At 53.1% G+C, this 55,636-nt stretch carries 66 protein-coding genes and 2 pseudogenes (2 of these 68 cut by a window edge); 57 read left to right on the forward strand and 11 right to left on the reverse strand.

Annotated features, from left to right (window positions below):
* From alaS to PXT33_RS05825, 6 genes are all read left to right on the forward strand, one after another.
* Positions 1-2,148, forward strand: the 3' portion of a protein-coding gene (gene alaS / locus PXT33_RS05800; protein ID WP_332376088.1) for an alanine--tRNA ligase. It extends 516 nt beyond the left edge of the window; only the last 2,148 of its 2,664 coding nucleotides appear in the window; its start codon lies off the left edge, out of view; the stop codon is at positions 2,146-2,148.
* Between the two features lie 145 nt (positions 2,149-2,293).
* A complete protein-coding gene (locus tag PXT33_RS05805) occupies positions 2,294-2,626 on the forward strand; it encodes a histidine triad nucleotide-binding protein (protein ID WP_332376089.1) in 333 nt (110 codons plus the stop codon).
* Positions 2,627-2,652: 26 nt separating this feature from the next.
* Positions 2,653-3,192, forward strand: a complete 540-nt coding sequence (locus tag PXT33_RS05810) for a phosphoribosyltransferase family protein (protein WP_005946272.1) — start codon at positions 2,653-2,655, stop codon at positions 3,190-3,192.
* Positions 3,193-3,261: 69 nt separating this feature from the next.
* Positions 3,262-5,310, forward strand: coding sequence for a ComEC/Rec2 family competence protein (locus PXT33_RS05815; RefSeq protein ID WP_332376090.1), 2,049 nt, complete (start codon positions 3,262-3,264; stop codon positions 5,308-5,310).
* A 65-nt stretch (positions 5,311-5,375) separates the two neighbouring features.
* Positions 5,376-6,404 (forward strand): DNA polymerase III subunit delta, encoded by a 1,029-nt coding sequence (gene holA, locus PXT33_RS05820; RefSeq protein ID WP_332376091.1) that lies wholly within the window; start codon positions 5,376-5,378, stop codon positions 6,402-6,404.
* Positions 6,401-7,015 carry a toprim domain-containing protein gene (locus PXT33_RS05825; protein WP_097774702.1) on the forward strand — a complete coding sequence of 205 codons (615 nt, stop codon included), beginning with the start codon at positions 6,401-6,403 and terminating at the stop codon, positions 7,013-7,015. Before holA ends, PXT33_RS05825 begins: the two co-directional genes overlap by 4 nt.
* Before the next feature lie 28 nt (positions 7,016-7,043).
* Here PXT33_RS05825 and PXT33_RS05830 read toward each other — a convergent pair whose 3' ends face one another.
* Positions 7,044-7,745, reverse strand: a complete 702-nt coding sequence (locus tag PXT33_RS05830) for a sigma-70 family RNA polymerase sigma factor (protein ID WP_332376092.1) — start codon at positions 7,743-7,745, stop codon at positions 7,044-7,046.
* A 132-nt stretch (positions 7,746-7,877) separates the two neighbouring features.
* The gene (locus tag PXT33_RS05835; RefSeq protein WP_405002399.1) at positions 7,878-8,357 is read right to left on the reverse strand and encodes a recombinase family protein; all 480 of its coding nucleotides are present in this window, start codon (positions 8,355-8,357) and stop codon (positions 7,878-7,880) included.
* 69 nt (positions 8,358-8,426) lie between these two features.
* On the opposite strand from PXT33_RS05835, the pseudogene PXT33_RS05840 reads away from it, so the two are divergent.
* Positions 8,427-9,035 (forward strand): annotated as a pseudogene (locus PXT33_RS05840) (replication initiator protein A); the annotation flags it as partial.
* A gap of 221 nt (positions 9,036-9,256) precedes the next feature.
* On the forward strand, positions 9,257-9,433 hold the full coding sequence (locus PXT33_RS05845) for an IS3 family transposase (RefSeq protein ID WP_405002400.1): 177 nt from the start codon (positions 9,257-9,259) through the stop codon (positions 9,431-9,433).
* Between the two features lie 193 nt (positions 9,434-9,626).
* Here the strand turns inward: PXT33_RS05845 and PXT33_RS05850 are convergent, their stop codons facing one another.
* Together PXT33_RS05850 and PXT33_RS05855 are read right to left on the reverse strand one after the other, a co-directional pair.
* Positions 9,627-11,012: a glycosyl hydrolase family 28 protein gene (locus PXT33_RS05850; RefSeq protein ID WP_249253956.1), complete on the reverse strand. Its 1,386-nt coding sequence runs from the start codon at positions 11,010-11,012 to the stop codon at positions 9,627-9,629.
* A 53-nt stretch (positions 11,013-11,065) separates the two neighbouring features.
* On the reverse strand, positions 11,066-11,383 hold the full coding sequence (locus tag PXT33_RS05855; RefSeq protein ID WP_298638451.1) for a hypothetical protein: 318 nt from the start codon (positions 11,381-11,383) through the stop codon (positions 11,066-11,068).
* Positions 11,384-11,589: 206 nt separating this feature from the next.
* Here PXT33_RS05855 and PXT33_RS05860 point away from each other — a divergent pair, with 206 nt between their 5' ends.
* The 13 genes from PXT33_RS05860 (at position 11,590) to PXT33_RS05920 (ending at position 19,390) form a co-directional block, all read left to right on the forward strand.
* Positions 11,590-11,754 carry a hypothetical protein gene (locus tag PXT33_RS05860; protein WP_332376094.1) on the forward strand — a complete coding sequence of 55 codons (165 nt, stop codon included), beginning with the start codon at positions 11,590-11,592 and terminating at the stop codon, positions 11,752-11,754.
* 102 nt (positions 11,755-11,856) lie between these two features.
* Positions 11,857-12,495, forward strand: coding sequence for a YitT family protein (locus tag PXT33_RS05865; RefSeq protein ID WP_097771470.1), 639 nt, complete (start codon positions 11,857-11,859; stop codon positions 12,493-12,495).
* A 234-nt stretch (positions 12,496-12,729) separates the two neighbouring features.
* Positions 12,730-13,257, forward strand: a complete 528-nt coding sequence (locus PXT33_RS05870; protein WP_055191168.1) for an isochorismatase family protein — start codon at positions 12,730-12,732, stop codon at positions 13,255-13,257.
* Between the two features lie 10 nt (positions 13,258-13,267).
* The gene (locus PXT33_RS05875) at positions 13,268-13,795 is read left to right on the forward strand and encodes an O-acetyl-ADP-ribose deacetylase (protein WP_291017539.1); all 528 of its coding nucleotides are present in this window, start codon (positions 13,268-13,270) and stop codon (positions 13,793-13,795) included.
* Between the two features lie 84 nt (positions 13,796-13,879).
* On the forward strand, positions 13,880-14,545 hold the full coding sequence (sfsA, locus tag PXT33_RS05880; RefSeq protein ID WP_291017542.1) for a DNA/RNA nuclease SfsA: 666 nt from the start codon (positions 13,880-13,882) through the stop codon (positions 14,543-14,545).
* A gap of 78 nt (positions 14,546-14,623) precedes the next feature.
* A complete protein-coding gene (locus PXT33_RS05885; protein WP_332376095.1) occupies positions 14,624-15,349 on the forward strand; it encodes a MerR family transcriptional regulator in 726 nt (241 codons plus the stop codon).
* Between the two features lie 105 nt (positions 15,350-15,454).
* Positions 15,455-15,832, forward strand: a complete 378-nt coding sequence (locus tag PXT33_RS05890) for a desulfoferrodoxin family protein (protein ID WP_291017549.1) — start codon at positions 15,455-15,457, stop codon at positions 15,830-15,832.
* A gap of 461 nt (positions 15,833-16,293) precedes the next feature.
* Positions 16,294-16,509, forward strand: coding sequence for a helix-turn-helix domain-containing protein (locus PXT33_RS05895; protein ID WP_217210226.1), 216 nt, complete (start codon positions 16,294-16,296; stop codon positions 16,507-16,509).
* An 86-nt stretch (positions 16,510-16,595) separates the two neighbouring features.
* Positions 16,596-17,057 carry a DUF523 domain-containing protein gene (locus PXT33_RS05900; RefSeq protein ID WP_332376096.1) on the forward strand — a complete coding sequence of 154 codons (462 nt, stop codon included), beginning with the start codon at positions 16,596-16,598 and terminating at the stop codon, positions 17,055-17,057.
* A complete protein-coding gene (locus PXT33_RS05905) occupies positions 17,042-17,818 on the forward strand; it encodes an HAD family hydrolase (protein ID WP_332376097.1) in 777 nt (258 codons plus the stop codon). Before PXT33_RS05900 ends, PXT33_RS05905 begins: the two co-directional genes overlap by 16 nt.
* A 57-nt stretch (positions 17,819-17,875) precedes the next feature.
* Positions 17,876-18,325, forward strand: coding sequence for a low molecular weight protein-tyrosine-phosphatase (locus tag PXT33_RS05910; protein ID WP_332376098.1), 450 nt, complete (start codon positions 17,876-17,878; stop codon positions 18,323-18,325).
* Positions 18,326-18,337: 12 nt separating this feature from the next.
* Positions 18,338-18,925, forward strand: a complete 588-nt coding sequence (locus PXT33_RS05915) for a pentapeptide repeat-containing protein (protein ID WP_055185765.1) — start codon at positions 18,338-18,340, stop codon at positions 18,923-18,925.
* 12 nt (positions 18,926-18,937) lie between these two features.
* Entirely contained in the window at positions 18,938-19,390 is a 453-nt protein-coding gene (locus PXT33_RS05920) for an aminoacyl-tRNA hydrolase (RefSeq protein ID WP_298638437.1), read from the forward strand.
* Positions 19,391-19,470: 80 nt separating this feature from the next.
* Here PXT33_RS05920 and PXT33_RS05925 read toward each other — a convergent pair whose 3' ends face one another.
* The 4 genes from PXT33_RS05925 to PXT33_RS05940 form a co-directional block, all read right to left on the reverse strand.
* Positions 19,471-19,761: an alpha/beta hydrolase gene (locus PXT33_RS05925; protein WP_332376676.1), complete on the reverse strand. Its 291-nt coding sequence runs from the start codon at positions 19,759-19,761 to the stop codon at positions 19,471-19,473.
* Between the two features lie 89 nt (positions 19,762-19,850).
* Entirely contained in the window at positions 19,851-20,336 is a 486-nt protein-coding gene (locus tag PXT33_RS05930; RefSeq protein ID WP_298638435.1) for a DUF5131 family protein, read from the reverse strand.
* Between the two features lie 156 nt (positions 20,337-20,492).
* Positions 20,493-21,602, reverse strand: coding sequence for a phosphotransferase enzyme family protein (locus PXT33_RS05935; RefSeq protein WP_173012859.1), 1,110 nt, complete (start codon positions 21,600-21,602; stop codon positions 20,493-20,495).
* A 19-nt stretch (positions 21,603-21,621) separates the two neighbouring features.
* A complete protein-coding gene (locus tag PXT33_RS05940) occupies positions 21,622-22,488 on the reverse strand; it encodes an AraC family transcriptional regulator (protein ID WP_005946244.1) in 867 nt (288 codons plus the stop codon).
* 415 nt (positions 22,489-22,903) lie between these two features.
* Here PXT33_RS05940 and PXT33_RS05945 point away from each other — a divergent pair, with 415 nt between their 5' ends.
* The 25 genes and pseudogenes from PXT33_RS05945 to PXT33_RS06065 all read left to right on the forward strand — a co-directional run bounded on the left by PXT33_RS05945 (position 22,904) and on the right by PXT33_RS06065 (position 43,920).
* On the forward strand, positions 22,904-24,277 hold the full coding sequence (locus PXT33_RS05945) for a carbohydrate ABC transporter substrate-binding protein (protein ID WP_332376099.1): 1,374 nt from the start codon (positions 22,904-22,906) through the stop codon (positions 24,275-24,277).
* Positions 24,278-24,364: 87 nt separating this feature from the next.
* Positions 24,365-25,249: a carbohydrate ABC transporter permease gene (locus tag PXT33_RS05950; RefSeq protein WP_005926926.1), complete on the forward strand. Its 885-nt coding sequence runs from the start codon at positions 24,365-24,367 to the stop codon at positions 25,247-25,249.
* A 12-nt stretch (positions 25,250-25,261) separates the two neighbouring features.
* A complete protein-coding gene (locus PXT33_RS05955; protein ID WP_291016282.1) occupies positions 25,262-26,158 on the forward strand; it encodes a carbohydrate ABC transporter permease in 897 nt (298 codons plus the stop codon).
* 11 nt (positions 26,159-26,169) lie between these two features.
* The gene (locus PXT33_RS05960; RefSeq protein WP_005946255.1) at positions 26,170-26,358 is read left to right on the forward strand and encodes a DUF6903 family protein; all 189 of its coding nucleotides are present in this window, start codon (positions 26,170-26,172) and stop codon (positions 26,356-26,358) included.
* 39 nt (positions 26,359-26,397) lie between these two features.
* Entirely contained in the window at positions 26,398-28,557 is a 2,160-nt protein-coding gene (gene gnpA / locus PXT33_RS05965) for a 1,3-beta-galactosyl-N-acetylhexosamine phosphorylase (protein WP_097782073.1), read from the forward strand.
* Between the two features lie 149 nt (positions 28,558-28,706).
* A pseudogene (locus tag PXT33_RS05970) lies at positions 28,707-28,853 on the forward strand (type I restriction enzyme endonuclease domain-containing protein); the annotation flags it as partial.
* Between the two features lie 14 nt (positions 28,854-28,867).
* Positions 28,868-29,563: a hypothetical protein gene (locus tag PXT33_RS05975; RefSeq protein ID WP_332376100.1), complete on the forward strand. Its 696-nt coding sequence runs from the start codon at positions 28,868-28,870 to the stop codon at positions 29,561-29,563.
* Between the two features lie 71 nt (positions 29,564-29,634).
* Positions 29,635-30,294, forward strand: a complete 660-nt coding sequence (locus PXT33_RS05980) for a vWA domain-containing protein (protein WP_291016783.1) — start codon at positions 29,635-29,637, stop codon at positions 30,292-30,294.
* Between the two features lie 14 nt (positions 30,295-30,308).
* The gene (locus tag PXT33_RS05985; RefSeq protein ID WP_332376101.1) at positions 30,309-31,112 is read left to right on the forward strand and encodes an ADP-ribosylglycohydrolase family protein; all 804 of its coding nucleotides are present in this window, start codon (positions 30,309-30,311) and stop codon (positions 31,110-31,112) included.
* Between the two features lie 233 nt (positions 31,113-31,345).
* On the forward strand, positions 31,346-31,810 hold the full coding sequence (locus PXT33_RS05990) for an Hsp20/alpha crystallin family protein (RefSeq protein WP_055191187.1): 465 nt from the start codon (positions 31,346-31,348) through the stop codon (positions 31,808-31,810).
* Positions 31,811-32,059: 249 nt separating this feature from the next.
* Entirely contained in the window at positions 32,060-32,917 is an 858-nt protein-coding gene (locus PXT33_RS05995) for a YitT family protein (protein WP_005946315.1), read from the forward strand.
* A 107-nt stretch (positions 32,918-33,024) separates the two neighbouring features.
* Complete coding sequence (locus PXT33_RS06000) at positions 33,025-34,059, forward strand: alcohol dehydrogenase (protein ID WP_332376102.1); 1,035 nt, start codon at positions 33,025-33,027, stop codon at positions 34,057-34,059.
* 172 nt (positions 34,060-34,231) lie between these two features.
* Positions 34,232-35,971, forward strand: a complete 1,740-nt coding sequence (ade, locus tag PXT33_RS06005) for an adenine deaminase (protein ID WP_332376103.1) — start codon at positions 34,232-34,234, stop codon at positions 35,969-35,971.
* Between the two features lie 241 nt (positions 35,972-36,212).
* Positions 36,213-36,818, forward strand: a complete 606-nt coding sequence (locus PXT33_RS06010; RefSeq protein WP_021885137.1) for a YitT family protein — start codon at positions 36,213-36,215, stop codon at positions 36,816-36,818.
* 43 nt (positions 36,819-36,861) lie between these two features.
* Positions 36,862-37,032 (forward strand): hypothetical protein, encoded by a 171-nt coding sequence (locus PXT33_RS06015; RefSeq protein WP_172678648.1) that lies wholly within the window; start codon positions 36,862-36,864, stop codon positions 37,030-37,032.
* Between the two features lie 343 nt (positions 37,033-37,375).
* Positions 37,376-37,858: a peptide-methionine (S)-S-oxide reductase gene (locus PXT33_RS06020; RefSeq protein WP_097774964.1), complete on the forward strand. Its 483-nt coding sequence runs from the start codon at positions 37,376-37,378 to the stop codon at positions 37,856-37,858.
* A 17-nt stretch (positions 37,859-37,875) separates the two neighbouring features.
* Positions 37,876-38,595, forward strand: a complete 720-nt coding sequence (locus PXT33_RS06025; RefSeq protein ID WP_097774715.1) for a DUF554 domain-containing protein — start codon at positions 37,876-37,878, stop codon at positions 38,593-38,595.
* A gap of 28 nt (positions 38,596-38,623) precedes the next feature.
* The gene (locus PXT33_RS06030) at positions 38,624-38,884 is read left to right on the forward strand and encodes a hypothetical protein (protein WP_097782054.1); all 261 of its coding nucleotides are present in this window, start codon (positions 38,624-38,626) and stop codon (positions 38,882-38,884) included.
* Between the two features lie 53 nt (positions 38,885-38,937).
* Positions 38,938-39,429 carry an HD domain-containing protein gene (locus tag PXT33_RS06035; RefSeq protein ID WP_005922554.1) on the forward strand — a complete coding sequence of 164 codons (492 nt, stop codon included), beginning with the start codon at positions 38,938-38,940 and terminating at the stop codon, positions 39,427-39,429.
* A gap of 2 nt (positions 39,430-39,431) precedes the next feature.
* A complete protein-coding gene (locus PXT33_RS06040) occupies positions 39,432-39,944 on the forward strand; it encodes an NAD(+) diphosphatase (protein ID WP_005922551.1) in 513 nt (170 codons plus the stop codon).
* A 138-nt stretch (positions 39,945-40,082) separates the two neighbouring features.
* Positions 40,083-41,276, forward strand: a complete 1,194-nt coding sequence (locus PXT33_RS06045; RefSeq protein ID WP_207698317.1) for a Fic family protein — start codon at positions 40,083-40,085, stop codon at positions 41,274-41,276.
* 21 nt (positions 41,277-41,297) lie between these two features.
* Positions 41,298-41,708, forward strand: a complete 411-nt coding sequence (locus PXT33_RS06050; RefSeq protein WP_207698316.1) for a (deoxy)nucleoside triphosphate pyrophosphohydrolase — start codon at positions 41,298-41,300, stop codon at positions 41,706-41,708.
* Positions 41,709-41,831: 123 nt separating this feature from the next.
* Positions 41,832-42,215 carry a type II toxin-antitoxin system PemK/MazF family toxin gene (locus tag PXT33_RS06055; protein WP_097785024.1) on the forward strand — a complete coding sequence of 128 codons (384 nt, stop codon included), beginning with the start codon at positions 41,832-41,834 and terminating at the stop codon, positions 42,213-42,215.
* 60 nt (positions 42,216-42,275) lie between these two features.
* Positions 42,276-42,512 (forward strand): hypothetical protein, encoded by a 237-nt coding sequence (locus PXT33_RS06060; RefSeq protein WP_005922522.1) that lies wholly within the window; start codon positions 42,276-42,278, stop codon positions 42,510-42,512.
* Between the two features lie 331 nt (positions 42,513-42,843).
* Positions 42,844-43,920 (forward strand): hypothetical protein, encoded by a 1,077-nt coding sequence (locus PXT33_RS06065; protein ID WP_345786146.1) that lies wholly within the window; start codon positions 42,844-42,846, stop codon positions 43,918-43,920.
* Positions 43,921-44,042: 122 nt separating this feature from the next.
* Here the strand turns inward: PXT33_RS06065 and PXT33_RS06070 are convergent, their stop codons facing one another.
* The 3 genes from PXT33_RS06070 to PXT33_RS06080 all read right to left on the reverse strand — a co-directional run bounded on the left by PXT33_RS06070 (position 44,043) and on the right by PXT33_RS06080 (position 45,970).
* Positions 44,043-44,384, reverse strand: a complete 342-nt coding sequence (locus PXT33_RS06070) for a helix-turn-helix transcriptional regulator (RefSeq protein ID WP_347070526.1) — start codon at positions 44,382-44,384, stop codon at positions 44,043-44,045.
* A 163-nt stretch (positions 44,385-44,547) separates the two neighbouring features.
* Positions 44,548-45,027, reverse strand: coding sequence for a sigma-70 family RNA polymerase sigma factor (locus PXT33_RS06075; protein WP_332376104.1), 480 nt, complete (start codon positions 45,025-45,027; stop codon positions 44,548-44,550).
* A gap of 142 nt (positions 45,028-45,169) precedes the next feature.
* A complete protein-coding gene (locus PXT33_RS06080; RefSeq protein ID WP_097774724.1) occupies positions 45,170-45,970 on the reverse strand; it encodes an SDR family oxidoreductase in 801 nt (266 codons plus the stop codon).
* A 519-nt stretch (positions 45,971-46,489) separates the two neighbouring features.
* Between PXT33_RS06080 and PXT33_RS06085 the strand changes: the two genes are divergently transcribed.
* The 11 genes from PXT33_RS06085 to PXT33_RS06135 form a co-directional block, all read left to right on the forward strand.
* Entirely contained in the window at positions 46,490-48,544 is a 2,055-nt protein-coding gene (locus PXT33_RS06085) for a TIM-barrel domain-containing protein (RefSeq protein WP_332376107.1), read from the forward strand.
* 171 nt (positions 48,545-48,715) lie between these two features.
* Positions 48,716-50,233: a DNA methylase gene (locus PXT33_RS06090; protein WP_120080731.1), complete on the forward strand. Its 1,518-nt coding sequence runs from the start codon at positions 48,716-48,718 to the stop codon at positions 50,231-50,233.
* Positions 50,214-50,711 carry a hypothetical protein gene (locus tag PXT33_RS06095; protein ID WP_120080729.1) on the forward strand — a complete coding sequence of 166 codons (498 nt, stop codon included), beginning with the start codon at positions 50,214-50,216 and terminating at the stop codon, positions 50,709-50,711. Before PXT33_RS06090 ends, PXT33_RS06095 begins: the two co-directional genes overlap by 20 nt.
* 97 nt (positions 50,712-50,808) lie before the next feature.
* Entirely contained in the window at positions 50,809-51,021 is a 213-nt protein-coding gene (locus tag PXT33_RS06100; protein WP_120080727.1) for an HFLK protein, read from the forward strand.
* Between the two features lie 116 nt (positions 51,022-51,137).
* Positions 51,138-51,515, forward strand: coding sequence for a desulfoferrodoxin family protein (locus PXT33_RS06105; RefSeq protein ID WP_120080725.1), 378 nt, complete (start codon positions 51,138-51,140; stop codon positions 51,513-51,515).
* Between the two features lie 203 nt (positions 51,516-51,718).
* A complete protein-coding gene (locus PXT33_RS06110) occupies positions 51,719-52,702 on the forward strand; it encodes a Gfo/Idh/MocA family oxidoreductase (RefSeq protein WP_332376108.1) in 984 nt (327 codons plus the stop codon).
* A 95-nt stretch (positions 52,703-52,797) separates the two neighbouring features.
* Positions 52,798-53,007, forward strand: coding sequence for a hypothetical protein (locus PXT33_RS06115; RefSeq protein ID WP_097770695.1), 210 nt, complete (start codon positions 52,798-52,800; stop codon positions 53,005-53,007).
* Positions 53,008-53,383: 376 nt separating this feature from the next.
* Positions 53,384-54,151, forward strand: a complete 768-nt coding sequence (locus PXT33_RS06120) for an EFR1 family ferrodoxin (RefSeq protein ID WP_347070527.1) — start codon at positions 53,384-53,386, stop codon at positions 54,149-54,151.
* A gap of 17 nt (positions 54,152-54,168) precedes the next feature.
* The gene (locus PXT33_RS06125) at positions 54,169-54,795 is read left to right on the forward strand and encodes an alpha/beta hydrolase (RefSeq protein ID WP_332376111.1); all 627 of its coding nucleotides are present in this window, start codon (positions 54,169-54,171) and stop codon (positions 54,793-54,795) included.
* Between the two features lie 32 nt (positions 54,796-54,827).
* Positions 54,828-55,217, forward strand: a complete 390-nt coding sequence (locus tag PXT33_RS06130; RefSeq protein ID WP_005939676.1) for a C-GCAxxG-C-C family protein — start codon at positions 54,828-54,830, stop codon at positions 55,215-55,217.
* 383 nt (positions 55,218-55,600) lie between these two features.
* On the forward strand, positions 55,601-55,636 hold the 5' end (the start) of the coding sequence (locus tag PXT33_RS06135; RefSeq protein WP_332376112.1) for a cyclase family protein. It continues 723 nt past the right edge of the window; the window shows 36 of its 759 coding nt (coding positions 1-36); its start codon is at positions 55,601-55,603; its stop codon lies off the right edge, out of view.

Genomic DNA, 55,636 nt, shown 5'->3' on the forward strand with positions numbered 1-55,636 from the left:
GAGATCTACTTTGACCGCGGCCCCGAGTACGGCTGCGGCAAGCCGACCTGCGGCGTGGGCTGCGACTGCGACCGCTATATGGAGATCTGGAATCTGGTGTTCAGTCAGTTCGATGCCGACGGCAAGGGCCACTACGAGCGTCTGGCACGCCCCAACATTGATACCGGCATGGGTCTGGAGCGTCTGGCCTGCGTGATGCAGGGCGTGGGCAACCTGTTTGAGGTTGACACCGTGCAGAGCGTGCTGCACCATGTAGAGCACATTGCCAACAAGACCTACGGCGAGGACGACAAGACCGATATCTCCATCCGTGTCATCACCGACCACATCCGCAGCTGCACCTTCATGGTGTCCGATGGTATCCTGCCTTCCAACGAGGGCCGCGGCTATGTGCTGCGCCGCCTGCTGCGCCGTGCTGCCCGCCATGGCCGTATGCTGGGCATCACCCGCCCGTTCCTGGTGGAGCTGGTGGAGACTGTCATCCAGTCCAGCGAGAGCGCATACCCCGAGCTGCGCGAGCACGATGCTTATATCAAGAAGGTCATCGGCACCGAGGAGGCAAACTTTGCCCGTACCATTGATGCCGGCATGAACATCCTGAACAACATGATCGACGGTCTGGAAAAGGCACATGAGCACCTGCTGAAGGGTCTGGATGTGTTCAAGCTGAACGATACCTTCGGTTTCCCGCTGGATCTGACCAAGGAGATCGCTGCAGAGCAGGGCATTGAGATCGACGAGGAAGGCTTCCACGCCGAAATGACCAAGCAGAAGGAGCGTGCCCGTGCAGAGCGCCTGAAGAAGAACATCTCCGGCTGGAGCGAGGATCTGTTCGGTGCGCTGGATGCAGAGCCCACCGTCTTTACCGGCTACGAGACCCTGTGCGACACCGGTGTTGTGGTGGCCCTGAGCGACGAAGAAACTCTGACCGATGCCATTGCTACCGACGAGGAAGCGAAGGACGGCGTGCTGGTGGTTCTGGATAAGACTCCCTTCTACGCTGAGATGGGCGGTCAGGCTGCGGACCACGGCATGCTGAACAGCGCCGACTGTAGCCTGCGCGTGCTGGATGTGAAGAAGACCCCCAAGGGCTACTACGTCCACACCTGCGTGCTGGAGAGCGGCATCGTGAAGGTGGGCGACCACCTGACCGCTCAGGTGGATAAGGAATACCGCATGGCAATTGCCCGCAACCACACCGCCACCCATCTGCTGCAGGCAGCTCTGCGTGAAGTGCTGGGCGACCACGTCCATCAGGCAGGCTCCTATCAGGATGCAGAGATCACTCACTTCGACTTTACCCACTTCAGCGCTGTCACTCCCGAGGAGCTGGCCCGCGTGCAGAAGATCGTGAACGATAAAATCTACGAGTCCATGAACGTCACCGTCCGGGAAATGCCCATTGAGGAAGCCAAGAAGCTGGGTGCAATGGCTCTGTTCGGCGAAAAGTACGGCAAGGTCGTGCGTGTTGTGGACATCGAGGGTTGGTCTACCGAGTTCTGCGGCGGCACCCACGTGAAGAACACCGCCCAGATCGGCGGCTTCAAGATCGTGAGCGAGGCCTCCGTTGCTGCGGGCATCCGCCGCATCGAGGCTGTCACCGGCCGCAACCTGCTGATCCGTGCAAACCTGCAGGAGGCTATGCTGCATACCGTGGCAAGCACCCTGAAGGCCAACAACGTGACCGCTCTGCCCGTCCGTGCCGAGGCCGTGATGGCTGAGAACAAGGCTCTGGCCAAGGAGCTGGAAGAGATCAAGGCACAGGTCGCCGCTTCCAAGGTGACCAGCCTGTTTGACAATGCCGAGGAGATCGGCGGCGTGAAGATCGCTTCTGCATACTTCACCGGCACCACCGGCGACACCCTGCGCGGCATGTGCGATACCATCCGCGACAAGGCTGTGAAGCCCGCTGTGGCGGTTCTGGTGGGCAAGGCTGAGGATAAGATCACCATGGCTGTCACTGTGACCAAACAGGCACAGGAAAAGGGCCTGAAGGCCGGTGCTCTGGTCAAGGAGATCGCTGCCATTGCCGGCGGCAAGGGCGGCGGCAAGCCGGACTTTGCAATGGCCGGCCTGAAGGATGAGACCAAGATCGACGAAGCTCTGGCTGCTGTCGGCGCCATCGTCAAGAAGGCTCTGGGCGAATAAGAAAACGGGTTCGCCCTCTCCGTCAGCGCTGACGCGCTGCCAAAGTTTATGGTTTTGCCAAGGGCTCTCTCTTTGGGAGAGCTGGACGCAAAGCGGCCTGAGAGGGCGGGGACGTTTATAAAATATCAGGAAGGAGTTGTTTCCCATGGAAGATTGTCTGTTCTGTATGATCGCGGAGGGGAAAATCCCCTCCAAGAAGCTGTACGAGGACGAGCAGGTGGTGGCGTTTTACGACATCAACCCGCAGGCCAAGGTGCACTTTCTGGTGGTGCCCCAAAAGCACATTGTCTCTGCCGCTGCGCTGACCGAAGAGGACGGCGCACTGCTGGGCCATATCTTTGCAGTGATCGCAAAGCTGGCTGCGGAGCAGGGCCTGAACAACGGCTACCGCGTCATCTCCAATGTTGGCGAGGACGCAGGCCAGACCGTGAAACATCTGCATTTCCATGTTCTGGGCGGCGAAAAGCTGCCTGTCTGATTCCAATAAAAAGGGAGCGTTGAATTATGGCTGAGACCTATACTCTGCACGTTGCAGGCCTGACCCGTGAGCTGACCATCTGCAAGGTGAATGACCACATGGACATTGCTGCTTTTATCATGCTGGGTGATGCCGAGCTGACCGTGGCTGCTGCCGCTGAACTGCTGAAGAAGTGCCCGGATTTTGATATCCTGCTGACCGCCGAGGCCAAGGGCATCCCTCTGGCACACGAGATGAGCCGCCAGAGCGGCAAGCCCTACGTCTGCGCACGCAAGGGCGAAAAGCTGTATATGACCGACCCCGTGGTGGTGGAGGATCAGTCCATTACCACCGCAGGTAAGCAGAAGCTGGTCATCGACCGCAAGGAACTGGACAAGATGAGCGGCAAGCGCGTTCTGGTGGTGGACGATGTCATTTCCACTGGCGGTTCGCTCAAGGCTCTGGATGCGCTGGCTGAGCAGACCCAGTGCACCATTGTGGGCCAGGCCGCTGTTCTGGCCGAGGGCGATGCAGCTGAGCGCAAGGATATCATCTTCCTGGAGCCGCTGCCTCTGTTCTTCCACTAAGCTGCAATGCGACGCCCGCTCTGCGTTTTCTGCGCTGGAATGCTGGGTGTGGAGTTAGTGTACGCTTTTTTGCCGCAAACGAAACTTTTTGTGCCGTTTGCGGCATTTTTTGTTGCCGTTTGTCTGGTGCTGTGCATCTTTGATGCTGCCCGCAAAGCAGCGCTCTGCATCCTGCTGGGTGCTGCTGTGGGTATGGCATCGGTGCTGCACACGGCAAACCGGCTGGAGCGCATCCGTGTGCAATATGCAGGCCGTCCGCTGGTGCTGACCGCAGAGGTGGAAAGCACGGCGGATTCCTACGATCCCGGTATCGTGGATGCGGTTTTGCATGTAGAGAAAGTGAACGGCAGCGCGGAATCCTTCCGGGTGGAGTGCAGTGCTTTGCCGGAGTGCAAAGCCGGGGAAAGGGTGCAGGGAAGATTTATACTGTCGGCCCCGGCATCCGGAAGCCGGGTCGGCCTGTATGCGGACGGCATCGCTCTGCAGGCGGAAATGGACGAGGACGGGTCGGAGCTTACGGTTCTGGGCGAAAGCGGCAGCTTCCGCGCCCGCACCCACCGCCTGCAGCAAAGGCTCAGTGCGTCGCTGCGCCGCCGTATGGACGGCAAGACCGGCGGTGTGCTGGCTGCCATGACGACCGGCGACCGGAGTTATCTGTCTTCGGCCATGCGCAGCGCCTACCGGGGCGCGGGTCTTGCCCATGTGCTGGTAGTAAGCGGAATGCATGTGTCCATTTTGTGCGGTGATATCCTCAGCACACTCCTGCCCTACGAGTGGGAGCAGAGCTACCGCAGGCGCAGATGCCGGGCGGTATTCCGAAGTCTGCTGGCCTTTTTGCTGATGGGCGTGACCGGCTTCACACCCTCGGTATGCCGCGCCGCAGTGGCGGTCTGGGTCGGTGCACTGGGTGTGTGGCTGTACGGCCCGCCGGATACCCTTACCTCTCTGGCGGTGGCAGGTATCGTTATGACCGCAGGCAACAGCTATGCAGTGTGCGATATCGGCTTTGAACTTTCGTTTGCGGCGGTGGTGGGCACGGTGGCAGGCGGTGTGTGCATCCGCCGCGCCCGGGATGCGTGGTACCGCCAGTTCTGGAAAAACGCGAAAAATCCGGTGAAGCGCCCATGGTATTTCAAACTGCCGGAACGTCTTTGGGGCCTTGCGGAAAGCATTTGTATCTCGTTTTGTGCTTCGGTGGCCACATTCCCGGTGCTGGTGCTGCGCGGGCTGAGTGTGAGCATTTATGCGGTGGCATCCAGTGTGGCGGTGCTGTGGCTCATCCAGCCCATGATGCTGCTGGGCCTTGGCACGGCCTTTGCCGGCCTGGTACCCGCTCTTGCTCCGCTGTATGGGGTGCTGTCCGCAGCGTCTGCGGCGTTGACCGGCCTGCTCGACCGCTGGGCCGTCTGGATCTCTGCAAAACCGGGCGCGGGAATCTACTTCGATACGGCCTATGCAGCCATCGTGTGTCTGGTGCTGATCCTGTTGTGCTGGCTGGCGTTCCACTGGCGGGTACGGCTGCGGGTGGCAGGGCCATGCATCCTGCTGGCGGCAGCTGTTTCCATCGGGCTGGGCAATGCTCTCAGCCGGGATGTGGTGCACATCGACCTTGTAGGCAGCGCCAACGCGCCGGCAGTGGTCGTCACCCAGAACGATACCGCCGTGGTGCTGTTCCGGGGCGGAGCTTCTGCCCAGAACGCAGTGGAAAACCAGCTTGCCCGGCGGGGCGTGCAGACTGTGGAGCTTGTGGCAGACCTGCGCACAAACCCTAAAACGGCCTGTACACTGGAAGCAGAGCGGACACTTCTGGCAGCAGAAATGGCGGTGAACACAGCACAAAAGCTGCGGTGCACACCGGCTCTGGTGGAAATGCTGCGCACCCGGAATGGCTGTCTTGTGCGGCTGACTGTGGGCAACCGGCAGTTTGCCGTGGTCAATGGAACTGTAGAACTGGCAAAACAGGTCACAGTGCAGTGGCTGATGGCCTCCCCTGCAAAGCCGGATGCTGTGCAGTATAAAAATGTTCTGGCCCTGCGCAGCTATGACTGGATGGACAACAGAAAAGAACTGGCGGCATCCATCAGCCTGCGGCGGCACGGCGGGCTGAAAACGGAGTGATGCTTTGCAATCCGGGCAGAGTGTGGTACAATAGAACAACACCATAAGAGAAGGGAGGTGCCTGCATGGCGACCGAGACAAAACTCCGGCAGTTGGCGGACAAGGGCTGCCCGGTCTACTATTTTTATTCCAGTGAGCGGTATCTGGTGCGGCAGGCGGTCACGGCCATCACCCGCATCCTGACCGCAGACAGCGACGAGGATGCCACGGCTCTGGATGGAGCTGCGCCGGAGATCGAACAGCTCATCATGGCGGCGGGCACCATCTCATTTTTTGGTACCCGGCGTGTGGTGGTGCTGCCGGAGATCGACCCTGCAGCTTACAGTGACAAGGATCTGGAAGAGTTGAACAGCACCCTTTCCAGTCTGGAAAATGCTGTGGTGGTGCTGGGCAGCGTGTTTGAACTGGAGCGCAGCAAGCTCAAAACAGGCAAGCGCGCACAGAAGCTGATCGCGCAGTGCAAGGCGCTTGGCTACACCGAAGAATTGGCTAAGCCCAAGCCCTTTGAACTGAAAATGATGATGATCGATCGCGCAAAGGAGCAGAAAACCACCCTGCCGGACGGCGCAGCGGCGGCGCTGCTGGAGCGCTGCGGCGAGGATCCGTTCCTTTTGGAAAATGAGGTGGACAAGCTCTGTGCATTGTCCGGGTATCAGACGGTCACGGCAGCGATGGTGGCGGAAATGGGCACGGTCAGTCTGGAAGCAGACGTGTTCGAGATGATCCGCATGATCACGGCCAAAAACGCCACAGGTGCCTGCAAAAAGCTGCAGACTTTGCTGCGCCTGCAGCAGGAGCCCATTGCCATTACAGCGGCCATGATCGGCAGCTATGTGGATCTGTACCGGGTCAAGCTGGGGGCAGCAAAACGGAAAAATTACAGCACGGTATTCAAGGATTTTGGCTATAAGGGCAGTGATTACCGGCTCAAGCGGTCGGCCGAAACAGCCTCGCATTACACGCTGGGCCAGATCGAAAACTGTATGCAGGTGCTGCTGGAACTGGACCAGAGCCTGAAAAGCCAGCCTACCGATGACCAGATCCTGCTGGAAACAGCGCTGTGCCGGTTGGCAATGGCGGGGAGCGGACGATGAAGGAAAACGAAATGATCCATACAGGCCGGGTGCTCATTGTGGAGGGCAAGTACGATGCGGCCCGGCTCTCCCATCTGACCGATGCCATGATCCTGCTGACGGATGGCTTTGGCATTTACAGCGACAAAAAGCGCCAGCAGCTGTTCAAAGCGCTGGCGCAGAAAAACGGCCTGATCCTGCTCACGGATTCGGACGCAGCAGGCTTCCGCATCCGCACCTACATCACCAATCTGGTGGGAGAAAAGAATGTGGTGCAGGCTTACGTGCCCGCGATCCACGGCAAGGAAAAGCGCAAGGAACAGCCCGGCAAGGAGGGCCTGCTGGGGGTCGAGGGCGTGGACGATGCCATTGTTCTACAGGCGCTGCGGGATGCCCTTGGCGCTGAGGCGGGTGCCGCAGCGGCCCGCCCGGAAGGACGGCAGATCACCTATACCGACCTCTACGAGTGGGGGCTTTCCGGCAGGCCGGGCAGCGCCGAGCGCAAGGCAAAGCTTCTGAACGCGCTGGGCCTGCCGCCGCGTCTTTCCAAAAAGGAGCTGGTGGAAGCGCTGAATCGACTGTATACTTTTGAACAATTGGACGAACTGCAGTTGAAAATTCTGGATAGCTGACTGCATGGCGCAGGGGTGAGCACACCGTTCACCTCTGCGCTTTTTTTGTGCCCGGAACATCCCACCGCTGGCGCAGAAGTTCCAGCGCATGAGTTTCCAGACGGGAAACATAGCTGCGGCTGATGTCCAGCAGTTTTGCAGTTTCCAGCTGGGTCAGCGGCGGCTGGCCGGAAAGACCATACCGCAGCAGAATGATCTGTCGCTCCCTGGCGGGCAGGCCGTCCAGCAGCTGCCGCATCCGGCGGATATCGTCCTGCGTTTCGCAGGTGTCCTCCATGCAGAAGCTGTCCTGCAGCACATCGGCCAGCGTCAGCGCAGAGTCACCATCTGATTCCAGCGCTTCCTGCAGCGAGACGGTCCCGCCGGTTTTGCGGTTCCGGCGGAACTGCATCCGGATCTCATTTTCAATGCATCGGCTGGCGTAGGTGGAAAAGCGTGCCCGACGGTCAGAGTCGAAAGTATCCACTGCTTTCATCAGGCCGATGGTGCCGATGGAAATAAGGTCGTCCTGATCGCCGGGCAGGGCGTAGTATTTTTTTACGATGTGTGCCACCAGACGCAGATTGTGCCGGATCAGTTTTTCCCGTGCGGCAGGGTCACCGGCACGCAGTGCGGAAAAGGCTTCGGTTTCCTCCCGGGCAGAGAGGGGCCGCGGAAAGCTGCCGCTTTCCAGATGAAGCGCCAGAACCAGAAACTTTGTGGCAAAAAATTTCAGAAGAGATAAAAACATGCCGACCCCTCCCCATAGTATCATAAACGGTTACTGTAATTTATGAAGGAGGGCTTGCCTTTTTTCCGGACTCCGGGGCGAACAGTTCTGCCTCATTGTCCACAAAATACTGATAGGCGTCCTTGTCTGCAATCAGGTAGACAGGATTCTGCAAAATCGACCTGATGGAAAACCAGGTGAACGAACGCCCGGTTTTGTTTTGATGCCCAGCCGTCCCAGTTCTTCAATCAGGCTGGAAAAGTCGCTGATGTTGCGGCTGATGCGGTCCAAACGGTAGACCACGATGGCCTTGAATTTCCGGTCCTTGGCCGCAGTCATCATCTTTTTGAAATCTGGGCGGTTCAGGTTGCCGCCGGAAAAGCCCTCGTCCTCAAAGACAACGGCATGTTCCGCGGCAGCATCGCCGTAGTGAGTGCGGATATATTCGCGGCAGAGGTCGATCTGATTTCCGATACTTTCGCCCTTGCCGGTATAGCGGGACTTGCGGGAATAGATGGCAATGGTGTCGGCAGTTTTGGCCATGAGATACTCCTTTCCTGTTGTCCGGTGGCCGTAGATGCGGCTATTGTAGCATGGCAGGCCATCTTTGTAAAGAAAAATAACGATAGTCATACATATTTCATCATACTACGAACGGAGGTGTCAAGGATGTGACAAGGCAGAACAAGCGAGGAAGTCAGGATGTTTGACTATTTCTATGGGCAGTCGGGCGAGATGTTCTCGTATTTCCGGGTGCCCAAAATTTTATTCCGGGACATAAAATTCAAGGACCTGTCCACTGATGCCAAAACGCTGTACGGCATCCTGTTGGACCGCATGGGGCTGTCGGTGAAAAACGGATGGCTGGATGAGCAGGGAAGGGTGTATATCATTTTTCCTGTGCAGGAAGTGATGGATGCACTGGGCTGCGCAGACAACAAGGCAACCAAACTGTTCCGGGAATTGGAAAAGTTTGGTCTGATTGAGCGCAAACGGCGCGGGCTGGGAAAACCCAATCTGATTTACGTCAAAAACTTTGCAGACCCGCGTTTCCGGAATCGTGAAAAGAACGGTTCCGGTGCCGCGGATTCAGCGCAGCAGGAAACGGCAAAATCACGAGGAAATAAGACTGAGTGGAATAAAACCGAGGGGAGTGAACCTGATCCTTTCTCTTCCGACGCGGAGGACGAATCGGATGAGCGCACACGGCTGGAAGCGTATTTTATGCAGTCGTTGGAGGTGGACTTGCTGCTCCGGGCCTGCCCGGATGAGGAGGACACCATCCATCAAATCGTGAATCTTCTGGTGGATAGGTAACCTGAGCTGTTTTCAACTGCCAATGCAAATCTTATTCGGTATGCCCGAAGATCGTCGCAAATGTATTCCTTCAATGGTAACAATCATGGAGATTAGTGTTTATCTGGAGATTACCAAAGGATAAATACCAGCACGCATTCTACCGCAGTGAACTTCAGAAACACGGAATCATTCAATCCATGTCCAGAAAAGGTAACTGCTATGACAACTGTATTATGGAGACCTTCTTTGGTAGATTGAAAAATGAAATGTTCTATGGTTTTGAGAAAGATTATCCTTCCTTTGAAGCATTCTCCAAAGCTATTGTTGATTATATCGACTATTACAATAACAGCAGGATTCAAGCGAAAACAAAATGGATGCCTCCTCTAAATTCAGGGAAGCATCCATGATGGAAGCTTAATTATTCAATTTTGAACCGGTGTCCAGAAAACCGGGTACATATCATTTCATAGAAAGCTCTTTTGCATTTTCACAGTCCAGCTGTAAATATTTTTTTCCGTCTTTTTGGAAAAGCATGCTGCTTTGTTCCATAAATACCCTCCTTGCTGCAAGTAATAAAACCATCTCTATATGGTGATATTCTCAGAATTTCATCTGTCTGCATATTCTGGCACCATTGACATAAATGTCATTTGCCAGTTCTGTAACAAGCCGCATATCCTGCCAGGTTTCACACTTATTCCCCATAAAAGTAATGTTATCAAAATGGACATCATGGACACGTACTTCTTCTGTCGGTGTCTGATACCCCCGGATCATGGAGACCGGGATATCTCCGTTCAGCACCTGGATATTATCAAAATAGATATCATTAATCTCTCCTTTGGCAAGCTGTTCCGTATATCTGCAGAGCAGAACCTTAATATCGAACAGTTTCTGTTCTGCCTGCTCTACTCTGATATTTTTATAATGTATATCATGAACATGGCCGCCATCTGCCTGATGGATGGAAAGCGCCGCACCACCCATGTTTCCTTCATACTGGCAGTGTATAATATCACAATCCTCAAATACTAGGTCGTGGATTTCGCTCTGGAGGGCATAACCAAGCTCTATGGCATTACCGGGTTCTGCATTCCAGATCACGTTATTGTGAACACGCACTTTTGTTACGTCACGTACCGTTGACGGATCTTCAAACAATCTTTGGGATTTGATGCAGATACTGTCGTCTGTGGAACGGATAAAGCAATTTTTTACCTCTACGTCCTGGCTGCTCGTAATATCAATACCGTCTCCCGTTACAATCCTCGACATAATATTCATATCATCAATCACAACATGGTCACACGCCGCAGGAACTACATGCCAGGAAGGACCGTCTACAGCAGTAAAGCCTTTTAAGAGTACATTATTACACCACTTGGCATAGATAAAGAAACGGTCTGCATTACTGTCCGGCAGATGCCAGCAGGCTCCGTTGATAATTCCGTTTCCTACAATGGAAATATTGTCACAATGGTCTGCGTATACACAACCTGATACAACAGCACCTTCCTCTATGTAAACCGTATCATTGGACTTTAAGGTAAGAACTCCTACATTATATACCTTGCCCTTTTCAAAGCAGATGGTGGTATCTGCCGGCTTCTCAATCCTGTGCGAGCAAAGCACAAACAATGCATCATGAAGACCACCATCTGTCTCTACAGTAAACTTTCTCGGTTCATCAAGATGGATATGGACTGTTTCTCCTTTTACAAAAGGAACTATGCCAAAGCTGGACGGACGGATTTCAAGTTTTTCATATGGTGTATGGATTGAAATCTCCAGATCATACGCTTCGTTATCTACTACTACAACATAGTCAAACGAATCTGTATGGTATACCACACGCTCTGTTCCATTGCAGGTAACACTGTATTTTGTTGATTTTTCCAATTCATCTACAGATTTTAAAATAAATCTCGGTTCCTTGACCGGGTCCGGATTAGGATAATAAATCAAATCATTTTCAAAATCCTTCATATCTCTTTTCTCCTCGCTCCATCATAAATACTTATGATTCATACTGCCTATAATCAATTACCAGAGCTATTATTTAATTCTTCGTTAATCTCTTTGAGAATCTGGTCACCACCCTGATTCTTCCAGTTTTCAACAAAAGTATCAAATTCGCTGATATCTGCTTTTCCTATAATAATCTTTGCAAATGTTTCTTCTTCCATTTTTTTCAGGTTAGCCCATTTTGCCTGCATGGTTTCTGTCTGACCGCTATATGCATTGTAAACCGGTATATATTTATCATTTAATATAAGTATATTCTTTCTGTCTCGAAATGGCAATACTTTCTTAGACAACAAGAGCGGAGCCCTTTGCAAGGCCCCGCTCTTATTCATAGAGAAAACCACAAGCTATGCTTGTGGAAGAAAAGAGCCGTAGCGTCGAAACGGTAGAAAAAGAACCTCCTTTTGCTATAATTAGAAGCGGGTAACGCCAACCGCATAGGGCCTTTGGTTCGGCCTACTTTTTGGAGCTGGGCCTCTCGTGCCAGCAGCTCGAACAGAATATCCCGGCCCTCTTCACCGACCCCGCGTGCGGCCATGTGCTGCGGGCGAAAGGTTTCGTACAGGACGAGAACGGCTGGGTGGAGCTGAACGCCACCGCCGACGGCCTGACGGCAAACGCTATCCCCAAGGGGCAGAAAGTGCTCATCGTGATCGGGGAGAGGCTGGAGAAAGAACGGATTGAGGTGAGATTAAAGGGGTAAGGCGGATCCCCCGTATATCGTTGTATCTTTCCATAAATAGTTTGTCTCCCGCCCAAAGTAGGCGTATAATAGGGGAAAAGAAACGCTAAAGGAGAATCCCCTATGAACGGCACCGCATTGCGCAAACCGACTGCCCGGCGGGTGGTGGGCATGGTGGCGGGCATCGTCATCATCGCCCTTGGCATTGCGCTTTTCAAGCAGTCCCACCTCGGCAACGACTCCATCAGCGCCCTGAACATGCGGCTGGCGGAGCTGCTCGGCATCTCGCTGGGCACCCAGAACCTGTGCACGAACATCCTGTTTTTCCTGCTGGAATTCTGGTTCGGGCGCAAGTACATCGGCCTTGGCACCTTCGTCAACGGCATCTGCATCGGGTACATCGTCACGGCGTTCTATGACCCCATTCACGCCCACTTCGGCGACGCGCCGTCGCTGGCGGTGCAGTTGGCGTGGGTCATCGCGGCGGTGCTGGTCACGGCGCTGGGCGCTTCGCTCTACCAGACCGCCGACCTCGGCATCGCACCCTACGATTACCTTTCCCTCGGTCTGCGGGACTACACACCCTGCCCGTACTTCGGGTGCCGCATCTTCACCGATGCGCTCAGCGCCCTGCTGTGCTGGCTGCTGGGTGGCCTTGTGGGCCTTGGCACCTTGATCTGTGCGTTCTGCCTTGGACCCTTCATCCAGTTCTTCGATCGGACGTTCTCCCAGAAGGTGCTGCAATACAAACCGAACAATTGAGAAACCCCGCGGCGTCAAATCATACGCTGCGGGGGTCTTTTTTATTGCTGCCGTTAAGCAGAAAGAAAATGAAGGAGATTTATCTTTCAAAACCGCCTGTGGATTGCTGCGGCGATGGGGAGCCATAACAAACCCATCAGACAGGCTTTGGAAGAAGTAAATTTTTCGAATCTGCTTGTAGAAAACGGCGGTCTATGGTAGCATGAAATCAAAGAAAAACAGGAGGGCTTACACATGGTTTTACTGGTTGTGGATACACAGAAAGGTATCGTGGATGAACGCCTGTATGCGTTTGAAAAGTTTGTCAGCAACATCAGGAAACTAATCCGGACTGCCCGCGAACAGGGAATTGAGGTCGTCTATGTCCAGCATGACGATGGGCCCGGCACCGGTTTCTCCATCGGGGACGATGAATTCGAGGTCTATTCCGGGTTTGCGCCACTGCTGACTGAAAAACGGTTCGTCAAAACCGTATGCAGTGCGTTCAAAAAAGAAAGCGGTCTGCTGGAATATCTGACGGAAAAGGGCGAAAAAGATGTGATGGTCTGCGGCATTATGACCGACTTCTGCATCAATGCAACGGTGGAGGCGGGCTTTGAGCATGGCCTGCACATGATCGTTCCTGCCTATGCAAATTCCACGCAGGACAACGAGTACATGACAGGGGAGCAGAGCTACCACTATTACAATGAGTTCCTCTGGCCGGACCGCTATGCCGATTGTGTGCCCATGGACAAGGCGCTGGAGCTGCTCAAAAAGTGAGGTGTTTACAATGATTTCTGAAAAAGTAAAAAATCAGATTCAAGTGGTGCAGGGTGATATTACCAAACTGGACTGTGACGGCATCGTGAATGCAGCCAACCGCAGCCTGTTGGGTGGCGGCGGTGTGGACGGTGCCATCCACCGGGCAGCAGGGCCGGAACTGTTGGCGGAGTGCCGCACGCTGCACGGCTGCCGCACCGGAGAAGCAAAAATCACTAAGGGCTACCGGTTGAAAGCAAAGTATATCATTCATACAGTAGGGCCGATTTATCCCGGCACAGCAGAGGATGCCGCGCAGCTGGCGGACTGCTACCGCAATTCGCTGGACCTTGCCAAAGAGCATGACGTCCACAGCATTGCGTTCCCGGCAATTTCGACCGGTGTGTATGGCTACCCGCTGGAGGATGCCACAGCGATTGCAGTTAAAACGGTGGCGCAGTGGCTGGAAGATCATGCGGATTACGCCATGCAGGTGATTTTCTGCTGCTTTGATGCCCGGACGGAGCGGGTGTATCAGGCAAGAACTCTGCAACAGTGAAAGCGGCAGGATGGTCGTGGAACTGTATCTTGGTAAACAGGATGGGCATGGCTCCCGAATCCTGTACTGAAAATGGAGTAAAGATTGAAATACAGAGAAATCGCAGATGGCATTTTTGTTGACCGTCCCAACCGCTTTATTGCCCATGTGGGAGTGAATGGAGCAGTGGAAACCGTCCATGTCAAGAACACCGGGCGGTGCAAGGAACTGCTACTGCCCGGTACGGCAGTTCGGCTGGAAGTGTCGGATAACCCGAAACGCAAAACAAAATACGACCTTGTGGCGGTACACAAGCAGGGCCTCGGCTGGGTCAATATGGACAGTCAGGCACCCAATAAGGTGGTAGGGGAGTGGCTTGCAAAACAGGGCTACGACTATATCAAGCCGGAATTCACCTATGGGAAGTCCCGCATCGACTTTTATATGGAAAAGGGCGAGCAAAAGTATCTGATGGAAGTCAAAGGCTGCACACTGGAAGTGGACGGTATCGGCTATTTCCCGGATGCACCTACCGAGCGCGGTGTGAAGCACCTGCACGAGCTGGCACAGGCACAACGGAAGGGATATCAATGCGCAGTGGCTTTCGTGATTCAGATGGAAGGCATCATTGAGGTGCGGCCAAATGTCAGCACACAGCCGGAGTTTGGCACGGCACTGGCCGAAGCAAAGGCCGCAGGTGTGCGGGTGCTGTTTCTGCTCTGCCGTGTGGGGCGTGACAGCTTGGAAATCGTGGAGCAGAGGGAAGGCTGAAAAATTTTTCAGAAAACCTCTTGACCCTGACGCAGCGTCATAGCGTATACTGTGGCTGTCGCAAGGGAGGACAGCAAGATGATGACAGTGAACGAAGTGAGCAAGCGGACCGGAGTGAGCATCCGGACCCTGCAATATTACGATAAAATCGGTCTGCTGCGTGCGGCGGGCCGTACCGAAGCAGGCTATCGGCTGTATGACGATGCCGCGCTGGAACGTTTGCAGCAGATCTTATTGTTCCGGGAACTGGAATTTCCGCTGAAGGACATCCGGAAAATCGTGGAGAATCCTGCTTTTGACCGGCAGAAAGCACTGGAACAGCAGATCACACTTCTGACATTGAAAAAGCAGCATCTTGAAAATCTGATCGGCCTTGCGCAGAAAATTCGATCCACAGGAGGAATGGTTATGGACTTAACCGCATTTGATACGCAGAAGATCAAGAAGTATACCGAGCAGGCCAAAAAGGAATGGGGCGAAACGCCGGAATACAAAGAGTTTGAGGAAAAAACTGCCCATAAGACCGAGAAAGAGGTCAAGGACATGAGCAGTCAACTGATGGACATCGTGGCGGCATTCGGCGGGATGCAGAGCAAAGACCCGGCGGACTCTGAAGTGCAGGCACAGGTGAAGAAGCTGCAGGAGTTTATCACAGAGCACTACTATAACTGTTCCAAGGTGATCCTGAATCAGCTGGGGCAGATGTATGGGGCAGGCGGAGCGTTTACGGAAAACATCAATGCTGCCGGCGGTGCCGGTGCCGCAGAATTTGCGCAGAAAGCCATTGAGATTTATTGCAAGTGAGCCCAAAAACGCTTTGCGTGATTCAGTTACAGAAATCATAACTAGGAAATGTTATCATATAGACACAAGAAACACACCGATAACATTCCGATGGAGGATTTCGATATGAAGGAAAAGTTTTACATCTGCAATCACTGTGGCAACCTCGTCACTACCATCCATAACGCAGGCGTTCCGCTGGTCTGTTGCGGGGAGAAAATGAAAGAGCTGGTTCCCAATACGGTGGAAGCCAGCGGCGAGAAGCATCTGCCGGTGGCAGAGCTTTCTGGCAGTCGTCTCACGGTCACAGTGGGCGCGGTGGAGCACCCCATGGCGGATGTTCACTATATTCAGTGGATTTTTGTGGAGACTGAGAACAGCGGGCAGATCCGCTATCTGAATCCGGGGCAGGCTCCCAACGCGGTGTTTGAACTGGGAAGTGAAAAGCCGGTGGCTGTTTACGCATACTGCAATCTGCATGGGCTCTGGATGACGAAACTCTGATACAATCAATGCAAACGGGGAGTGATTTGATGTCACTCCCTGTTTTTTGATGAGAACTTTATGCGGTTCTTTTGGTTCGGAACTGTGTATAAATGGGATGGATAAAATGAGTAGGCACACTATATGCGTTTGTTAAACGCTAACAGCGTTCAATTTTTTGCGTTGAATCGTGAAAATGAGACCTGTGAAAAACGTAGAAAATTTGATATGTTTGCGCTGCAAACTAAGGCATATTGATGTTTTTGAAACGAGTTTATAGTGAAATATGTGTAATTCGAGTGCAGATATTCATTCTTGTGAGTTTGTTGTGTGAATTTGTCACGTTCCGCCGCAAAAAAGGACTTGACGGAAAAAATACTCTGTGGTAATTTATGAGCAAATTCGCTTTTGTGAAATAAAGTCGAATTTGAATCCGCGATTTGCGGAAAAAGAAGGGGATTACACAGGAACAGCTGAGTATAATGCTGAATATTAGTGCGAACCATCTTGCAAAAGTTGAAACGGGAAGCCGCTGCTGCTCGATTGAGTTGCTGCAGGATCTTTCGTCCTGCCTGAATGTCAGAACGGACTATCTGCTGAACGGAGATGCACCGCATAACAACCATCTGAGGGAAAGACTGACGTTTCTTGCACAGGAATTAGAAAAGATTACGGCGGACCTCCCGGTATGGGGATAGGAAAAAGCAAAATCCTCTTTTTCAATGCCCAAAAGCGTGGTAGAATAGGTAAAAGATTCAGTATCTGAAAAACGGAGCGCGCAACAATGAAGATTCTGGTCAGCGCCTGCCTGCTGGGCGAAAACTGCAAATACAGCGGCGGAAACAATTACAATCAGGCGGTTTGCGATTTTGCGCGGGGGCATCAGGTGGTTCCGGTCTGCCCGGAGGTGCTGGGCGGCCTGCCCACACCGCGGTGCCCGGCGGAAATCGCGCAGGGCGTTGTCACGAACAAGGAGGGCATCAATGTGGACCGGGAGTTCCGGGCGGGCGCAGCCAAGGCCCTTGCCATCGCAAAAGAAAATGGGGTGGAGCTTGCCATCCTGCAATCCCGCAGCCCCAGCTGCGGCGTGAAGGAAATCTACGACGGAACGTTTTCCGGGACAAAGATTCCCGGACAGGGTGTTTTTGCCAAGATGCTGATGGACGAAGGCATCCGTGTTCTGGATGCCGGGGAATTGCCTAAAATTATCTTGAAAAATGAGGACGGAAAATGTCAATCAAACTGATTTGCAGCGATATTGACGGTACGCTGCTGCAATACGGCAAAAAGGAACTGGAAGACGAGATCTTTGAGCAGATACGGGAGCTGCATCGGCGCGGCATTCTGTTTTGCCCGGCATCCGGTCGGCAGTATACCAGCCTGCGCAAGCTCTTTGCACCGGTGGCAGACTGCTGTGTGTTTCTTTGTGAGAACGGCGGCGTGATCTATAAGGACGAACAGTGCATCGCCAAGAACCCGATGCCCCGTGCGCTGGCCGAAGAAATTGCCAACGACCTGTGGACCCGCAGCGACGGGCAGGGCGAAGTGATGCTCTCCGGTCAGAATACCGCCTACCTGATGGAGCGGGGCATGGGAATGCTCCAGCGCATCCAGTTCATCGGGAACAATTATCAAATCATCCATGACCCTTCCGAGGTGCCGGAGGAGATCACAAAAGTATCGGTGTATCTGCACGAAGGCGTAGAATCTTACACGGAACGGTTTGTCCCACGATGGAAAGAGGCGAACTGCGCTGTGGCAGGGCCGTACTGGATCGACACCACCTTTGCCAACAAGGGCATCGGTGTGCGCAGCATCTGCAAGACTCTGGACATCGCCCTTGCCGATGTGATGGCTTTTGGCGACAATTATAACGATGCGTCGATGCTGGACATTGTGGGTGTGCCCTACATTATGGATGGTGCCGCCGCACCGCTGCGGGAAAAGTACCCGAACCATACACTCCGCCCGGAGGATGTGCTGCGGGAGTTCTTGAAGCAGAACTGAATTTTGCACGCATGTGTGCAAAATTCAAAATGATACGATATAAGGAAATATTTTGACATGACGAAAGTGCTTTTCATCTGCCATGGCAACATTTGCCGCAGCCCAATGGCCGAGTTTGTGATGAAAGATCTGGTGGACAAAGCCGGACTTTCCGACCAGTTTGAAATCGCATCCGCCGCCACCAGCACCGAGGAGATCGGCAACCCGGTCTATCCGCCCGCCCGGCGGAAGCTGGCCGAGCACGGCATCTCCTGCGAGGGTAAAACCGCCCGGCAGATGACCCGGCGTGATTACGAAACCTACGATTATCTGATCGCCATGGATTACAACAACCTGCGCAATATGGCGCGCTTTGTGGGCGGCGACCCGGAGCATAAAGTGTCTCTGCTGATGGATCATACCCGTCGCCCCGGCGATGTGGCCGACCCGTGGTATACCGGGGATTTTGAGGCTACCTGGCAGGATGTGCTGGAAGGCTGCACGGCTCTGCTGGAAGAACTGCGCTGACAGGAGAATTTTATGACAGAGCGTTATTGTGAAGGTGAACGGTTTGCTGACCTGTCGTTCACCGAGGAGACTTTTGAGGACTGCGACTTTACCGACTGCGTGTTTGTGGATTGCTCCTTTACCAAATGCGAACTGGATCATACCACGCTGAACGAGTGCAAATTCGTGCGGTGTGAGATCACAGGTCTGCGCAGCACCCATTCTTCGGTGCAGTCGCTGGATTTTGAGGACTGCCGTTTGCAGGAAATCGAGTGGGCACCGCTGATGTCCAACGGTGCCTTCCCGGACCCTATCCACACGCTGAAAGAGTGCAGTCTGAAATATAACACCTTCACCGAAATGAACTTTAACCGCTTCGACTTTTCGGACGGCAACGAAATTGTCGGCTCCATGTTTGCCAAATGCGAGATGCAGCTGGCGAATTTCAAGGGTGTAGAACTTCACGAAACGGAGTTCTACCAGTGTGATCTGCGCAAGGCGGATTTCCGGGATGCTACAGGCTATAAAGTGGACATTCTGGGCAGCCGCCTGAAGGATGCGAAATTTTCGCTGCCGGAAGCGGTGAATCTGTTGGCAGATTTGAAGATCAAGCTGTCGTAAGAAGGAGAGAAAATGCGTCAACTCATCATTGCCCGAAAAGACCTGCAGATGTCTCCCGGTAAGCTGGCGGCGCAGTGCTGCCACGCTTCGCTGGCATTCCTCACCGACCCCATCGGCATGGGACAGGGCGTGGAACCCATCGAGAAAGACGGAGAAATTACCGGCTATCGGGCAGAAATCATGTTGGAGAAAGCAACCTATGAAGAATGGTTCGATGGCTCTTTTACCAAAACTATCTGCGGGGCAAAGAGCCGCAATCAGCTGCTGAAAGCAAAAACCATTGCCGAAGAACTGGGGCTTGTGGAAAACAAAGACTTCTTCCTTATCCGGGATGCCTGCCACACCGAGCTGGAACCGGAAGAATTTGATGAAAACGGAGAAGGCATGACCCTGACCTGCATCGGCTTCCGCCCGCTGCCGGATGAAATTGCACACCAGATCAGTTATAAATTTCATTTGTATTGATTCCTGATTTACGGAATACGAAAGAAAGTCCCGGCCATTCTCCTGTGATTTGCAGGAAAATGGCCGGGATAGTTTGCTTTTTATTGAAGATTCATCCATGCCGCCGGCTCGTCCGCCGTCTGCTGTTGTTGTTCCTCGGCAGAGATGGTGGGTGTGCCATCGCCCTTCTGCGCACCGTAACTGCCGAACCCGGCGTGACAGCCGCCGTCAATGACCGTTTCGGTAGTGTCCTGCGGAAGATTTATGCGGTCGGCTTCGTACTTTTCGCGGTTCAGTACGCCGTCCTCGCTGCCGTAGGCGGCATAGACCCGCAGGCCGCTGTCGGTCAGGTCTGCGTGGTAGTAGTCGCTGACGTAAATGCCGAATGCGATTCAGACGGCCAGCAAAACAGCCAGCAGGCAGAGGAACACTCTGAGGGGAAACGATTTTTTCTTCTGGTTCTTCATAGAACTCCTTTATTTTATAAGCATTTTCCGCAATCGCTGCAGCCGTTGCAGATCAACTTGCTGCCGCAGGTCTCGCAGTTTGCGCGGAAATGAGGCACATAGAGATCTTCCTGCGGGATGGGGTAACCCCAGTCGTCCACGAGGTCAAAATGAATGGGCCTGCCCTGAAAATTCATGCCGGATTTACAGGCCATTCGGCTTTGCAGCTGCTTGTTTGGCAGGTGGTAGCGCCTGCCGTCCTTGATGAACACGGTGCCGGTCTCGATAAAGCAGAAGGTCACGTTGGCATCCACGCATTCCTGCCGGAGAGACTTGACCCAATCAAAATTGCAGGGGCGGGCACCATCATAGTTTTCGCCGCCGCAGATGACCTGCTCGATCTGCCCGGCGGTAAGGTACTGCCGGATGCTTACTGGTCCGATGAAGGGCGCGCACATGATGCCCTTGTGCTTGAAGGGCAGGTCAAACAGAATTTTGTCAGGGCTGAAAAGGGCTTTCATGATTTGCTGCAGCGCATCATGTCCTCGACGCTCCCAGCGTCCTCAAAGGACGATTTGATGGGTGTGTAGGGATAAGCTGTAAAAAGAAGCATGGACGCCCCCGAAAAGGAGAGCGTCCATGCTTCTTGCTGTATCCGAATGGAGGAGATTGCGAAATCAGTGATTGTCCGGGCAGACGATTTCCAGCATCTGATCGAAAACCTCTTCCATCTGCCGCACCAGTGTGAACTGGGTGCGGGCGCGGTCGAGGTTGTGATCCGGGCGAGCAATATGGAAATAATGGTCGCCCTCCAGATAGTCGGTCAGAAAACGGATGCCGCATTCCAGTGTCATGAGCCTTGCACCCCATGCAAGGCTCTTTTTTTCTGCCATGCTCATGGATGCCCCGGCAGTGGAGAGATACCCTTTGGCGAACACTTCGTACAGATGCAGGTCAAAATGGACTTTGCTCTGGTCAGGTTCGTCCTCGGCGCAGTCGTTGGCACCGGTGCGGATGGAATCGCCGAAGTCGTAGGCCGAAAGCCCCGGCATCACGGTGTCGAGGTCAATGACGCAGATGCCTTTTCCGGTAGCGGCATCGATGAGGACATTGTTGATCTTGGTGTCATTGTGGGTGACGCGCAGAGGAATTTCGCCAGCTGCCAGCTGATCCAGCAGGACATGGCAGTCCTGCTCCCTCGCATGGATAAATTCGATTTCCGGCGCAATGTTCTTTGCGCGGCCCAGTGCATCGGCGGCGAGGGCTTTTTCAAAATTGGCATAGCGGTTGGGCGTGTCGTGGAAGCGGGCGATGGTTTCGTGGAGGGTGGAGGCCGGATAATCCTCCAGCTGGTTCTGGAATTTGCCCAGTGTCTCGGCCACGGTGCGGAAGTCGGTTTCGCTGCCGACCTGCTGCAAACAGATGGTATCTTCTACAAAGTCGTAGGCACGCCATGCGCCGCCGTCTGCATCCAGATAGCAAGTCGACCCCGACAAAGTTGGGATGACGTTCAGCGTTTCCCGTGCTGGGTCGCCGCCCTCGGCAAGAATTTTCGCCCGCAGATGCCGGGTCACGCCGCAGACATTCTCCATCAGGCCCACCGGGTTAGTAAAGGTATCTGTGTTGATGCGCTGCAAAATAAAGCGTTTGGAATGATCTTCCCGCCAGACCACAAAGGTGTCGTTGATATGCCCCTCACCATAGTGGTGAGCATCGCAGAGCACAGGCCCGCCAAAATCAAAGGCATTTGCAGCAGACTGGAGCAAAGAAAGGGTAACGGATTTCATCATAAATTCCTCGTTTTCGTTATACTTCATGCCGTTTTGTCGGGGCGGGGCGTTTTCCCTGCCGCGTCTGACGGCGGTATTCGTTGGGGGTCATGCCCTCCGCCTTGCGGAAGCACTGGGAGAAATAGCTGGGGGAGGAAAAGCCCATCAGCTCGCTGATCTGCGCCAGACTGTAGCTGGTGTTGCCTAGCATATGCTTGCTCTCCTCAATGCGGCGGCGGTTCAGGTAAGTAATGGGGGAAATGCCGTACTCCCGCTGGAAGGTGTGGGCCAGATAGTATTTGTTCAGGTGGGCAAGCTCTGCCAGCAGGTCCAGCGAGATATCCTCGCGGTAGTTGGTGTCCAGATACCGCTTGATCTCGGCGCACTCCCGGTTCTCGGTCGGGGCAGCCTCCTCCAGCTGCAGCGAAATGGTGGTGCAGCGCACTAGCCAGATCAGCAGTACCTCCAGCAGGTCCTGACAAACGGTCTCGCAGCCGTCTAAGCTGCGGTCGGCCTCGGCCAGCAGCATGTGCAGCAACGTGACCATCCGCTCCCGGTTCTCCCGGCAATTGAAGATGGCGTAGTTCGTATCCGCCTTGCTGAACAAAAACTCCATGCTGGCAACGCCCAGCACGATATACTCCAAGGGCGAGGCGTTCAGGCTAAGCTCGGTATGCTCCACCTGCGGGTTCACAATGACCATATCGTCCGGCTTTACCGGGAACAGCTGCCCGGCAAGGTAGAACTGTCCCTCGCCGCTGAGGCAGTAGAACAGCTCCGTGCAGGAGTGGGTGTGGGTGGTACTGTTCCAATCGCCGCCAAATTTGCTTTTGCTGATGTACAGCAGCCGGAAGGATTCCCGCGGAGCGGGCGCGTGGCGGATATCAAAGCGCTGGGTACTCATAGATGATCGGCTCCTTCGGGAAACGCAAATTTTCTAAAAATAAACGCAACATTCTAAAAACACTATCAAAAAATGGTGCGTTGTTTCGTGCACTTTACCCTCATTATAGAGGGAACATACAAAAAAAGCAAGCCCTGATTTTAGGCTAATTTTTATATTTTTGTTTCTCAAGTCCCTTCGAAATATGTCAAAATAGTTACAGGCTGGGGATTATGCTGAAACTTTTAAAAGATTTTTAGCACTTTTGCTGGAAGAATTTTTCAGAAAGCAACATCTATAAAAAATGAAACAACAAACCTCTTGAGCAAGGAAGCGAAAGAATTTATATTGGAGGCAGAAAAACACACAGTCCTTCGGGCAAAGCCTGTTTGCCCGGCTGTGTTTGAACGGAACAAAATGATGGAGGCAACACAGTATGAATCGTATTTCTCGTCGTAATTTCCTGAAGGCGGCCGGCGTTGGCGCCGCTGCACTGGGTCTGGCTGCCTGCGGCGGCTCTTCCAGCTCCACCGCATCCAGCGTGGCATCCTCCACCGCCGCTTCTTCCGCAGCGGCGGCTGCAGACGTTACCATCAAGGTAGCCGCCATCGAGACCGGCTACGGCGCTGATATGTGGAAGAAGGTCGCCGAGGCCTTTACCGCACAGACCGGCATCAAGGTGGACCTGACCACCGACAAAAAGCTGGAGGACGTCATCGGCCCCTCCATGCAGGGCGGCGACTACCCCGACGTTGTCCATCTGGCTACCGGCCGTGAAGCTGCTCTGACCGAGCAGTTCATCAAGGGCAACCTGATCGCCGACATCACCGATGTGCTGAGCATGACCGTGCCCGGCGAGAGCAAAAAGGTGAGCGAGAAGATCGCCGGCGGCTTTACCGACACTTCCCTGACCAACCCCTACGGCGACGGCAAAACCTATCTGGCGCCCATGTTCTACAGCCCCTGCGGCCTGTTCTACAACGCCGGTTTCCTGAAGGAAAAGGGCTGGGACGTGCCCAAGACCTGGGACGAGATGTGGACACTGGGCGACAAGGCTGCCGCTGAGGGCACCTACCTGTTCACCTACCCCACCACCGGCTACTTCGACGCCTTCTTCTATGCGCTGATGTACGCCGCAGGTGGCCCCGACTTCTTCAACAAGGCTACCCACTACGAAGAAGGCATCTGGGACACCCCCGAGGCAAAGACCTGCTTTGATATCGTGGCAAAGCTGGCTTCCTACACCAACCCCATCACCCCCGCACAGGCCAACGATCAGGACTTTACCCAGAACCAGCAGCTGGTGCTGGACAACAAGGCCCTGTTCATGCCCAACGGCACCTGGATCGTGGGCGAGATGGCCGAGGCTCCCCGGGCAGACGGCTTTGAGTGGGGCATGACCGCCCTGCCCGCTGTCAAGGCCGGCGGCGATGGTTACAGCTACACCTGGTTCGAGCAGGCATGGATCCCCGCCGGTGCCGAGCATCAGGATGCCGCCAAGCAGTTCGTGGCTTACCTGTACAGCGACGAAGCCTGCAAGCTGTTTGCCGAGAGCGGCGCTATCCAGCCTGTGCTGGGCATCGCCGACAGTCTGGAAGGCGACAACAAGATGTTCTACTCCATCTACGACAACGGCGCAAAGGCCGCCATGGGCAACTTTGCAGCCTTCAGTGCCATCCCCGGCGTGGAAGTGCGCACCGTGTTCTTCGACCCTGTCAACTCTCTGGTGTCCGGCAGCATGACCGAGCAGCAGTGGATCGACGGCATCAAGTCCGCCAGCGACCAGATGCGCGCCAACATCATCGAGTAATTAAGCCCTGCCCAGCGGGGGCGGTTTTTACCGCCTCCGCTTTTTTGGGCTGTACAGTACCATCAAGAAAGGAGCGGTCAATCCCCTATGAGAACGGATAAAAGCCGCAAACGGTTCGTATTCCTCTGTGTGGCACCGGCTACCATCCTGTTTTTCCTCTTTATGATCCTGCCCACCCTCAACGTGTTCCGCATGAGTTTGTATGAGCGGGGTGCCTATTCTCCCAACGAGACCTTTGTGGGGCTTAAAAACTTCCAGCATCTGCTGCGGGACGCCCAGTTCATCCGCTCCATGCAGAATATGATCCTGCTGGTGGTAACGGTCACCCTGATCACCTTCGCCTTTGCACTGGTATTTGCCGCCATCCTCACCCGGGAGAAGATCAAAGGACAGAACTTTTTCCGCATCATCTTCTATATCCCCAACATCCTGTCGGTGGTCGTCATCTCCGGCATCTTCTCTGCCATCTATAAGCCGGAAAACGGCATGCTGAACAGCATCATCGGTCTGTTCCGCAACATGAGCGACCCCATTTTGTGGAAGGGTGAAAAGCTGGTCATTCCCTCCATCATCATTGCCATGGTGTGGCAGGCCATCGGCTACTACATGGTCATGTATATGGCCTCCATGTCTGCCGTGCCCATCAGCCTGTACGAGAGCGCCAATCTGGACGGTGCCGGGCGGCTGACCCAGTTCTTCCAGATCACCATCCCCCTCATCTGGACGAATATCCGCACCACTTTGACCTTCTTCATCATCTCCACCATCAACATGGCCTTCCTCTTCGTCAAGGCCATGACAAGCGGCGGCCCCAACGGCGCATCGGATGTGGCGCTAAGCTATATGTACAGCCAGAAGGACGCCGGTCTTTACGGTTACAGCATGGCCATCGGCGTGGTAATCTTCCTGTTCTCGTTTGCCCTGTCCGCCTGTGTCAACAAGGTCACCAACCGCGATACGCTGGAATTTTAAGGAGGGAAGAAGATGCAGAATACCACCGAAAAATCTTCCCGCTCTGCGGAAGGTCTGTACAAGTTTTTCATCTATTTTGTGCTGGTTCTGCTGGCCGTTACCATCATCGTGCCGGTGGCATGGGTGTTCATGGCCTCCATCAAGCAGAATGCAGAGTTCTACGGCAACCCGTGGGCACTGCCCGCCGGGTTCTACTGGCAGAACTTTGTCAACGCATGGAACGGCGCGAAAATGGGCGAATATATGCTCAACTCGGTCATCGTCACCGCGCTGGCGCTGGCGCTGCTGCTGGTCGTTGCCCTGCCCGCCGCCTACTGCCTGTCCCGCTTTCACTTCAAGGGGTGCAAGGTGCTGAACACCCTGTTCATGGCGGGCTTGTTCATCAACGTGAACTATATCGTGGTGCCCATCTTCCTGATGCTGCGGGACGGCGATGTGTGGCTGAAAGGCCATTTCGGCAGCGGCTTTCTGCTGAACAATCTGGTGGTGCTGGCGGTGGTGTACGCCGCCACCGCGCTGCCCTTTACCATCTACCTGCTGTCGGGCTACTTTGCCACCCTGCCCCACGATTTTGAGGAGGCCGCCTACATCGACGGTGCAAGCTACTTTTCCACCATGACCCGCATCATCTTCCCCATGGCAAAGCCCTCCATCATCACCATTATCCTGTTCAACTTCCTGTCCTTCTGGAACGAGTATATCATCTCCATGACCCTGATGAGCTCCACCAAGGCACCCCGCACCCTGCCGGTCGGTCTTTTGAACCTGATGCAGGCGCAGCAGAGCGCCGCCCAGTACGGCACGATGTATGCAGGTCTTGTGCTGGTAATGCTGCCCACCCTGATTTTGTACATCTGCGTGCAGCGGCAGCTGACGCAGGGCATGACCGTGGGCGGCCTGAAAGGTTAAGGTGACAAACGATGAAAGCATACTGGAAAAACCATCCCGCCCTGCGCATGGTCCTGATGCTGGTGCTGTTCGTGCTGGCACTGGTGCTGGTGGTGTCCGGCTGGAAAATGACCGGACAGCTGGCAGGGCTTGGCATCATGCTGGTGGGCGTAGCGCTGCTGCTGGCTGTGCTGGCGCTGTATAACGCCGCCTACGATTGATCCCCTACGATTCAAAGAGAGGCAAAAGGAGAGTTTCCCATGGATGAAATAAGAAAGACCGGGCGCGTGACCATTCCCACAGACCTGGACGTTGTGCCCGAAACGCTGGAGATCTTAAAAAAGTGGGGTGCTGATGCCATCCGCGACTGCGACGGCACCGACTTCCCGCAACAGCTCAAGAATGCGGACGCCAAGATCTACTCCACCTACTATACCACCCGCAAGGACAACGCATGGGCAAAGGCAAACCCGGACGAGGTACAGCAGTGCTACATCATGACCGGCTTTTACACCGCCCCCGGCGACACCGTGACCATCCCGCTGATGAAGGGCATCAGCCCGGAGCTGATGCAGGTGAACACCAACGACGACATCACCCGCTGGTGGGAGGTCATGGATCGAACCACCGGTCAGCCCGTGCCGCCGGAGCAGTGGAGTTACGCCGACGGCAGTGTGACCGTACAGGCCGTACCGTTCCATGAGTATACCGTCAGTTTTCTGGCTTACCTCATCTGGGACCCGGTGCATATGTACAACGCTACCACCAACGGCTGGACGAATTTTGAGCACCAGATCACCTTTGACGTGCGTCAGCCCAAGACCCACAAGTATTCCATGGAGCGCCTGCGCAAGTTCATTGCAGAGCACCCCTATGTAAACGTCATCCGCTACACCACCTTCTTCCACCAGTTCACCCTGATCTTCGACGAGCTGAAGCGGGAGAAGTTCGTGGACTGGTATGGATACTCTGCTTCGGTCAGCCCTTATATCCTCAACCAGTTTGAGCAGGAAGTGGGCTACAAGTTCCGCCCGGAGTACATCATCGATCAGGGCTACTACAACAACCAGTATCGGGTGCCCAGCAAGGAATTTCGGGATTTTCAGGCCTTCCAGCGCCGCGAGGTGGCAAAGCTTGCCAAGGAGATGGTGGATATCACCCACGCGTGCGGGTGCGAAGCCATGATGTTCCTCGGCGATCACTGGATCGGCACCGAACCTTTCATGCCGGAGTTCAAGACCATCGGACTGGATGCCGTAGTGGGCAGCGTGGGCAACGGCTCCACCCTGCGCCTGATCTCTGACATTGAGGGCGTGAAGTACACCGAGGGCCGTTTCCTGCCGTACTTCTTCCCCGACACCTTCCACGAGGGCGGCGACCCGGTGCGGGAAGCCAAGGAGAACTGGGTTACAGCCCGCCGCGCTATCCTGCGCAAGCCCATCGACCGCATCGGCTATGGCGGCTATCTGAAACTGGCCTTGCAGTTCCCGGAGTTCGTGGACTACGTGGAGAGCGTCTGCAACGAGTTCCGCGAACTGTACGAGAACATCAAGGGCACCACACCCTACTGTGTCAAGCGGGTGGCCGTGCTGAACTGTTGGGGTAAAATGCGGGCTTGGGGCTGTCACATGGTGCATCACGCCCTCTATTACAAGCAGAACTATAGCTATGCCGGTGTCATTGAGATGCTGTCCGGTGCGCCCTTTGATGTGAAGTTTATCAGCTTTGAGGATATCAAGAACGACCCGCATCTGCTGGATTCGTTGGATGTCATTATCAATGTCGGCGATGCCGACACCGCACACACCGGCGGCATCTGGTGGGAAGATCCGGAGATCTCCTCCGCTATCCGCAAGTTCGTCTGGAACGGCGGCGGCTTTATCGGCGTGGGTGAGCCTTCCGGTCACCCGTATCAGGGGCACATTTTCCAACTTGCCACTGTGTTGGGCGTGGAGGAGGAAAACGGCTTCACCCTGAACTACGACAAATACAACTGGGAGGAGCACCCGGACCACTTTATCTTGCAGGACGCCGACCAACCCGTGGACTTTGGCGAGGGCAAGAGGAATATTTATGCGCTGGAAGGCACCGAAGTGCTGGTGCAGCGAAACAAAGAAGTGCAGATGGCGGCACACGACTTCGGCAAGGGTCGTGCCGTGTACATCAGCGGTGTGCCTTACAGTTTTGCCAACAGCCGTACCCTTTACCGCGCTATCCTGTGGAGTGCCCACAGCGAGGAGGAGCTGCATACATGGTTCAGCTCCAACTACAACGTGGAGGTGCACGCCTACGTCAAAAACGGCAAGTACTGCGTGGTGAACAACACCTACGAGCCGCAGGACACCACCGTTTACACCACAGACGGCAGCAGCTTTGCTCTGCATCTGGATGCCAACGAGATCAAGTGGTATGAGATCTAAGTTCTCCTTTTCATAAACGAACACAACGGGCAGCTCTGTTATCAGAGCCGCCCGTTGTGTTTGCTGTATCTGCCGATAACTCAACCTGTGTCAATCGAACGCTGCAATGGAGATGGCTGGAAACGCAGAAATTCAGTAATGCGAGCGTAATAGACCTGCAGAAAAAAGAAACTGCCCGCGCAAGTATGCGTAAGATGGTGAAGCACTTGCTGAAAAAATATAAGTATGCGCCAACGTCAAGCGGCGCAAGGGCTGCAACAAAAAGACCGTGCAGAAGGACTGGCTGGAAGATCTAGTCGTCCGGGAGACCATGAAGCTGATTCAGGACGAAGCGGTAATCGACAAAATCGTTCAACTGGTCATGGATGTCCAGAATCAGGAAAACACCACGATCCCGCTGCTGGAAAAGCAACTGCGAGAGGTCAACAAAAAGCTGGACAACCTGATGAAGGCGATCGAGGACGGCTTGTACACCCGGACAACGAAAGAACGTCTGGAAGCTTTGGAAATCCAAAAGGATGAGCTGACTGCAAAAATCGCAGATGAAAAGTTGAAGAAGCCCAGCTTCAATGAGGATTTCATCCGATTCTGGCTGATGAAATTTAGAAAGTTCGATATTTCGCAGAAAAAGCAACGAAAAGCGTTGATTGGAATTTTTGTCAATGCCATTTTTCTGTACGATGATCGGATGCTGCTCACGTTCAACTACAAGGATGGCACCCAAATCGTCCGATTTGAGGACACTTTGACCGCTGATTGCGGAGAAAAAAGTTTGCGTTTGCGAAGCAACGAAAGCCCCAGTGGAGCTTTTGAGCAACAAAACGGTCTTGCGCAAGCAAGATGGAGGGGCCTTGCCCCGACAAGTTCGGATTTGTCCAGCTCTGCTGGGACTGGATCGTGCGGTATTGCCTGGAACACAAAATCTATAACATCAATCAGGTCAATACGCTGCTGTTTGAATACGATCAGGAACAGCTGGGTGCGTGATTTGTCGCCTGCCCGTTGACCTTTTGCCCTCCGGTTTGTGGTATCCTTTTGCCAACGAAAGCGATACACCACAAAACGGAGGGCATTATTATGAAGAAAAATCTTACCGAGCTTGTTTTCATTCTGGACCGCAGCGGTTCCATGGGCGGGCTGGAGCAGGATACCATCGGCGGGTTCAATGCTATGTTGACCCGGCAGAAGGAGCAGGAGGGCGAGGCCAATGTGACCACGATCCTGTTCGACCATGAGGTGCAGCTGCTGCACGACCGTTTTCCGCTGAAGGCTGTTGCGCCGCTGACCGAAAAGGACTACTACGTCCGGGGCTGCACGGCGCTGCTGGACGCCATTGGCTACGGCGTGGAGAAGATGGTGAACATTCAGCGCCATCTGCCGGAGAGTGAGCGCGCCGAAAAGGTCATCTTTGTCATTACCACGGACGGGCTGGAAAACGCCAGCAAACGGTTTAGCTATGAGAAGATCCGCCGGATGATCGAGCGGGAAAAAGAGCAGTACGGCTGGGAGTTCCTGTTCCTTGGTGCTAACATGGACGCCGTGAAGGAAGCTGCCCGCTTCGGCATCTCGTCCGACCGGGCTGTGCGGTTTGAGAATGACGCACAGGGCGTGGCGGTCAACTACCACGTTGTTAGCGAGACAGTCTCCCGGATGCGGGAAGCACCCTGCTGCGCGTCCATCGGCGCAGAGTGGAAAGAACAAATCGAAGCTGATTTCCAGAAGCGGCATCATAGGTAAGGGAGGAAACAGCCATGTTAGGAGCAATTTTGGGTGACATCGTGGGCAGTCCCTATGAATTTGACCACAACAATTACAAGCACAAGGATTTTCCGCTGCTGAGCGAGAAATCGCACTTCACCGATGATACCGTCATGACCGCTGCGGTGGCAGTTGGTCTGATTGACGGAAAGGGTCTGCCGGAGAGAACATTTTGTGCAGTGCAGCATGAAATGCGGCTCTGGGGCCGTAAATATCCCCATGCCGGTTACGGCGGGATGTTCCGCCGGTGGCTGCACGCAGAAAATCCGAATCCCTATGGCAGTTTCGGTAACGGCTCGGCTATGCGGGTGTCGGCAGCGGGCTGGCTGTTCGATACGCTGGACAAAACGCTGGAAATGGCAAAAGTGACCGCTGAAGTCACCCACAACCACCCGGAGGGCATCAAGGGCGCACAGGCCACGGCGGCAGCAATTTTTCTGGCTCGTACCGGCCACAGCAAGCCGGAGATCAAGCGGTATGTGGAGCAGACCTTCGGTTATGACCTGAACCGTACCTGCGATGAAATTCGGCCGACCTATCATCATGTGGAGACCTGTCAGGAAACTGTGCCGGAAGCAATCATTGCTTTTCTGGAAAGCGTCAGTTTTGAGGATGCACTTCGCAATGCGGTCTCTCTGGGCGGCGACAGCGACACCCTTGCCTGCATCACCGGCGGCATTGCCGAAGCTTTTTACGGGATGCCGCAGGAACTGCGGGACGAGACTTTGAAACGTCTGCCGGAGGATATCCGGGAAGCATATGAACTGTTGTGCTTCATGATTGCCAAGATGATATAAAATGCGATGATGCGACTGAATTTTGAAAAGATTGCATAGGATTTTATAAAAGTATTATTCTTTCATGAATTTTAGCACTCTTCTATTGACACTGCTAATGAACGGTGCTATAACAGTGGCGTGCTCAGGAGGAAGGGCAAAAGGAGAGCCGCGAGGCTCCCCGGAAAGCCCTTCTGAATGGACGCTTCAGATTTTTTGCCCCGACCCGAACGCCGGGATTGGAGGAATGATTTATGCTTATGCCAACTGTTTTCCATGAAAACCTGTTCGATGATTTCTTCGATCCGTTCTGGAATGACGCTGCACTGGAACGTATGATGAACCGTGAGGCTCGTGATACCTTTGGTAAGCGCGGTGCAAACATGATGAAGACCGATGTCAAACAGACGGACAACGGCTACGAAGTAGCTGTTGACCTGCCGGGCTGCAAGAAGGAAGACGTTCAGATGGATCTGAACGACGGCTACCTGACCATTCAGGCAGTGCGCAGCCACAGCAACGACGAAAAGGATAAGAAGGGCCGCTATCTGCGGCGCGAATCCTTCTCCGGCACCTGCGCGCGCAGTTTCTACGTGGGCGATGTGAAGAAGGAAGACATCCACGCAAAGTTCGAGGATGGCGTCCTGCACATCGAGCTGCCTGCTCCTCAGCAGACGAAGGCTTTGCCTGAGAACCCGAACCTGATCGAGATCGAGTAAAACGCCGGTCGTGTGCGCCAAGGCACAACGCACATAAGATGCCCCCGGAGAGCCGCAACAAGCCCTCCGGGGGCATTTTTGTTTCGCTATCTTTTCCGCAAGGGAAAATCATGGTATACTGAGAACAGCAACTCGGAATTTATGGAGGTACTTCACTATGGAATACAAACGCTTTGGCGGTAAGCTCCTTGTCCGCATCGACAAAGATGAGGAGATCGGTGAAACAAATTTGATTTTAGGGGGACAAAGATGAGTGATGTAAAAGGAAAGACCGGCGCAGTCCTGAGGGAGACGGCAGTCCTGACCGGGGCGGTGGCGATCATTGCGGCGGGCGTTTTCTTTTTTCTGGTGCCGAGCCATACATCCGTCAGCAGCATTTCCGGCCTTGGCATCGTGCTGTCCAATTTTGTGCCGCTGCCCTTGTCGGTCATTACGATGATCCTGAACGTCGTGCTTCTCATCATCGGGTTCTTTACCTGTGGCAGAGAATTTGGCGCAAAGACCGTATACACCAGTGTGCTGCTGCCGGTGTTTCTGGGGCTGTTTGAAAAGCTGTTCCCGGAGTTCGGCTCGATGACCGGCAGTCAGGAGCTGGACGTGCTGTGCTATATTCTGGTGGTCAGCATCGGGCTGAGTATTTTGTTCAACCGCAATGCATCCTCCGGCGGGCTGGATATCGTGGCAAAGATCATGAACAAGTACCTGCACATGGAATTGGGAAAAGCCATGTCTCTGTCGGGAATGTGTGTGGCGCTTTCCGCGGCCCTGGTCTACGATAAAAAGACCGTGGTGCTGAGTATCCTCGGTACTTACTTCAACGGCATCGTGCTGGACCATTTCATCTTTGATAACAGCATCAAACGCCGCGTCTGCATCATCACCGAAAAAGAGGAGGCGCTGCGTCAGTTCATCCTCCATGACCTGCACAGCGGTGCGACCATGTACGAGGCCATCGGTGCATACAATCTGGAAAAACACAACGAGATCATTACCATCGTGGACAAGAGCGAATATCAGAAGCTGATGAACTTTATCAACCGGGAAGACCCCAAGGCTTTTGTTACCATTTACAATGTGTCCAGCATGCAGTATCAGCCCAAGATCTGATCGGCGGAGAGCTGCCGCAAAGGGCGGGCCTTTTGCGGCTTGCTCTTTGCCATAGCTGCGTGGTATACTCAAGTCCGGAAATATCAAAGCGCATGGAGGTAAAAAGCATGCTGACCTATACCTATGTTTCCGAGGGCAAATTTGAACTGATGGAAAAACCAAAGCCGGTGCTGCAGCACGAGCGGGATGCCATTGTAAAAGTGACCCTTGCCAGCATCTGCTCCAGCGACCTGCACATCAAGCACGGCAGCGTGCCCCGGGCGGTGCCCGGCATCACGGTAGGGCACGAGATGGTGGGCATCGTAGAAGAAGTGGGCAGTGCGGTGACCAATGTGAAACCCGGCGACCGGGTGACGGTGAACGTGGAAACCTTCTGCGGAGAGTGCTTTTTCTGCAAAAAAGGCTTCGTGAACAACTGCACCGATCAAAACGGCGGCTGGGCGCTGGGCTGCCGCATCGATGGTGGGCAGGCCGAGTATGTCCGGGTGCCCTTTGCGGATCAGGGACTGAACAAGATCCCGGACGGCGTTACCGATCGGCAGGCGCTGCTGGTGGGCGATGTGCTGGCCACCGGCTTTTGGGCGGCACGCATCTCGGAAATCACCCCCGAGGATACCGTGCTGATCCTCGGTGCAGGGCCGACCGGCATCTGCACGCTGCTGTGCGTCATGCTGCACAGCCCCAAGCGCATCATCGTCTGTGAAAAGGACGCAAGCCGCCTACAGTTCATCCGTCGGCACTACCCGCAGGTGCTCACGGTGCAGCCGGAGGACTGCGCCGCCTTTGTGCGCGCCAACAGCGACCACGGCGGGGCAGATGTGGTGCTGGAAGTGGCAGGGGCGGACACTACCTTCCGGCTGGCGTGGGAGTGCGCAAGACCCAACGCCATCGTGACCGTGGTGGCGCTGTACGATAAGGCACAGACCCTGCCGCTGCCGGAAATGTACGGCAAAAACCTCACCTTTAAGACCGGCGGCGTGGACGGCTGCGATTGTGAAGAAACGCTGCGTCTCATCGCAGAAGGCAAGATCGATACCGAACCGCTCATCACCCACACCTACCCCCTGCGCCGGATCGCAGAGGGCTACGAGCTGTTTGAAAAGAAACGGGACGGCGTGATCAAGGTGGCAGTGGAGTGCTGACGGTCTGCGCCAAGGCACAACGCACATAAAGTGGCCCCGGAGAGCTGTAGCAAGCCCTCCGGGGCCATTTTTGTTTCCCGACATCTTTTCCGCAGCGGCAAGGCGTGGTAGAATAATGGCAGAACCAATCCACAGGTGAGAAAATCGAACTTCAGAGAGAGGAGATGTTTCTATGCAGTCCGATGAACTGAAACGCCGGATCTCGGCAGGCAGAGGAGATGCTTTGGCTGATCTGGTTTTGAAAAATGCCAGAATTGTCAATGTGTTTACCGATGAGATCGACACCGCTGATATTGCCATCAGCGGAAATTCGATCGTGGGCGTGGGCATGTATCATGGCCGGAAAGAAGTTGATCTGCACGGCAAATATGTCTGCCCGGGCCTGATCGATGGGCATATCCACATCGAAAGCTCCATGCTCTGTGGTCCGGCTTTCGAGCAGGCAGTGCTGCCCCACGGTACCACTGCGGTGGTCACAGACCCACACGAGATCTCGAACGTTGCGGGGCTGGAAGGCTTGGATTTTATGCTGGAAACGACAAAAAATCTGACCCTTTCGGTTTATTTCATGCTGCCCTCCTGTGTGCCGGCCACGGATTTGGATGAATCCGGCGCGGTGCTGAACGCAGAACAGCTCCGGCCTTACTACGGCAATCCCCGCGTGCTGGGGCTTGCGGAACTGATGAACGCCTATGGAACGGTGCGCTGTGACCCGAAGATCCTGCAGAAGATCCGCGACTGCACCGAAGCAGGAAAGATCGTGGATGGCCATGCGCCGCTTTTGAGCGCTAAGGACCTGAATGCTTATATTGCGGCAGGCGTTCAGTCCGATCACGAGTGCTCCAACATCGAGGAAGCCATGGAAAAACTCCGGCGCGGACAATACATCATGATCCGGGAAGGAACGGCTGCCAAAAATATGGAGGCCCTGATGCCGCTGTTCCGGGAGCCCTATTGCAGCCGCTGTATGCTGGTGACGGATGATAAGCACCCCGGTGACCTGCTGGACAGCGGCCACATCGATTCCAACATCCGTAAAGCGATCCGGCTGGGCGCAGATCCAGCAGTGGCCGTCAAAATGGCAACGCTGGTCCCGGCACAGTATTTTGGGTTCAAGCAGCGCGGTGCCGTAGCACCGGGGTATGCTGCCGACCTCATTGTAGTATCGGATTTTGAATCCTTTACGGTCGAACAGGTTTACAAGAATGGCACGCTGGTGGCCGAGCACGGAAAAACGCTGAAACCCGCACCGCTTGACATCGACCGTGTGAGATTTTCCCACGTTATGGATTCCTTTGATCTGGATGAGATCACACTGCAGGACCTGGAACTTCGGGAAAGCGGGGAGCAGGAGCGTGTCATTTGCCTGAACCGGGGCGAGCTGCTTACGGAGGAAAAAATCATCCCGTTCCAACGGCATCCGGGCAAAGCTCCCGGTGTGGACCCGGAACACAACATCGTAAAACTGGCCGTTTTTGAGCGGCATCATCACTCCGGCCATGTGGGCATTGGCTTTTTAGGAAACTTCAGCCTGAAATGCGGAGCCGTTGCATCGAGCATCGCACATGATTCCCATAACCTGATCGTGGCAGGGGACAACGATACCGATATGATGCTGGCCGGCAACACTGTGCGGAAAAACAAAGGCGGACTTGCGTTTGTGGCAGATGGACAGGTCGTGGCAGAACTTGCGCTTCCGGTGGCCGGATTGATGAGCACCGAAAGCGCAGAGAGCGTTGCGGCGAAAATGCAGGCGCTGAACGATGCCCTCAAGGCACATGGTGTAGCGGAAGACATCGGCATTTTTATGACCCTCGCCTTCGTCAGCCTTCCGGTCATTCCCAAACTCAGACTGAATACATACGGCATCATCGATGTAGCGCAGCAGAAAGTCGTTCCGGCTGTTTTTTAATACGCGATAACAAAAATACTGCCGGAGACCGACCCGAATGGTCCGTCTCCGGCAACAGAACAGTTCGTTCCTACTCTTAGAAACGAGCCGCATCAAGAGAAAAATTGACGGAAATTCTTATTTGATAAATCGGAATTTGTAGAGGAGAGTAATTTGCTGGTATTAAATAAATTAGAGCGGTTGCTAACGGGATGCTTTAAACCCAAAGAAAATTATACGAGGAGTGAATTATTAAAAGTCAATGAAAAATAACAATAAAAAAACACTAAAGAAATTGGCAATACTTGTAATAGGTTCTATAATTGCGGCTTATGGAATTACACTTGCACTGTATGCTGGATTTGGCGGAGCTACGCTTGCGGTGCTGTGGCAGGGGATTGCAAGAACATTTCACATAAGCATTGGCACAGCATCTTTTGTTGTAGCATTGGGAATGATTTTGTTTGCGCTCATTTACGATAAAAGTCAGATTCATATAGGAACTGTGTTGTACCAGATTGTATACAGTACCTGTGTAGATTTGTTTGCTAACTGCCATATTTACAGTACCTATAAGTGGATCAATTTTTTAATTATGTTGTTAGGAGTGGTTTTGTTTGCTGTCGGAACAGGACTATATGCGTCGGCATCCCTTGGTAGAGGCTCCTATGAGGCAGTCACTTTTGCTTTAGCAGAAAAAAATCACTGGCAGATTAAATTTGTCCGAATGGCATTGGATATTTTGGTTGTTGTTACAGGTGTTTTGTTTGGCGGAAAGTTTGGTGTATGCACGCTTATTACAGTTATCATTTCAGGTCCAATTATCCAATTTGTTAATGCGAAAGCAAAACAAGTTTTAAAGATATGATAGTAAAGAAACTTACAACTTAGAATTTGTGGAGGAAACAAATATGGAAGATAATAAATCAACGAATGTCAAGAAAACGGTAAAATCAGGAATAACTTTTGGAAGTGCATTAGCTATGGTTATTAGTTATACAGCGTGGAAGTCTGTCGGTTGGGCGATTTTTCATGGATTACTTAGTTGGGTGTATGTCATATACTTCCTTTTGCGTTACTAAATTCGCGTTTGTGGAGCGAAGCAGAACAATGAAAGCCCCAGTGGGGCTTTTAAGTGACAGAACGGTCTTGCGGCAGCAAGATGGAGGGGCCTCGCCCCGACAAGTTCACGTTTGTGGAAGTTATAAAGGGGTGCATCATGGAAATCGAGTATAAACAAACAAAAGATTTCACGGCCGATGAATTGCAGAAACTGTTTTTATCCGTATGATAATTACTCTGCAATGGTGCGGAAGCACTTTTTGTGAGTTGGTATGATGGATCGATTTGCAGCTAGCAAGGAAACCGTAAGGAGTACAGAGCATGGATGCAAACTGTACCAGTAAAAGAAGGAAAGTCAAGAGTATGGAAACGGTATACATTGCAGGCGGGTGCCTTTGGGGCGTCCAGCATTTTTTTGACACGGTGCCCGGTGTACGGACGACCGAAGCCGGGAGAGCCAACGGAACAACAAACACGCTGGACGGCCCGTATGATGGATACGCAGAGTGCGTTAAAGTGGTCTTTGATGAGAAATGTACCAGTGTTACAGAGCTTATGGAGCATCTGTTTGAAATCATCGACCCGTACAGCCTGAACAAACAGGGCGTTGATGTTGGAAAAAAGTATCGCACGGGGCTTTACAGCACAAATCCCGGACATCTGGAAGAAGCAAGAGCCTTTATTGACAGCAGGAAGGACCGGGATAAAATCGTTGTGGAAGTGCTGCCGCTGACGAATTACGTCCGGAGTGCAGAGGAGCATCAGCATCATCTGGAGCGGTACCCGGAAGATTGCAGCTACTGTCATATCCCGGATGAAGTCTTAAACAAATACAGGAATCAGTAAGCAAGGGAAAAACGAAAATGCGGGGATTGGGAACGATCATCAATGCGCTGGCCATTGTGATAGGCGGTGTGCTGGGTATTCTGTTCAAACGCTTTCTGAAAGAGCGCTATCAGGATACAATCATCAAAGCCACGGGCTTTTCCGTGGTGTTTCTGGGAGCGGCGGGAACGCTCTCCAAGATACTGACGGTTAGGCCAGACGGAACTTTGAGCACCGGTGGCTCTATGGTCATGATTCTATCGCTGGCGTTGGGTGCGCTGCTGGGTGAACTTATTGATCTGGATGCACAGTTTGAACGCTTTGGCGAGTGGCTCAAACACAAGACTGGCAGTGACGGCGACAACCAGTTCGTCAACGGCTTCGTGTCGGCATCCCTGACGGTGAGCATCGGGGCCATGGCCGTCATCGGCTCCATTCAGGATGGCATCTACGGCGACCATTCCACGCTGGTAGCAAAAGCGATTCTGGACTTTATCATTGTGCTCATCATGGCGTCCTCCATGGGCAAGGGCTGCGTGTTTTCATTTATTCCGGTGGCAGTGTTGCAAGGTGCCATGACGGCTCTTGCGGTAGTGCTGTCCGGCTTTATGACGGACGCTGTGCTGAACAATCTCTCGCTGGTAGGAAATATTCTGATTTTTTGTGTGGGCATCAATCTGGTATGGCCAAGAACCATCAAGGTGGCAAACCTGCTGCCGTCCCTTCTGGTTGCAGTGGCGCTGACGGGGATTTTATGAATCGGAATTTGTAGAGGAGTGTGATTATATGAAAAACAATAGCCCACAAAAGCAGGCTGCCATTTCTTGGATCATTTTGATGATAGGAATATTGCTCGCAGTAATAGGAGCAATGACGGCAAAGGAGTACAGAGTAAACCTATGCCTGCTAATCGGTGCAATGGTTGTTGTTGGTGGTATTGTATATCATCTCACCATGATGAAATGTCCTTATTGCGGTTGCTCGCTTGTTGGTTATAGGCCGATCCCTAAAGAATGTCCAAAGTGTCATAAAAGATTTGAAGAATAAGTTCGCGTTTATCAAGGTGAACATTTAAGTATTAAAAACGGGAGTGAAAACAAATGATGACCATTGCACAGATCATGGAAAAGATGATCGCCTTTTCCGAAGGGAATATCCATGACATCACGCACCTGAGCTGCGTGTGGACCTATGCCAAAACCATTGGTGAGCTGGAGGGGCTGGACGCAGACACGCAGTTTATTCTGGAGGTGGCGGCCATCACCCACGATATCGCCTGCCCGCTCTGCCGCAAAAAGTACGGCAACACCAATGGTAAATATCAGGAGCAGGAGGGTGCCCCGCTGGTGCGGGAGTTTTTGGCGGATACCGGCATGACGGCAGAACAGATCGACCGGGTGGCCTATCTGGTAGGGCACCACCATAGTCCGGCGCAGATCGACGGCATTGACTATCAGATTCTGATTGAGGCAGATTATATCGTCAATGCGTCCGAAAGCGGGTACGACCAGCAGGCAATCCGAACCTTTATGGAACATACGATGAAGACGGCAGCAGGTATCCGGCTGACGAAAACAGTGTTTGGAGTGTAAAAATGATTCAGAAGCATTGCTTTGAATGCGGTACGGCATTGATTGAAAAAGAACTGGAAGAAGAGGGCATTGTGCCTTATTGCCCGAAATGCCAGCAATACCGGTTCCCGATGTACAATGTGGCAGTCAGCATGATTGTTGTGGATGAGGAAACCGGGAAAATTCTGCTCATCCAGCAGTACGGCAAGCCCTCTTATATTCTGGTGGCTGGATATGTGAACCGCGGTGAGGCAGAAGAACACGCCGTGGTGCGGGAGGTCCGGGAAGAAACCGGGTTGGAAGTAGAGCACCTCCGATTCAACCGTACCAAGTTTTTTGAGCCGTCTAACACGCTGATGTGCAACTTTACGGCTTTCGTCAGAACCGCAAAGGCGTTGCATATCAACCACGAAGTGGACCGCTGCAAGTGGTTCACCCCACAGGAAGCCAGAGAAAACATCCGTCCCAACAGCCTTGCAGCGGAATTTTTGAATGCGTATCTGGACGAAGTGGGGAATAAGCCGATGGAGATGTGATTCGTGGCTGTGCCGCGGGAATTTTGACGGAGAGTATGGAAAAAAGTTGGTTCGGCCTGTTTCGGTTGACTTTTTTATAAAGAATTGGTATATTGATACTATATAGTATCAATAAGTATCAATTGCGAGGTGGACAGAATGGATGGGGCACAGTTTGCCAAAATGCTTTCAGATAAGCATTTGTTTGAACTCAATCGGATGGAATACAAGTACTCGACTGTCAGCGTCAAAGAATTTGCCGAATTGCTGCGGCAAAACTTTGCGCAGCCTCTGCCGTTGACTGATTTTTCTGGAAATAAGCTGTTTTACCTGCCGAACCTCGCGCAAATTTCAACAAATGGTATGAAGCAGTTGCTCTCTGTCCCTGTCAGTGGACAAAACTTCGGTTTGTCGGCGATGACCGAGGAAATTTATGCTACTTTTCAAATTGAAAGTATCCGCTCGACCCGCAGCAGTATCCGTTATATCCTCGATGGTTATGCCCCTCGTGATGAACAAGAAGCCCGCATCTATGGTATGAAGCGCGGACTGGAGTTTATCGCGAATCGTCAGAATAGGATCACCGAGGAGAATCTGCATTACCTATATCAGATCAGCACAGGGGATTATCTCCCGGATGAAGATCGATTACTGCCAAACCACTTTTATCGGCATGGCGAGGTTTTTATTGTAGGCGGTGAAGAACCCAGACCGGGACTTCCGGCAGAGCGGCTTCCCGGTGCCATGAAATGTCTTGTCGATTTTGCGAATGCCAATGACGGCATCAATGAGCTGCATAAGGCTGCCATTCTGCACTTTGCCTTTGCGTACTACCACCCCTATTTTGACGGGAATGGACGCACTGTACGGCTATTCCACCTCTGGTATCTTGTTCAGCAGGGCTATCCTGCGGCACTGTTCACGCCGTTTTCCCGATACATCGCTGAAAATAAGGGCGCATATTACAAAGCCTACGAACGCGTGGAGAGAAATGCTCTGATTTCCGGCTATACGGATGTGACTCCCTTTCTGTTCTACTTCTGCAATGAGGTCTATAACCGCCTGCAGGTGGATGCAGTCCCGCCGAAAACTGATCTTGAGGTATATCAAACTGCTCTTGCGGGAGGAAAAATCACAGAAAAAGAACGGCTGCTCTGGGAGTATGTCCTGTCTGCTTATGGTGCAGAGGAGTTTACCACAAAGCAGCTGGAAAAGGATTTCCGAAACGCTGCGTATGCAACCATTCGGACGTTTGTGATGAAATTCCATGAGATGGGGCTGCTTACTGCAAGAAAAGCAGGAAACAGGGTGTTCTATCGTGTCGGTGGTACTTCTGACGGTCGGCCATTATAATGAATCCAAAAGGGGAACGTTATGAAAACGATTCGTGTTGTGGCCGCTGTGATCTGCGACTCCATGCAGGCAAAACGCAAAATCTACGCCACTGCCCGCGGTTATGGCGACTATAAAGGCCAGTGGGAGTTTCCGGGCGGCAAAATCGAGCCGGGCGAAACCCCGCAGCAGGCTCTGAAGCGGGAAATCGAAGAAGAACTGGACACGGAAATTACTGTGGGGGATTTAATTGGTACACTCGAGTACGATTATCCGGCGTTTCATCTTTCCATGGACTGCTTCTGGTGTGAAGTGGTTTCCGGCGATCTTGTTCTGAAAGAAGCGGAAGCTGCACGGTGGCTGACGAAGGAGGAGTTTGATTCCGTTCCGTGGCTCCCGGCGGATCAGACCATTTTGGATGTTATCAGAAGCTCAATGGTAAAGAAAAAGTGACTCACTTGAATTTTGCAGCATAATCTGACCATGGAACCGCACGAATAAAAACAATGCCCTCATAGTTGAGAGGATTCGTAAATCTTCTTGGCTATGAGGGCGTTTCATTCCACGGGGATTTTTATGTTACCGAACAATTGGAGATATCTCAGAGGGGACATCTACTATGCAGACATGGAGCCGCATATCGGCTCGGAACAGGGCGGGAAACGCCCTGTGGTAGTTCTGCAGAACAACATTGGAAACCGTCATTCGCCTACATTGATCGTTGCAACTGTTACCACCCGGACGGAAAAGAAGAAAAACCAGCCCACCCATGTGCTGGTGGATTCCAACCCGGCCTTTGAAGAACCGTCCATGATTCTTCTGGAGCAGATCTTCACAATCGATAAATCCCGCATCGAACGCTTTATGGGCTATGCCAGCAAGGCTGAAATGCTCCGCATTGATATGGCTTTGCTGGTCAGTCTGGCTCTGAACGTTCTGAGCGGAAACCGCAGCGAATAGCGGACAACCAGTAACCCGTAAAAATGAGGTGATAGCGATGTAACCGGAGGTGAGTGAGCCATGCGAAAGAGTGCCCCCATTGAAGTGGTGGTACATTACCCCAAAACGAAAGAGGGATGGGACGAACTCGGAAAACGGGTCGCAACCGCCCACGCCAACTATGTGATCGAAAAAATCGACCGTCTGAACTGCCCCACATGGCAGAAGCTCGAATTGCTGCAGGCGGTGATCGATACTACCAAAGGAACTTACAAACCCAAGGAACACCAAAAGCCCGGCTGGCAGCCGAGCCGATAAACAAAGCCCCACGCTCAACATATGCTTTTCTGCTCTCACCAGAGACGGTCAGATTCAGAGGCAGTGTTGAGCGTGGGGCTTTTGTGCTACATAAGTCTTTTGAAATGCGGCTGACACAACAAAGCTGTTGATTGCTGGCAGCCAATATGGTATCCTATGGCATTGCATAACACTCAAAACAGTTTCGCTTTTTGCTGAAAGAGCGTATCGAAACCGTCCTGATGGAGCAGCAGAAAAAGCTTTTTGAAAAGTAAAAGCTCTTGCGTCCCGTGAAAAAAGAAGGTAATATAAATACAGAGCAAGACACAGAACGCAGGGAGGGATGAAAATCATGTTTTACGAGATCATGCACCGGGAAAGCTGTGTGGCACAACTCAGCACGACAGGGGAATGCAAGATCTGCCTCGAGGATTTCATGCCCTATGATCTGGTTCTGGTGGAATCGGATGATTTTGACGAGCGCATCAATAATGTAACGAACTTTTACTATTGGTGCGCCTCCCGGATGCTGACGTTGGATCGCACTTACGCCAAGGAAATCCTGAACAGTATCGGTGCATCTCAGAGTGTTACGGACAGGGAACGAGCACAAATCGCATTATCCTACCATTGTCTGTCTTTGCTGGATGTGTTCTGGGTGAAAGAAGAAAACGAGAAGATTCGATTCGAGGATATCAACCTTTTTGCACACTCCTTAAGCAATGCGCTTGTGGATATTGCGCTGCGGGGGCACCAAATGACGGTGACAAACGCCCATCTTCTGGCAAATGACCTGTCTACGGGCGGCTTGTACCCCAAAGCATGGGTGCGCAAAGAGGATGGATTCTATCTTTACAAGGATGGCGGCAGGGATGCGGTGGAACGTGAAGTGCTGGCAAGCAAAATCTGCCGGTGCTTTGACTGCCATCAGATACTGTATGAGCAGGGAATGTTTGAAAATGAGCCGGTTTCTATCAGCAAAATCATGACATCTCAGCGATACAGTCTTGTGACCTATGCAGCCTATGACGTCTACTGCACGAACCGTGATTGGAATACGCTGGATAAGATCTTAGAGCTGGATGCTCCCGGCTACTATATGATGAACATTCTGGATTATCTGGTGGGCAATACTGACCGTCATTGGGAAAATTGGGGTCTGCTGGTAGACAACGAAACCAATCAGCCCATCCGTCTGCATGACCTGATGGACTTCAACCGGGCGTTTCAGCAGTACGACACGCCAGAAGGCGCAAACTGTCTGACCGTGGGAAAACGCCATCTGAGCCAAAAAGATGCTGCAGTGGAAGCGGTGCGGAACATCGGACTGAACCAAGTCCGTCAGGTGGAGCACACCGTATTCTCCGAGCATCCGGCATGGAAAGCAACGTTTGAAGAACGACTGCGTGTTTTACGGAACGCCATGTAAGTCAGAGCAAATATCAGAATAATTGAAACAGAATGATTCCATAACGAAAGCCCGTCTGCGCTGCCACATATCGTGGCTTGCAGACGAGCTTTTTCGTTTGACCGGAGAAAAATTACCATACCTCACATGCGAAGCATAGATGGAAAATCGGAACCAAGGTTTTCCACCAGATGGCAAAAGCACTTCTGACTGATGGTCTTTTGTCCACTCTCCCAGCAGCGGATGCTTGTCCGGCTGACCTTTGCGTGGTCGGCAAGTTGCTGACGGTTCCAGCCTTTTGCCTCCCGGTATCTGCGGAGGAAGGCTCCTCCGCCCCGGTGCAGAAACAGGGTGTAGTCGTCCAGAATATCCTCCACCGGGATGCCGTAAAGGGCGGCGAGCTTGTCCGCAAGTTCGGGCGTGAAGCTGCGGTGAAATGCGCCGCTTTCCAGATCCCGATAGAGCCATTCCTCCATGCCCACCATGGCAGCAACCTCTTTTGCAGCAGGTCAAGACCATAGCGGCACCAACGCAGACGGTCCCAGGGGTCCGGGATGCCGGCGTAAGAATGGTACATACGGTAGAACGCCTGCGCCTCTACGGTAGTGCGGGGGCCTGCCAAAGTTACCTGCAAGATGTATAGAGGGGTTAGACCACAACCCTCACATGATACCTTTTGAAGTAGAAAAAGGTGACCGCTTTCCTGAGCCCAGAAAACCCATTTTGACGCATTTGCGCTGCTTTGAAAAATGAGTGGGTTCTCTTTTCCATCTGAAAGTGCGCTGGGGAGAGGATAGCATTTTCAATGCACCGGCTGGCGTAGGTGGAAAAGCGTGCCCGACGGTCAGAGTCGAAAGTATCCACTGCTTTCATCAGGCCGATGGTGCCGATGGAAATAAGGTCGTCCTGATCGCCGGGCAGGGCGTAGTATTTTTTTACGATGTGTGCCACCAGACGCAGATTGTGCCGGATCAGTTTTTCCCGTGCGGCAGGGTCACCGGCATGCAGTGCGGAAAAGGCTTCGGTTTCCTCCCGGGCAGAGAGGGGCCGCGGAAAGCTGCCGCTTTCCAGATGAAGCGCCAGAACCAGAAGCTTTGTGGCAAAAAATTGCAGAAGAGATAAAAACATGCCGACCCCTCCCCATAGTATCATAAACGGTTACTGTAATTTATGAAGGAGGGCTTGCCTTTTTTCCGGACTCCGAGGAGAACAACGCTGCTTCGTTGTCCACAAAATACGGATATGGCAGCTTTGCGGAGCAATGCGCCTGTTACCCATATATTTTCCCCACGATCTTTCCGCGTGCTGCGGCAGGCAGGAGCTTGCACAAAAGGCTCAGGAATTTATACTGTGCACCGGCAACATAAACGACTGCCGGGTCCTTTTTCTCCACAATACCGGCGATGTACCGTCCAATGCGTGCCGGGTCCATGCCGTTTTGCTCGTCGTGCTCCATCTGGCTGACGCTCCGGGAGATGCGTCCACCGTATTCATCATCGCCGAGAATGCTTTTTTGACGTGCTTTTGTAAACCCGGTGCAGATGTCACCCAGTTCTACGACGGTAACATGGATGCCGTAGGGCTTGACTTCGTTTGCCAGAGCGTAAGAGTAAGAAGAAACGGCGGCTTTGCTTGCAGAGTAGAAGGTCTGGAACGGAATGTGCGCTACGGCAGCAACAGAGCTGATGTTCACAATATGCCCCTTCCCTTGATGGCGCATGAAGGGGAGAACTGCTTTATTTACAGTGACTGTCCCGAAAAAGTTCACATCAAACTGCGCTTTGGCTTGCTCCATGGACGTAAACTCCACCGCACCGGAAATGCCAAAGCCTGCACAGTTGATCACTGCATCAATTTTGGTCTCTTTTTGGATGACCTGCTGCACAGCGGCGTTGACCGCATCTTCATCGGTCACATCGACAGACAGATGGGTAACACCCTCCATAGGGATATTTCTGCGGCTGAACTCATAGACGATGCAGCCGTTCTCCTTCAGAGCAGATGCCGTGCACCGTCCGATGCCGGAGCTTCCTCCGGTAACAATAACGACCTTGTTGTTTTCTCCCGCCATGATTTTCCTCCTGAAAATGTTGATCTGGTTCGAGTATACCGCATCGCAAGATGACTGTCTATACGGATAGCCGGATTGTGGAAAAGCACAGGGATCAACTTGCGCAAATTTTTACGCAGATTGGCCTCTCTTTTTTACACAGCCAATGCCAATTAGCGCTTGAAATCGAAATGCTGCGCAAGTATACTATACTAGCTATGCTGTACAAGCTTGATCAAAAATCAGTATGCCAGTTGACCATAAAAGACATACCAGAATTGAAGTGCGCGGCAGAATCAAAACCCTACGAGGATGAAAATGAAATTTGATAGAAGGCTTACAGATGAAATCTACACTTCCGATACGGTAAGGCTGGGAAAAATGCGTTTCAGGCCATGCGGGAGACGATCTATCATAATGGTGGTGTTTCGTTTCGCGGTGCATCGGGCGAGATGATTTTGCATCGTTTGGATTTAAAGAAAATTTTTATCTCGACAGGATCAGCATGCGATTCAAAAAACAAAGGAGAGGTGTTTTGCTATGATTTACAAAAAGCAATACGGGCAACCGTTTGATACCGAAAGTGTAGTGGGTTCTTTTTTGCCCATGATGGAAACGATACCCTATCTGACCAAGGAGCCGGATGGTTTCTCCTATGCCATGGAACCGCAGGATGTCCTGTATGGTCTTGGCGAAAACGTCCGTGGTATCAACAAGCGCGGGTGGGTGTACGAAAGCAAATGCTCCGATGACGGCAACCATACCGAGGGCAAATCCTCGCTGTACGGTGCTTATAATTTTATGATCGTGTCCGGCAAGGATACATTTGGCGTTTTTATCGACTACCCGGGCAAGGTGACCTTTGACTGCGGCTACACCGACCTGGATACCTTACGCATCACGGTGGCCGAGGAAAATTACGATCTCTACATCATTGAGGGCGAGAGCCTGACCGATATTGTGCACCAGTTCCGCCAGTTGGTGGGGCGCAGTTATATTCCGCCCAAATGGGCTTTTGGCAACGCCCAGAGCCGCTGGAGCTACATGAACGAGGACGAGGTCCGCGAGGTGGTGGCAAATTACCGTGCCAATCATATGCCGCTGGACGCTGTGGTTCTGGATATCGATTACATGGAGCATTACAAGGACTTTACGGTGGATGCGCAGCGCTTCCCGCGTTTTGCAGACTTTGCCGCCGAGATGAAAGCGCAGGGCATCCATCTTGTCCCCATCATCGATGCAGCAGTCAAGGTCGAAGATGGATATGATGTGTATGAGGAAGGCGTGAAAAACGGCTACTTCTGCACGAATCAGGATGGCACCCCCTTTGTAGCCGGTGTGTGGCCGGGACGGGTACACTTCCCCGATATGCTCAACCCGGAAGCCCGTGCTTGGTTTGGCAGTCAATATAAGGTTCTGCTGGATCAGGGGATCGAGGGCTTCTGGAATGATATGAACGAGCCTGCTATCTTCTACGCAGAAGAAAGACTGAAAAAGACCTTTGCTCAAATTGAGAAATACAGCAAGCAAAACCTGGATATTTCCAGCTTTGGTGCTTTTACCGGCATGGTGGCAGAGCTTTCCAACAACGAAAACGATTATAAGCTGTTCTACCACAACACCAAACAGGGGCGTATGCGGCACGACAAGGTACATAATCTTTTTGGTTATAACATGACCCGTGCGGCAGGTGAGGCTTTCGAGCGGCTGGAGCCGGACAAGCGCATTTTGATATACTCCCGTTCTGCCTGCATCGGGATGCACCGGTATGGCGGCATCTGGACCGGCGACAACCATTCTTGGTGGAGCCACATTCTGCTTGCGCTGCACATGATGCCCTCCCTGAATATGTGCGGCTTCCTGTACGAAGGCCCCGACATTGGCGGCTTTGGCAGCAATACTACAGAGGATCTGGTGCTGCGCTGGTACGGCATGGGCATCTTCTCTCCGCTGCTGCGGAACCACTCTGCCGACGGCACCCGCCGGCAGGAACCCTACCGCTTTAAGAACAAGGCTGCCTTTGCTGGTATTTTACAACTGCGCTACCTGCTGCTGCCCTACATTTACAGCGAGTACATGAAAGCTGCCCTGCACGACGGCATGTACTGTATGCCGTTGGCTTTCGCCTTCCCGGAGGATGACTTTGCCCGCCGGGTAGAGGATGAGGTGATGATCGGTGAAAGCCTGTTGATCGCCCCGGTATATGAGCAAAATGCCCGAGGTCGGTATGTTTATCTGCCGGAGGAGATGCTGCAAGTGCGGGTAAAGTGCAGCGAAAGCAACCGCATGGAAACCAGCGTGCTGCCAGCAGGCCATCATTACATTCCGGTGGAGCTGGACGAAGTGGTGTTCTTTATGCGCAAGGGGCACCTTCTGCCCCTTGCCAAGGACGGCAAAAAGATCCAGAGCGTTGCCGATGTGGATTTTGCAGATCTGCGCCTGCTTGCCTATGCTCCCGATGGTGCATCCTATGAATACTATACCGATGACGGCGAGACAAAGGATTATGATAAGCCGGAACATTTTGTGCATATCACGCTGGATGCGGATGGAAACGCAAAGAGCGATCGTGCTACGGTCAAAGTAGAAGGATAATCGTCAGTCATTACGCAGTTCCTACAGAGTGACAGCGTTTCAGCTTGAAATGCTGCCACTCTTTTTTGTTGTCTATATCACGGATAAAATGGCCATTCCATCTTGAAAACAGCGTAAAGATTTATTATAATAAGATAAATGGTTGTTACTTTTGCAAAGGAGGGCTGAATCATGGCAGCGCAGCGCACCTATCTGGCAATCGACCTGAAAAGTTTCTATGCCTCGGTGGAGTGCGTAGACCGCCATCTGGACCCTCTGACCACCAATCTGGTGGTGGCAGATGCCTCCCGCACCGAAAAGACCATTTGCCTTGCGGTGTCGCCCTCCCTGAAAGCTTACAAGATACCCGGCAGAGCACGGCTGTTTGAAGCCGTTCAGCGGGTGAAAGAGGTCAACGCTCAGCGGCTGCAAACTGCCATCCGGCAGAAAAAGGCGGTCCGGGGAGAGGATGGAAAATACCACTTTGCCAGCACCTCTTTTGATGCCAATGCCCTGAACGCAGACCCGGCGCTGGGGCTGAGCTACATCGTTGCGCCGCCCCGGATGCAGCGGTATCTGAATGTGTCCACCCAAATCTACAAGACCTACCTCAAATATGTGTCCCCGGCGGATATCTACCCCTACTCCATTGACGAGGTTTTCATTGATGTGACGGGCTATCTGCCCTATTACCACATGAGCGCCCACGAGCTTGCCATGACCATGGTGCGGGAGGTGCTGTACAACACTGGCATCACCGCAACGGCAGGCATCGGCACCAACCTCTACCTTGCAAAGCTGGCCATGGATATTGTGGCAAAGCATATCCCGGCGGACAAGGATGGTGTCCGCATTGCAGAGCTGGACGAGCAGTCCTACCGGTATCTGCTGTGGAACCACAGACCACTGACGGATTTCTGGATGACCGGCCCTGGTACCGTCAAACGGCTGGAAGCCCACGGCATCTACACCATGGGGGACTTGGCACGGTTTTCCATCCACGGAGAGGATCGCCTGTACGAGATTTTCGGCGTGGATGCGGAAATCCTCATCGACCACGCATGGGGCTATGAACCCTGCGGTATGGAGCAGATCAAAAGTTACAAGCCCAGCACCAACAGCATCAGCGAGGGACAGGTGCTTTCCACTCCTTATCCGTATGATAAAGCAAAACTCATTGTCCGGGAAATGGCAGAAATCTTGATGTTCCGGCTCACCGAAAAGAAGCTGGTGACGGAATCCATCACCTTGGAGATCGGCTACGACCGGGAGAACGTGGACAAGGGCGGTTATCGTGGTCTGACCCAGACCGACCGCTACGGCAGAACCATCCCCAAGGCAGCTCACGGCACCGTTCGATTTGATGCGCCCACCAATCTGGGCAGCACCCTCATCAACGAAAGTGCAAAGCTGTTTGAGCGCATCACCGACCCGGCGCTGACGGTGCGGCGCATCACCATCAATGCCAACAAGGTCACGCCGGACGAGGGCTTCTATCAGGTGGACTTTTTCACCGACACCAAGAAGCTGGAAAAGGAGAAAAAACTCCAGCAAGCCATGCTGGGCATCAAGAACAAGTACGGCAAAAACGCCGTGTTGAAAGCCAGCAGCTACGAAGAGGGTGCCACCATGCGACAGCGCAACGCACAAATCGGCGGGCACAGTGCAGGAGATTCGGCGGGAGGTTCAGATGGAAAACTACAAAAATAGCAAAATCGGGCGGGAGACCGCCCAAAAGTACGGGGATATCCTAGAGATGGAACGCCCCAAGACCGAAGAATCCCTCCGCAAGCACCCCCGCATGACCCTTCAGAACCGTGCCAAGATCTTCTCGCCCTTCTCTCCGCTGCGGGGCTATGACGAGCAGCTTGCCGCAGAAAAGCAGCGCACCGAGCGGGTGACCAAGCGCATTTTGACCGAGGAAGAAATGTCCGCTCTGTCCGATCGGCTGATGCAGGTCACCAAGGGCATGACCATCACGGTGCGGTACTTCAAGGAGGATACCGCTCACCCGGAGGTTCCCGCAGTGGGCAACTACATCACCCTGACCGGAAAAGCAGACCGCATCGACCCGGTGTTCCGCACCTTGCAGGTGGGCGACACCGTGGTGCCCTTTGAAGATCTTGTGGAGGTCAGCGGGGAGGGTATCATGGACATTGATGTGTATCTGGGCATCGGGGAAGAATGAGATGACAAGAAATGTTGAAAGAGATATTTATGGGACAGTTCTTTCGATAAAATAACCTCAGAAGAAGCAAAACACACTTCGGATGGAGGAAAATACAATGGCAAACGATGATTACGGCTATTTCGGCAAAGGTGACACGGGCTATGCCCAGTACATGACAGCCTTCAACCGCAACTTCGGTGGCTCGTCCGGCGGCGGTGGCGGCGGCCACAACAATGGTGGCGGCAGTGGTGGAGACGGAAGCGGCTGCGGCTGCCTCATCGCCATTGCGGTGGTGGTCGTGCTGGTGCTTATTGCCATGGGAAGCTGAGGGGCATTTCCACAGCACTGGACTGCTTGCGTGACCCGGTCACAGAAAATTTAACTAGGAAATGTTATCATATAGTCACAGGAAACACCAACAACATTCCGATGGAGGATTTTAATATGAAGGCAAAGTTTTATATCTGTGAGCACTGTGGCAACCTGGTCACCACCATCCACAACGCAGGCGTTCCGCTGGTCTGCTGCGGCGAAAAGATGAAGGAGCTGCTCCCTAACACCGTGGAAGCCAGCGGCGAAAAGCATCTGCCGGTGGCAGAGCTTTCCGGCAGCACCCTCACGGTTACGGTGGGTGCGGTGGAGCACCCCATGGTGGATGTGCACCACATCCAGTGGCTCTTTGTGGAGACCGAAAACGGCGGACAGCTCCGCTACCTCGTCCCCGGTCAGGCACCCAAGGCGGTGTTTGAGCTGGGCGGCGAAAAGCCCGTGGCGGTCTACGCTTACTGCAACCTGCATGGTCTGTGGATGACGAAACTTTAAGAAATAAACAGGCTCCTGCCAGTGGTTAAACGCTTGCAGGAGCCTGTTTTGGCGTGCAGCCAGAGGGATGATACCGGTGCATAGAATCTGTCCCCGGAGAGTTGGAACAAGCCCTCCGGGGACATTTTTGTTTTTCGGAAGCTTTTCCACAAGGGAAAATCATGGTATACTGGACCCAAAGCCATAAAATGGGAGGTACCGTTATGAAGTGGGGAATTTTAGCGACCGGCACCATTGCCAAAAAGTTTGCGTCTACGGTGGAACAGATGGGCGCAGAGGGGGAGCGGATTGTTGCCGTGGGCTCACGGCATCTGGAAAGCGCACAGGCGTTTGCGCAGCAGTACGGCATTCCCCGCTGCTATGACTCCTACGAAGCCCTTGCCGCCGACCCGGAGGTGGAGGCTATCTACGTTGCCACCCCCAACACCCTGCATTACGAAAACTGCAGGCTCTGCTTGGAGCAGGGCAAGCATGTTTTGTGCGAAAAACCCTTTACCATCAGCCCGGAGCAGGCACGGGAGCTGTACCGTCTGGCAGAGGAAAAGCACCGCTTTCTCATGGAGGCGTTCTGGATCTGGCTGCTGCCGCTGTACGACCGCCTGCGCCAGATCCTTACTGCTGGCACCATCGGGGAGCTGAAGCAGATCACCTGTCAGTACGGCTTTGTTGCCTCCGGTGCCCGGAAGGATCGCAAGTTTGATTCCGGTCTGGGCGGCGGTGCGCTGCTGGATATCGGCATCTACAATCTGGGCTTTCTGCGCATCCTCACCGGACAGGACCCGGAAAAGGTGGAGACCAAAGAGGTGCACATCAACGAGTACGGCACCGACGATTACAGCCGCCTTGCGCTGACCTACCCCGGCGGCTGCAAAGCGGAGTCGGTCCAGACCATCGGGCAGGAGCTGGAGCGCAACGCCCGCATCGTTGGCACCAAGGGCAGTATTTTCCTGCCGGATTTCCAGCACGCCGAGACCATGACGCTGGAAGTGAAGGGCAAAGAGCCGGAGGTCATCCGCTGCCCGGTGGACATCAACGGCTTTGAGTATGAGATCCGGGAAGCAAGCCGCTGCGTCAAACTGGGGCGTACCGGCAGCGACCGCTACACCCCGCAGGACAGCCTTGCCTTGACCCGCCTGATGTACGACACCCGCATGAGCTGGGGCATGAAGTTTGCGGGTGAGGTGTAAGCACACACCTTGCCGCAAAGGGCTTTTTGCGTGCGGAGACTATGGCATACGGAAAGCGGCAACTCGGAATTGATATAAAAAAGAAGGACACATAGATGAAAACAGTGGTTCTTTATAATATTATTTCTTTTATCATCCTCGTTGCTTTGATTTTTGTCTTAAGGATTGTTAGTAAGAGTAATTTAAGACAAAATCAACAACTTGTTATTAAAGTCATTGCAACTATTTTAATTGTTTGTGTGATAGCGTTCGTGCTTTTTATTGATGCAATAGCATTTGGCTTTATAGGACCAGTTCAAGATTAACAATTCCAGTTTGACAAGGAAGTGCTTTGCATGAAAAAGCGTATATCAAGGATTCTCGGTTTAATAATGCTGATTATAGCTATTGCATTTATAGTGTTTGCATTGAACCATCCAGAAATGAGTTTTCCTTGGAACAATACCATTACTTGGTTACTGTATGGTTTATATATTCTTGTGACAGTCATGTTGCTTATTGCGCCTAAGACGAAGAAGTAAACCATTCGCGTTTGTGGAGCGAAGCAGAACAATGAAAGCCCCAGTGGGGCTTTTAAGTGACAGAACAGTCTTGCGTAGCAAGATGGAGGGGCCTCGCCCCGACAAGTTCCAGTTTGCCGGGCAGACGGACATCTGAATAACACAAAATGAGGGAGCAGCCATGGTACTTTATTTTACGGGAACCGGCAACAGCCGGTATCTGGCACGGCGTATTGCCGAAGGGTTGGAGATGCCGCTTTACGACCTGAACGCCTGCATCAAGGCAGGGAATACCGCCCCGGTGCAGACCGGGCGTGACGTGGTGCTGGTCACGCCTACCTACGCATGGCGCATCCCCCGGGTGGTGTCGGAGTGGCTGGGCAAGACCGCGCTGACCGGGGCAGAGCGCATCTGGTTTGTGATGGATTGTGGCAGCGAAATTGGCAATGCGGCAGGCTATAACCGGCAGCTTGCAGCGCAAAAGCAGCTGCAGTATATGGGCACAGCTCAGATCATCATGCCGGAAAACTATATTGCCATGTTCAATGCACCCCGGAAGGAGCAGGCCCGGAGCATCGTGGAGCAGGCAGAGCCTGCACTTCAGAAGGTGCTGGCGCAGCTCAAGGCCGGGCGGGAATTTCCTCCGCCGAGAGAGAACCTCTACGACCGCCTTATGAGCGGCCCGGTGAACCCGGTGTTCTATCGCTTCTTTGTAAAAGCGGATGCCTTCCGGGCAACGGACGCCTGCATCGGCTGCGGTAAATGCGTGGAGTTGTGCCCCTTGAACAACATCCGTCTGGAAAACGGAAAGCCGGTCTGGGGCAAAAACTGCACCCATTGCATGGCCTGCATCTGCTATTGCCCTAAAGAAGCCATCGAGTACGGCAAAAAGAGCAAAGGCAAGCCCCGGTATCACTTTGAAGCACTGGAAAAGGAGCAGGACGTGTGAAGGAGAGCGGAAATTAGATGAAGTTTTTGTACTTACATGGGTTGGGACAAAAACCAAACAGTTGGGACAGAGTAATAAAAGAAACGAAGGTCTCGGATAGAAGCGCCAGCTTGAGCTTGGCAGAGATGCTGGAAGGAAAAGCGGCCACCTATAAGGAGTTGTATACTGCATTCTCAGAAGAGTGCAACAAGGAAAATGATGAAATCGTCTTGTGCGGGCTTTCCTTGGGTGCTGTTCTGGCACTTAATTATGCGATAGACCATCCGAATAAAGTAAAGGCACTGGTGTTAATTGCAGCACAATATAAAATGCCTGAAAAGCTATTGAAGTTCCAGAATATGCTGTTTCGCTTTATGCCGAATACAATGTTCAAGCAATTTGGCTTCAAAAAAGCTGATGTGATCAGCTTGTGCGGTACGATGACGGAATTGGATTTCAGGGATTCATTATGTAAGGTGTCCTGTCCGGTATTGATCGTTTGTGGGGAAAAGGACAACGCAAACAAAAAAGCCTCAAAGGAACTTGCCAGTTATTTGAGTGATTCCCACTTCCATGAACTTTTGAAAGCGGGTCATGAAGCAAACATAGAATCTCCGGAGGAATTGGCAACAGTGTTACAGGAATTTTATGATAATGTCGAATAAACTACGATTCATCAAAGAAAGAGGACTTTAAAATGAACATCGAAGAACGGGCGGCACAGGCTGCCGCATGGAAAGCTACTGGACAGTGCAACTGTGCACAGGCGGTGATGAAGGCATTTGAGGACAAGCTGCCGGTGGATGCCGACACCCTGATGAAGCTGGGCGCAGGCTATGCCGCCGGCATGGGCTGCATGGAGAGCACCTGCGGCGCACTGATCGGCGCTGTGATGGTGGCGGGCATCGTCACCGACGGCAAGGGCACACCCCGCATTTCTAAGGAACTGCTGCAAAACTTTCAGGAAAAGTGCGGTGCTACCATCTGCAAGGATCTGAAGGGGATAGAGAACGGCGCACCGCTGTGCCCGTGCCCGGAGTGCGTCCGCAACGCTGTTCTGGCACTGGGCGAGGTGCTGGGAGAGTAAGATGAAGAAGATCTTGTTTGTTTGCCATGGCAGGATGTGCTGGAGGGTTGCACCGCCCTGCTGGAAGAGCTGCGATAAAAGGGAAAGGGGATGACGAAACGTTATTGCAAGGGCGAACGGTTTGCTGACCTGTCGTTTGCCGGGGAAGTCTTTGATAGCATAAACCTATTGACATGGTGCGAAAATGGGTTTATACTATCCCCAACACAAGGAAGGGAGTGCAGACAGATGAAACATACAGCAGATGCCCAGCACAGACTACCCGGGCGAATGCGCTGCTCCCAGACAAATTCCCGGCAGACAGACTGAGAAAAAACAGGAAGATGCCGTTGTCTGGGAGAAGTGCCCGAACATACATCGTCACAATAAAAGGAGAACCGACAATGGCTGATTATAAACTGTGGAACGCACTGAAGGAT

The organism is Faecalibacterium taiwanense, from assembly GCF_036632915.2.
GTDB lineage: Bacteria > Bacillota > Clostridia > Oscillospirales > Ruminococcaceae > Faecalibacterium > Faecalibacterium taiwanense.

Coding starts and splice junctions, on each gene's coding strand:
- PXT33_RS05940 (WP_005946244.1), bottom strand. CDS start 22,488: ATGAGTACCCAGCGCTTTGATATCCGCCACGCGCCCGCTCCGCGGGAA.
- PXT33_RS06040 (WP_005922551.1), top strand. CDS start 39,432: ATGATTCAGAAGCATTGCTTTGAATGCGGTACGGCATTGATTGAAAAA.
- PXT33_RS05870 (WP_055191168.1), top strand. CDS start 12,730: ATGGTTTTACTGGTTGTGGATACACAGAAAGGTATCGTGGATGAACGC.
- PXT33_RS05960 (WP_005946255.1), top strand. CDS start 26,170: ATGAAAGCATACTGGAAAAACCATCCCGCCCTGCGCATGGTCCTGATG.
- PXT33_RS06050 (WP_207698316.1), top strand. CDS start 41,298: ATGAAAACGATTCGTGTTGTGGCCGCTGTGATCTGCGACTCCATGCAG.
- PXT33_RS05975 (WP_332376100.1), top strand. CDS start 28,868: ATGAAGCTGATTCAGGACGAAGCGGTAATCGACAAAATCGTTCAACTG.
- PXT33_RS06010 (WP_021885137.1), top strand. CDS start 36,213: ATGAAAAATAACAATAAAAAAACACTAAAGAAATTGGCAATACTTGTA.
- gnpA (WP_097782073.1), top strand. CDS start 26,398: ATGGATGAAATAAGAAAGACCGGGCGCGTGACCATTCCCACAGACCTG.
- PXT33_RS05945 (WP_332376099.1), top strand. CDS start 22,904: ATGAATCGTATTTCTCGTCGTAATTTCCTGAAGGCGGCCGGCGTTGGC.
- PXT33_RS06085 (WP_332376107.1), top strand. CDS start 46,490: ATGATTTACAAAAAGCAATACGGGCAACCGTTTGATACCGAAAGTGTA.
- PXT33_RS05920 (WP_298638437.1), top strand. CDS start 18,938: ATGCGTCAACTCATCATTGCCCGAAAAGACCTGCAGATGTCTCCCGGT.
- PXT33_RS05875 (WP_291017539.1), top strand. CDS start 13,268: ATGATTTCTGAAAAAGTAAAAAATCAGATTCAAGTGGTGCAGGGTGAT.
- PXT33_RS05805 (WP_332376089.1), top strand. CDS start 2,294: ATGGAAGATTGTCTGTTCTGTATGATCGCGGAGGGGAAAATCCCCTCC.
- PXT33_RS05845 (WP_405002400.1), top strand. CDS start 9,257: ATGGAGACCTTCTTTGGTAGATTGAAAAATGAAATGTTCTATGGTTTT.
- PXT33_RS05990 (WP_055191187.1), top strand. CDS start 31,346: ATGCTTATGCCAACTGTTTTCCATGAAAACCTGTTCGATGATTTCTTC.
- PXT33_RS06095 (WP_120080729.1), top strand. CDS start 50,214: ATGGAAAACTACAAAAATAGCAAAATCGGGCGGGAGACCGCCCAAAAG.
- PXT33_RS06080 (WP_097774724.1), bottom strand. CDS start 45,970: ATGGCGGGAGAAAACAACAAGGTCGTTATTGTTACCGGAGGAAGCTCC.
- PXT33_RS06045 (WP_207698317.1), top strand. CDS start 40,083: ATGGATGGGGCACAGTTTGCCAAAATGCTTTCAGATAAGCATTTGTTT.
- PXT33_RS06025 (WP_097774715.1), top strand. CDS start 37,876: ATGCGGGGATTGGGAACGATCATCAATGCGCTGGCCATTGTGATAGGC.
- PXT33_RS05955 (WP_291016282.1), top strand. CDS start 25,262: ATGCAGAATACCACCGAAAAATCTTCCCGCTCTGCGGAAGGTCTGTAC.
- ade (WP_332376103.1), top strand. CDS start 34,232: ATGCAGTCCGATGAACTGAAACGCCGGATCTCGGCAGGCAGAGGAGAT.
- PXT33_RS05810 (WP_005946272.1), top strand. CDS start 2,653: ATGGCTGAGACCTATACTCTGCACGTTGCAGGCCTGACCCGTGAGCTG.
- PXT33_RS05835 (WP_405002399.1), bottom strand. CDS start 8,357: ATGACTATCGTTATTTTTCTTTACAAAGATGGCCTGCCATGCTACAAT.
- PXT33_RS05830 (WP_332376092.1), bottom strand. CDS start 7,745: ATGTTTTTATCTCTTCTGAAATTTTTTGCCACAAAGTTTCTGGTTCTG.
- PXT33_RS05910 (WP_332376098.1), top strand. CDS start 17,876: ATGACGAAAGTGCTTTTCATCTGCCATGGCAACATTTGCCGCAGCCCA.
- PXT33_RS06065 (WP_345786146.1), top strand. CDS start 42,844: ATGTTTTACGAGATCATGCACCGGGAAAGCTGTGTGGCACAACTCAGC.
- PXT33_RS06000 (WP_332376102.1), top strand. CDS start 33,025: ATGCTGACCTATACCTATGTTTCCGAGGGCAAATTTGAACTGATGGAA.
- PXT33_RS05890 (WP_291017549.1), top strand. CDS start 15,455: ATGAAGGAAAAGTTTTACATCTGCAATCACTGTGGCAACCTCGTCACT.
- PXT33_RS05855 (WP_298638451.1), bottom strand. CDS start 11,383: ATGAATAAGAGCGGGGCCTTGCAAAGGGCTCCGCTCTTGTTGTCTAAG.
- PXT33_RS05935 (WP_173012859.1), bottom strand. CDS start 21,602: ATGAAATCCGTTACCCTTTCTTTGCTCCAGTCTGCTGCAAATGCCTTT.
- PXT33_RS05825 (WP_097774702.1), top strand. CDS start 6,401: ATGAAGGAAAACGAAATGATCCATACAGGCCGGGTGCTCATTGTGGAG.
- PXT33_RS05895 (WP_217210226.1), top strand. CDS start 16,294: ATGCTGAATATTAGTGCGAACCATCTTGCAAAAGTTGAAACGGGAAGC.
- holA (WP_332376091.1), top strand. CDS start 5,376: ATGGCGACCGAGACAAAACTCCGGCAGTTGGCGGACAAGGGCTGCCCG.
- PXT33_RS06030 (WP_097782054.1), top strand. CDS start 38,624: ATGAAAAACAATAGCCCACAAAAGCAGGCTGCCATTTCTTGGATCATT.
- PXT33_RS05885 (WP_332376095.1), top strand. CDS start 14,624: ATGATGACAGTGAACGAAGTGAGCAAGCGGACCGGAGTGAGCATCCGG.
- PXT33_RS06125 (WP_332376111.1), top strand. CDS start 54,169: ATGAAGTTTTTGTACTTACATGGGTTGGGACAAAAACCAAACAGTTGG.
- PXT33_RS06110 (WP_332376108.1), top strand. CDS start 51,719: ATGAAGTGGGGAATTTTAGCGACCGGCACCATTGCCAAAAAGTTTGCG.
- PXT33_RS05950 (WP_005926926.1), top strand. CDS start 24,365: ATGAGAACGGATAAAAGCCGCAAACGGTTCGTATTCCTCTGTGTGGCA.
- PXT33_RS06075 (WP_332376104.1), bottom strand. CDS start 45,027: ATGTTTTTATCTCTTCTGCAATTTTTTGCCACAAAGCTTCTGGTTCTG.
- PXT33_RS06035 (WP_005922554.1), top strand. CDS start 38,938: ATGATGACCATTGCACAGATCATGGAAAAGATGATCGCCTTTTCCGAA.
- PXT33_RS06015 (WP_172678648.1), top strand. CDS start 36,862: ATGGAAGATAATAAATCAACGAATGTCAAGAAAACGGTAAAATCAGGA.
- PXT33_RS05865 (WP_097771470.1), top strand. CDS start 11,857: ATGAACGGCACCGCATTGCGCAAACCGACTGCCCGGCGGGTGGTGGGC.
- PXT33_RS06120 (WP_347070527.1), top strand. CDS start 53,384: ATGGTACTTTATTTTACGGGAACCGGCAACAGCCGGTATCTGGCACGG.
- PXT33_RS05930 (WP_298638435.1), bottom strand. CDS start 20,336: ATGAAAGCCCTTTTCAGCCCTGACAAAATTCTGTTTGACCTGCCCTTC.
- PXT33_RS05980 (WP_291016783.1), top strand. CDS start 29,635: ATGAAGAAAAATCTTACCGAGCTTGTTTTCATTCTGGACCGCAGCGGT.
- PXT33_RS06105 (WP_120080725.1), top strand. CDS start 51,138: ATGAAGGCAAAGTTTTATATCTGTGAGCACTGTGGCAACCTGGTCACC.
- PXT33_RS05915 (WP_055185765.1), top strand. CDS start 18,338: ATGACAGAGCGTTATTGTGAAGGTGAACGGTTTGCTGACCTGTCGTTC.
- PXT33_RS05905 (WP_332376097.1), top strand. CDS start 17,042: ATGTCAATCAAACTGATTTGCAGCGATATTGACGGTACGCTGCTGCAA.
- PXT33_RS06060 (WP_005922522.1), top strand. CDS start 42,276: ATGCGAAAGAGTGCCCCCATTGAAGTGGTGGTACATTACCCCAAAACG.
- PXT33_RS06020 (WP_097774964.1), top strand. CDS start 37,376: ATGGAAACGGTATACATTGCAGGCGGGTGCCTTTGGGGCGTCCAGCAT.
- PXT33_RS06100 (WP_120080727.1), top strand. CDS start 50,809: ATGGCAAACGATGATTACGGCTATTTCGGCAAAGGTGACACGGGCTAT.
- PXT33_RS06130 (WP_005939676.1), top strand. CDS start 54,828: ATGAACATCGAAGAACGGGCGGCACAGGCTGCCGCATGGAAAGCTACT.
- PXT33_RS06055 (WP_097785024.1), top strand. CDS start 41,832: ATGTTACCGAACAATTGGAGATATCTCAGAGGGGACATCTACTATGCA.
- PXT33_RS05985 (WP_332376101.1), top strand. CDS start 30,309: ATGTTAGGAGCAATTTTGGGTGACATCGTGGGCAGTCCCTATGAATTT.
- PXT33_RS05995 (WP_005946315.1), top strand. CDS start 32,060: ATGAGTGATGTAAAAGGAAAGACCGGCGCAGTCCTGAGGGAGACGGCA.
- PXT33_RS06115 (WP_097770695.1), top strand. CDS start 52,798: ATGAAAACAGTGGTTCTTTATAATATTATTTCTTTTATCATCCTCGTT.
- PXT33_RS06090 (WP_120080731.1), top strand. CDS start 48,716: ATGGCAGCGCAGCGCACCTATCTGGCAATCGACCTGAAAAGTTTCTAT.
- PXT33_RS06070 (WP_347070526.1), bottom strand. CDS start 44,384: ATGGTGGGCATGGAGGAATGGCTCTATCGGGATCTGGAAAGCGGCGCA.
- PXT33_RS05900 (WP_332376096.1), top strand. CDS start 16,596: ATGAAGATTCTGGTCAGCGCCTGCCTGCTGGGCGAAAACTGCAAATAC.
- PXT33_RS05850 (WP_249253956.1), bottom strand. CDS start 11,012: ATGAAGGATTTTGAAAATGATTTGATTTATTATCCTAATCCGGACCCG.